The 57671-nt window shown below is 37.0% G+C and carries 48 protein-coding genes and 1 tRNA gene (1 of these 49 running past the window's edge); 10 read left to right on the plus strand and 39 right to left on the minus strand.

The genetic code is table 11. The features are described 5' to 3' along the window. The first annotated feature begins 1641 nt into the window (after nucleotides 1-1641). Nucleotides 1642-1908 carry a hypothetical protein gene (locus MTF64_RS12435; RefSeq protein WP_248451560.1) on the plus strand — a complete coding sequence of 89 codons (267 nt, stop codon included), beginning with the start codon at nucleotides 1642-1644 and terminating at the stop codon, nucleotides 1906-1908. A 29-nt stretch (nucleotides 1909-1937) separates the two neighbouring features. Continuing rightward, on the plus strand, nucleotides 1938-2528 hold the full coding sequence (locus MTF64_RS19990; protein WP_248451658.1) for an OmpA family protein: 591 nt from the start codon (nucleotides 1938-1940) through the stop codon (nucleotides 2526-2528). 271 nt (nucleotides 2529-2799) lie between these two features. Here MTF64_RS19990 and MTF64_RS12445 read toward each other — a convergent pair whose 3' ends face one another. The 19 genes from MTF64_RS12445 to MTF64_RS12535 all read right to left on the minus strand — a co-directional run bounded on the left by MTF64_RS12445 (nucleotide 2800) and on the right by MTF64_RS12535 (nucleotide 26149). Next, nucleotides 2800-3483 (minus strand): acylneuraminate cytidylyltransferase family protein, encoded by a 684-nt coding sequence (locus tag MTF64_RS12445; RefSeq protein WP_248451561.1) that lies wholly within the window; start codon nucleotides 3481-3483, stop codon nucleotides 2800-2802. Beyond that, nucleotides 3480-4136, minus strand: a complete 657-nt coding sequence (locus MTF64_RS12450) for an HAD hydrolase-like protein (protein ID WP_248451562.1) — start codon at nucleotides 4134-4136, stop codon at nucleotides 3480-3482. Before MTF64_RS12450 ends, MTF64_RS12445 begins: the two co-directional genes overlap by 4 nt. After that, nucleotides 4120-5733, minus strand: a complete 1614-nt coding sequence (locus MTF64_RS12455) for an aldolase catalytic domain-containing protein (protein ID WP_248451563.1) — start codon at nucleotides 5731-5733, stop codon at nucleotides 4120-4122. Before MTF64_RS12455 ends, MTF64_RS12450 begins: the two co-directional genes overlap by 17 nt. 17 nt (nucleotides 5734-5750) lie before the next feature. Beyond that, a complete protein-coding gene (locus MTF64_RS12460; RefSeq protein ID WP_248451564.1) occupies nucleotides 5751-6809 on the minus strand; it encodes a hypothetical protein in 1059 nt (352 codons plus the stop codon). Continuing rightward, entirely contained in the window at nucleotides 6810-7823 is a 1014-nt protein-coding gene (locus tag MTF64_RS12465) for a hypothetical protein (protein WP_248451565.1), read from the minus strand. A 9-nt stretch (nucleotides 7824-7832) separates the two neighbouring features. Then, the gene (locus MTF64_RS12470; RefSeq protein ID WP_248451566.1) at nucleotides 7833-11105 is read right to left on the minus strand and encodes a glycosyltransferase; all 3273 of its coding nucleotides are present in this window, start codon (nucleotides 11103-11105) and stop codon (nucleotides 7833-7835) included. A 68-nt stretch (nucleotides 11106-11173) separates the two neighbouring features. Continuing rightward, entirely contained in the window at nucleotides 11174-12262 is a 1089-nt protein-coding gene (rfbB, locus tag MTF64_RS12475; protein WP_248451568.1) for a dTDP-glucose 4,6-dehydratase, read from the minus strand. 1702 nt (nucleotides 12263-13964) lie between these two features. After that, a complete protein-coding gene (rfbD, locus tag MTF64_RS12480; protein ID WP_248451569.1) occupies nucleotides 13965-14873 on the minus strand; it encodes a dTDP-4-dehydrorhamnose reductase in 909 nt (302 codons plus the stop codon). A 13-nt stretch (nucleotides 14874-14886) separates the two neighbouring features. After that, on the minus strand, nucleotides 14887-15438 hold the full coding sequence (rfbC, locus tag MTF64_RS12485) for a dTDP-4-dehydrorhamnose 3,5-epimerase (protein WP_248451570.1): 552 nt from the start codon (nucleotides 15436-15438) through the stop codon (nucleotides 14887-14889). 11 nt (nucleotides 15439-15449) lie between these two features. Then, nucleotides 15450-16361 (minus strand): glucose-1-phosphate thymidylyltransferase RfbA, encoded by a 912-nt coding sequence (gene rfbA / locus MTF64_RS12490; protein ID WP_248451571.1) that lies wholly within the window; start codon nucleotides 16359-16361, stop codon nucleotides 15450-15452. A 65-nt stretch (nucleotides 16362-16426) separates the two neighbouring features. Then, the gene (locus tag MTF64_RS12495; RefSeq protein ID WP_248451572.1) at nucleotides 16427-17902 is read right to left on the minus strand and encodes a lipopolysaccharide biosynthesis protein; all 1476 of its coding nucleotides are present in this window, start codon (nucleotides 17900-17902) and stop codon (nucleotides 16427-16429) included. Nucleotides 17903-17904: 2 nt separating this feature from the next. Continuing rightward, nucleotides 17905-18555 carry an ABC transporter ATP-binding protein gene (locus MTF64_RS12500; RefSeq protein WP_248451573.1) on the minus strand — a complete coding sequence of 217 codons (651 nt, stop codon included), beginning with the start codon at nucleotides 18553-18555 and terminating at the stop codon, nucleotides 17905-17907. 18 nt (nucleotides 18556-18573) lie between these two features. Next, nucleotides 18574-19359, minus strand: a complete 786-nt coding sequence (locus MTF64_RS12505) for an ABC transporter permease (RefSeq protein WP_248451574.1) — start codon at nucleotides 19357-19359, stop codon at nucleotides 18574-18576. Nucleotides 19360-19362: 3 nt separating this feature from the next. Continuing rightward, nucleotides 19363-21093 carry a polysaccharide biosynthesis/export family protein gene (locus MTF64_RS12510; RefSeq protein ID WP_248451575.1) on the minus strand — a complete coding sequence of 577 codons (1731 nt, stop codon included), beginning with the start codon at nucleotides 21091-21093 and terminating at the stop codon, nucleotides 19363-19365. 5 nt (nucleotides 21094-21098) lie between these two features. After that, nucleotides 21099-21491: a hypothetical protein gene (locus MTF64_RS12515; RefSeq protein ID WP_248451576.1), complete on the minus strand. Its 393-nt coding sequence runs from the start codon at nucleotides 21489-21491 to the stop codon at nucleotides 21099-21101. 309 nt (nucleotides 21492-21800) lie between these two features. Continuing rightward, complete coding sequence (locus tag MTF64_RS12520; RefSeq protein WP_248451578.1) at nucleotides 21801-22880, minus strand: glycosyltransferase family 4 protein; 1080 nt, start codon at nucleotides 22878-22880, stop codon at nucleotides 21801-21803. Nucleotide 22881: 1 nt separating this feature from the next. Next, entirely contained in the window at nucleotides 22882-23760 is an 879-nt protein-coding gene (locus MTF64_RS12525; protein ID WP_248451579.1) for a glycosyltransferase, read from the minus strand. After that, on the minus strand, nucleotides 23750-25030 hold the full coding sequence (locus MTF64_RS12530) for an O-antigen ligase family protein (RefSeq protein WP_248451580.1): 1281 nt from the start codon (nucleotides 25028-25030) through the stop codon (nucleotides 23750-23752). The genes MTF64_RS12525 and MTF64_RS12530 overlap by 11 nt, the downstream gene beginning before the upstream one ends. 198 nt (nucleotides 25031-25228) lie before the next feature. Next, entirely contained in the window at nucleotides 25229-26149 is a 921-nt protein-coding gene (locus MTF64_RS12535; RefSeq protein WP_248451581.1) for a Wzz/FepE/Etk N-terminal domain-containing protein, read from the minus strand. Between the two features lie 580 nt (nucleotides 26150-26729). Between MTF64_RS12535 and pssD the strand changes: the two genes are divergently transcribed. Next, entirely contained in the window at nucleotides 26730-27206 is a 477-nt protein-coding gene (pssD, locus tag MTF64_RS12540; protein WP_248451582.1) for a PssD/Cps14F family polysaccharide biosynthesis glycosyltransferase, read from the plus strand. After that, nucleotides 27203-27652, plus strand: a complete 450-nt coding sequence (gene pssE / locus MTF64_RS12545; protein ID WP_248451583.1) for a PssE/Cps14G family polysaccharide biosynthesis glycosyltransferase — start codon at nucleotides 27203-27205, stop codon at nucleotides 27650-27652. The genes pssD and pssE overlap by 4 nt, the downstream gene beginning before the upstream one ends. 86 nt (nucleotides 27653-27738) lie before the next feature. Here the strand turns inward: pssE and wecA are convergent, their stop codons facing one another. Together wecA and MTF64_RS12555 are read right to left on the minus strand one after the other, a co-directional pair. Then, nucleotides 27739-28791 (minus strand): UDP-N-acetylglucosamine--undecaprenyl-phosphate N-acetylglucosaminephosphotransferase, encoded by a 1053-nt coding sequence (wecA, locus tag MTF64_RS12550; protein WP_308200587.1) that lies wholly within the window; start codon nucleotides 28789-28791, stop codon nucleotides 27739-27741. Between the two features lie 163 nt (nucleotides 28792-28954). Further along, on the minus strand, nucleotides 28955-30109 hold the full coding sequence (locus MTF64_RS12555) for a polysaccharide pyruvyl transferase family protein (protein WP_248451584.1): 1155 nt from the start codon (nucleotides 30107-30109) through the stop codon (nucleotides 28955-28957). 133 nt (nucleotides 30110-30242) lie between these two features. Here MTF64_RS12555 and MTF64_RS12560 point away from each other — a divergent pair, with 133 nt between their 5' ends. The 4 genes from MTF64_RS12560 (at nucleotide 30243) to MTF64_RS12575 (ending at nucleotide 36046) form a co-directional block, all read left to right on the plus strand. Continuing rightward, nucleotides 30243-31550 (plus strand): flippase, encoded by a 1308-nt coding sequence (locus MTF64_RS12560; protein ID WP_248451585.1) that lies wholly within the window; start codon nucleotides 30243-30245, stop codon nucleotides 31548-31550. Next, on the plus strand, nucleotides 31547-32443 hold the full coding sequence (locus MTF64_RS12565; RefSeq protein ID WP_248451586.1) for a sulfotransferase family 2 domain-containing protein: 897 nt from the start codon (nucleotides 31547-31549) through the stop codon (nucleotides 32441-32443). The genes MTF64_RS12560 and MTF64_RS12565 overlap by 4 nt, the downstream gene beginning before the upstream one ends. 214 nt (nucleotides 32444-32657) lie before the next feature. After that, a complete protein-coding gene (locus MTF64_RS12570; RefSeq protein ID WP_248451587.1) occupies nucleotides 32658-34514 on the plus strand; it encodes an acyltransferase family protein in 1857 nt (618 codons plus the stop codon). A 384-nt stretch (nucleotides 34515-34898) separates the two neighbouring features. Further along, a protein-coding gene (locus tag MTF64_RS12575; protein WP_248451588.1) for an IS3 family transposase occupies nucleotides 34899-36046 on the plus strand; the annotation gives its coding sequence in 2 pieces (ribosomal slippage) (nucleotides 34899-35136 and nucleotides 35136-36046; 1149 coding nt in all). Between the two features lie 503 nt (nucleotides 36047-36549). Here the strand turns inward: MTF64_RS12575 and MTF64_RS12580 are convergent. The 17 genes from MTF64_RS12580 to MTF64_RS12660 all read right to left on the minus strand — a co-directional run bounded on the left by MTF64_RS12580 (nucleotide 36550) and on the right by MTF64_RS12660 (nucleotide 54476). Next, nucleotides 36550-37137 carry a hypothetical protein gene (locus MTF64_RS12580; RefSeq protein WP_248451589.1) on the minus strand — a complete coding sequence of 196 codons (588 nt, stop codon included), beginning with the start codon at nucleotides 37135-37137 and terminating at the stop codon, nucleotides 36550-36552. A gap of 79 nt (nucleotides 37138-37216) precedes the next feature. Next, nucleotides 37217-38701, minus strand: a complete 1485-nt coding sequence (locus tag MTF64_RS12585) for a hypothetical protein (RefSeq protein ID WP_248451590.1) — start codon at nucleotides 38699-38701, stop codon at nucleotides 37217-37219. A gap of 425 nt (nucleotides 38702-39126) precedes the next feature. After that, nucleotides 39127-41187 carry a secretin N-terminal domain-containing protein gene (locus tag MTF64_RS12590; protein ID WP_248451591.1) on the minus strand — a complete coding sequence of 687 codons (2061 nt, stop codon included), beginning with the start codon at nucleotides 41185-41187 and terminating at the stop codon, nucleotides 39127-39129. After that, a complete protein-coding gene (locus MTF64_RS12595) occupies nucleotides 41177-41653 on the minus strand; it encodes a hypothetical protein (protein ID WP_248451592.1) in 477 nt (158 codons plus the stop codon). The genes MTF64_RS12590 and MTF64_RS12595 overlap by 11 nt, the downstream gene beginning before the upstream one ends. After that, nucleotides 41650-42213: a hypothetical protein gene (locus MTF64_RS12600; protein ID WP_248451593.1), complete on the minus strand. Its 564-nt coding sequence runs from the start codon at nucleotides 42211-42213 to the stop codon at nucleotides 41650-41652. The genes MTF64_RS12595 and MTF64_RS12600 overlap by 4 nt, the downstream gene beginning before the upstream one ends. Next, the gene (locus MTF64_RS12605) at nucleotides 42203-43312 is read right to left on the minus strand and encodes a hypothetical protein (protein ID WP_248451594.1); all 1110 of its coding nucleotides are present in this window, start codon (nucleotides 43310-43312) and stop codon (nucleotides 42203-42205) included. Before MTF64_RS12605 ends, MTF64_RS12600 begins: the two co-directional genes overlap by 11 nt. A gap of 1 nt (nucleotide 43313) precedes the next feature. Continuing rightward, on the minus strand, nucleotides 43314-44198 hold the full coding sequence (locus MTF64_RS12610; protein WP_248451595.1) for a type II secretion system protein GspK: 885 nt from the start codon (nucleotides 44196-44198) through the stop codon (nucleotides 43314-43316). Further along, nucleotides 44198-44899 (minus strand): prepilin-type N-terminal cleavage/methylation domain-containing protein, encoded by a 702-nt coding sequence (locus MTF64_RS12615; protein WP_248451597.1) that lies wholly within the window; start codon nucleotides 44897-44899, stop codon nucleotides 44198-44200. Before MTF64_RS12615 ends, MTF64_RS12610 begins: the two co-directional genes overlap by 1 nt. Continuing rightward, a complete protein-coding gene (locus MTF64_RS12620) occupies nucleotides 44893-45300 on the minus strand; it encodes a prepilin-type N-terminal cleavage/methylation domain-containing protein (RefSeq protein WP_248451598.1) in 408 nt (135 codons plus the stop codon). The genes MTF64_RS12615 and MTF64_RS12620 overlap by 7 nt, the downstream gene beginning before the upstream one ends. Continuing rightward, nucleotides 45287-45697, minus strand: coding sequence for a prepilin-type N-terminal cleavage/methylation domain-containing protein (locus MTF64_RS12625; protein ID WP_308200589.1), 411 nt, complete (start codon nucleotides 45695-45697; stop codon nucleotides 45287-45289). Before MTF64_RS12625 ends, MTF64_RS12620 begins: the two co-directional genes overlap by 14 nt. After that, complete coding sequence (locus tag MTF64_RS12630; protein ID WP_248451600.1) at nucleotides 45681-46880, minus strand: type II secretion system F family protein; 1200 nt, start codon at nucleotides 46878-46880, stop codon at nucleotides 45681-45683. Before MTF64_RS12630 ends, MTF64_RS12625 begins: the two co-directional genes overlap by 17 nt. Continuing rightward, nucleotides 46880-48538: a GspE/PulE family protein gene (locus MTF64_RS12635; RefSeq protein ID WP_248451601.1), complete on the minus strand. Its 1659-nt coding sequence runs from the start codon at nucleotides 48536-48538 to the stop codon at nucleotides 46880-46882. Before MTF64_RS12635 ends, MTF64_RS12630 begins: the two co-directional genes overlap by 1 nt. Next, a complete protein-coding gene (gspG, locus tag MTF64_RS12640; protein WP_248451602.1) occupies nucleotides 48535-48930 on the minus strand; it encodes a type II secretion system major pseudopilin GspG in 396 nt (131 codons plus the stop codon). Before gspG ends, MTF64_RS12635 begins: the two co-directional genes overlap by 4 nt. A gap of 58 nt (nucleotides 48931-48988) precedes the next feature. Next, nucleotides 48989-50032 (minus strand): nitroreductase family protein, encoded by a 1044-nt coding sequence (locus MTF64_RS12645; protein ID WP_248451603.1) that lies wholly within the window; start codon nucleotides 50030-50032, stop codon nucleotides 48989-48991. Further along, a complete protein-coding gene (locus MTF64_RS12650) occupies nucleotides 50032-52743 on the minus strand; it encodes an SLBB domain-containing protein (RefSeq protein ID WP_248451604.1) in 2712 nt (903 codons plus the stop codon). The genes MTF64_RS12645 and MTF64_RS12650 overlap by 1 nt, the downstream gene beginning before the upstream one ends. Before the next feature lie 104 nt (nucleotides 52744-52847). Further along, on the minus strand, nucleotides 52848-53630 hold the full coding sequence (locus tag MTF64_RS12655) for a DUF481 domain-containing protein (protein ID WP_029773724.1): 783 nt from the start codon (nucleotides 53628-53630) through the stop codon (nucleotides 52848-52850). 27 nt (nucleotides 53631-53657) lie between these two features. Continuing rightward, nucleotides 53658-54476: a mechanosensitive ion channel domain-containing protein gene (locus tag MTF64_RS12660; protein ID WP_248451605.1), complete on the minus strand. Its 819-nt coding sequence runs from the start codon at nucleotides 54474-54476 to the stop codon at nucleotides 53658-53660. A gap of 264 nt (nucleotides 54477-54740) precedes the next feature. Between MTF64_RS12660 and MTF64_RS12665 the strand changes: the two genes are divergently transcribed. Continuing rightward, nucleotides 54741-54816: transfer RNA gene (locus MTF64_RS12665), tRNA-His, on the plus strand. Between the two features lie 459 nt (nucleotides 54817-55275). On the opposite strand, the gene MTF64_RS12670 is transcribed toward MTF64_RS12665, so the two are convergent. After that, nucleotides 55276-56184 (minus strand): hypothetical protein, encoded by a 909-nt coding sequence (locus tag MTF64_RS12670; RefSeq protein ID WP_248451606.1) that lies wholly within the window; start codon nucleotides 56182-56184, stop codon nucleotides 55276-55278. A gap of 445 nt (nucleotides 56185-56629) precedes the next feature. Here MTF64_RS12670 and MTF64_RS12675 point away from each other — a divergent pair, with 445 nt between their 5' ends. Next, a protein-coding gene (locus MTF64_RS12675; protein WP_248451607.1) for a site-specific integrase crosses the window boundary here: on the plus strand, nucleotides 56630-57671 show its 5' portion. The gene runs 134 nt beyond the window's last position; the window shows 1042 of its 1176 coding nt (coding positions 1-1042); the start codon lies at nucleotides 56630-56632; its stop codon lies off the right edge, out of view.

Below are 57671 nucleotides of genomic sequence, written 5' to 3' on the forward strand. Positions count from 1 at the left end.
TTCTCCGTGTCCTCTGTGGTGATAACAATCACTTCATCACTTTATGTGTTTAACCAGACCATTTTATTAAAGTGCATCGAGGCGCTACGCGCTACACCGAGAAGTTATTAGCTCTTCTCCTTTTCTTCTCCGTGGCCTCTGTGGTGAAAACAATCTCTTCATCACTTCCCCAAAAAAAACCTACCACCGAGAGCACAGAGGCGCTGCGCACTACACCGAGAAGTTATTAGCGCTTCTCCTTCACTTCTCCGTGTCCTCTGTGGTGATAACAATCACTTCATCACTTTATGTGTTTAACCAGACCATTTTATTAAAGTGCATCGAGGCGCTACGCGCTACACCGAGAAGTTATTAGCTCTTCTCCTTTTCTTCTCCGTGGCCTCTGTGGTGAAAACAATCTCTTCATCACTTCCCCAAAAAAAACCTACCACCGAGAGCACAGAGGCGCTGCGCACTACACCGAGAAGTTATTAGCGCTTCTCCTTCACTTCTCCGTGTCCTCTGTGGTGATAACAATCACTTCATCACTTTATGTGTTTAACCAGACCATTTTATTAAAGTGCATCGAGGCGCTACGCGCTACACCGAGAAGTTATTAGCTCTTCTCCTTTTCTTCTCCGTGGCCTCTGTGGTGAAAACAATCTCTTCATCACTTCCCCAAAAAAAACCTACCACCGAGAGCACAGAGGCGCTGCGCACTACACCGAGAAGTTATTAGCTCTTCTCCTTTCCTTCTCCGTGCCCTCTGTGGTGATAACAGTTACTTTAGGTCTTTGCTCTAAAACAAATCTACCACCGAGGGCACAGAGGCGCTGCGCGCTTCACCGAGTAGTTATTAGCTCTTCTCCTTTCCTTCTCCGTGCCCTCTGTGGTGATAACAGTTACTTTAGGTCTTTGCTCTAAAACAAATCTACCACCGAGAGCACAGAGGCGCTGCGCGCTTCACCGAGCAGTTAATAGCTCTTCTCCTTCACTTCTCCGTGTCCTCTGTGGTGATAATAATCTCTTAATCACTTTGTGCACTTAACCCAAAACAAGTCTACCACCGAGAGCAAAGAGGCGCTGCGCGCTACACCGAGAAGTTATTAGCGCTTCTCCTTCACTTCTCCGTGTCCTCTGTGGTGATAACAATCACTTCATCACTTTATGTGTTTAACCAGACCATTTTATTAAAGTGCATAGAGGCGCTTCGCGCTTCTCAGAGAAATTATAACTAAATGCGCCAGCAAGTTAGCCGCATACAAAATATGCTCCCCTTTACTTGTACCCGTAAATAATATAATTTTTATTTATTAATATTTTCAAGGAAGAAAATAATGAAAAAGCAACAACACTCTGCATTCATGCTGTTATCGGGCTTATTCCCCCCCACAATAGCGAGGTAATAGATAAACTCCCTAACGCCAAACGCCTCTCACGTGCTTCATACGATACCCCCCTAGACATACTTATTAATACAAATAAGAAGCAATTTAAAACACTTGAAGAGCAGTACCATGTATACGCTCAAAAAGTAGATGCCTCAGAGCAAATTAGTCAGACCTATTACTTAACCGACGTTAAACAAAAATTACAAAATGAGGGCTATACTGTGCCTTATCTTGTTTAAAAGATTGCAATATAAAACCGCTCAGAAACGCCATGATTAAGAGTTTTAGATATAATAATTTGTATGGAATAGACCTACACAATGTAGAAAATAGATTTGGTTTTTTAACGGCAATAAAACCAATCGACGGACGTGAGCAAGCTATTATCATTATTGCCCAAAATAACCGCTCAAATGATTTACTGGCTAGTTACGAACAACTAACCGAAATACCACTACCTAGCAGTGGTGTAAAAATAGCGCAAAACTTTGTAATTAAACCACTCCATCATACAAGCTTAAAAGCCCCTAAAAAGTAGAGGGCAAAGTTATCACGGTTAACTACCGTATAGACAAACAAGTAGGCCCCTACGCCGTATATAAAAACTATATGAACGCACTACAACAAGCAGGGTTTACCATATTGCATAACTGCAAGGCATCAACGTGTGGCAACATGGTTTTACGCGATAACTTAAAAAATACCATATTTGTAAAAAACCACAAAAGTGACATATACAATATTGATAAAAAAAGTCACTACTACCTTTTTACAGCAGAAAAAAAAGCACCTGAAGGGAGTATTTATACCTCCCTTTATAGCTTTCAGCGTAGGGGCAGTGAAGAAGTTGAGCTCGTTGTTGATATAATTGAAGAGCGCGAAATGAGTAAAGTGGCACTAAATGTAGATGCCGACACCATAGGCAAACAAATTAAAAGCACGGGGAGCATATCGCTATACGGTATTGAGTTTGACTTTGACAGCCACTCTCTTAAGCCAAGTTCAAGCGAGCGACTCGCGCAAATTTCTGCATTTTTAGAGCAAGCTAGCAATGTGTCATTATACTTTGTAGGACATACCGACAATAAAGGGGCTTACAGCTATAACCAAGACTTATCAGCACGCCGTGCTGCAGAGGTAGTAAACCAGCTTGGTTAACAAGTACCAAATAGACTCAAGCCGATTACACCCTGTTGGTGTAGGTCCGGTAGCGCCAGAAGCAATGAACAACACAGACCAAAACAGGCAAAAACAGGCAAAAAAACCATCGCGTAGAGCTCGTATTAAAATCGCCTGATCATCTTTAATATTTTAGCCATTAATATAAAAATAAGGAAAAATAACTATACTTTCTTGTTTCCTAAATTATCGAGCTAATAGTATGTTAGCTCGATAATTTAGGAACCAGACTTCTAGTCATTAATACTACTTACAGATTCTTTACTTGTTTATTCCATAGCTCTTCCGCAAAAACAAAATCATCAGGCCAGTCTATATCAACAGATTTAATTTTAGGCTGCTCTAATAAAAATGGTTGTGTACCAATTCTGTCATCTAGTTGATTATAATTATCCACAGAAGATAAAAACACACCGCTATCAACCTCAAACAGAGGTTTAATATTTTGTGTCATTGGCCATTTTAAGGCGTTTCGATCATAACTTATTGGGTTTTTATCATCCCAAATAAAGCCCTGTAACTTAAGCACAGTCATTAGTGAATCATAACCGTTGTCTAACTGCTTAAAGTAAGTCGCTATAATATTGGCGTAATCAATTTCAGTAATAAATGGAGAGGTAACATGAGTCCATAAAACATGCCCCTCTTTAATTATAGAGGGCACATATTTAATTAGCTCATCAGTAGTAGTTGAGCTACTACCTAAATGGTCAGGTCTGTTATCTATTATTACTCGAGAGTCATTTACTTTATCTGCAAAGTCTAAAACACGCTCATCATTTGATGATACTAATATTGAGTCAATAGCAGAACATGCAAGTAGTTGATCTAGCTTAATTCTTAGTAGACCACCTTCAATGCCTGCAAATGGTTTAACGTTTTTATCAGGAATTCGTTGGCTACCTTTTCTACAAGGTAAAAAAGCTGTGATCATTGTAATTCACTCCAAGCATTTATTGTTGGTGCATTAATTTTTGATGCTAATTCAGCTAAACTAGCTTTTACATTTGAGTAAGGTAAGTAAGCAATAAAATTAATACTATTGGCCTGAGCAGCCTCTAAATCAGAGATCGCATCACCAAACATGATAGCGTTATTGCTATTGGTAATTTGTAGAATGTTACCAACTAAATCAGATTTTTTAGTTGGCGAACCAAAAATATCATCAAAGTAAACGTCTAAATTACGCACCTTAAAAACCTCTTTGAGCTCTTGCTGTTCAGAGCCACTGGCTATGTATTTTTTGCCGTTTAGTTGGTTAATAAATTCAATAAAGCCGGGTGTTAATTTAGCTTGTAAATAAAGCGATTTACATTGAGATGAATAAGCTTGGAGTATATCGCCTTTAATTTTATCTTTAGCTGTATCATCAAGCAGCAAAAACTGCTCGACAAACACATCAACATGATGAAAGCGCGATCGGCCAAAATTATTGCGAAAGTAATCTACGCAAACATTTACTCTTTTAGAGTCATTTATTATTGACGCTAAGGCGCTCTCCATTGCATCTATTTTTAATTGATTAGAGTCTAAAATTACCCCATCACAGTCAAATATGTATACGTCGTAATTAGCAATCGGGTGCATAAACTGAACCTTTCACTAATGGATATGTTGTTGGCGTTAAAGATACAACCTCTACTGCTGATTCATTTTTGGTATATAAATCTAAAATATTGATCATTTCTTGCTGGCGAGGGTCGTTTTTATCATAACCATCAAAACCTACTGATTTTACCGACTTAGGCTGTGACTCCATTAACATTGCGAGTACATATGCAGTGGTAATATCTGAAGGCACTACAGCGTAAGTTTTGTTTGATGCAAGCTTACCTGTTTTAACCTCTAAACCGTAGTCAATAAGCTCAAGGTTATCCATAAGCGCAAGTTCATCCTTAGTAAAACGATGTACTGGTAAAATAACTGGCTTGTTAAGTGCTTGGTAGCGCTGAGCATCAGCTAAAAACTTAGAGTTATGCGAAATCACATAATAGTCAATCATGTCAGTTGGTAATGACTCATTAATATTAATAGATATAACTACCGGCTTAAATTGCTCTATGTAAAGCTTAATAGCAGTTAAATACTTTTGTGTGCTTGGCCCGTTAGCAACTAAGAGTACATTTTTATTATTAAATACACCTATAGTAGCTTCTGAACCTGAAACCTCAGCAGTGCTTTCGTTAAATGATAAGGCAGTATTTAAAATAGCCCCATTATATGACGTGGTACTTTCAAGTTTACTTAAGTAATCAATAGCACCCACTATCTCGTCGGTGCCGTAATGCGTGTTAGATAATAAGTTTTGAATATAAGTAGGATGCACATCATATTGCGCCCCTAAAAAGTAAAGTAAGTTACTACCCCAACCATACTTTTTCTGCATAGGTTCAAAATGGCGTATTACCAACTCGTAAATAGGCTTAGCATTATATACAGAGCCTTCTTTATCAAGTACCGCTAGTAAACTTTCGGTTTGTGTATTACCAGCCCCACGGCCCATACCTGTAATTGTAGTATCAAGCCATGTAACACCTAAACTTTTTGCAGTTAACGTATTATCAAGCCCTTTGCCCATGTTATCGTGGGTATGTATGCCAAGTGGGCCATTCCACTCTGTGCGTAGCGCATTAACAATACGGGTAACTTCTGCACCATCCATATTACCTAGTGAGTCAGCAAAATAAAGTGCATCTAGCCCGCCCCACTCTGTTGCTTGGCGTGCTTTGTCAGCAATAACATCATCAGGTTTACCACCGGCTTGCATTAGGTTGTAACCCACTATGTAGCCAAGCGCTTTTAGTTGTTTAACTATCGGCCCCGAGTTTTCAACCTCATGAAAATGCGCAGCAATACGTACTAAATCTATTTTACTCTCACTCGCTGGTACAAATAGTTTTTTTACCGCAACTTCAACACTAAAACCTGACTCTAAAATAGTTTTAGCGTCAACCATAACACCGTAAGTTGGCCCTTTTGGTAAATCTAATGAATTTATATGTGCTTCTGTTGTATATGCATAGGCGCCTAAAAAACCAGATTTAGGGAAATTTCGTAAACCTAATTCAACAAATTCAATTTTTGCCTCGGCTACTGCATCTAAATATGCGCTAACAACTTCTGGTTCGAAGTCCCAATTGTTGTAGTAACCGCCATCACGCAATGTACAATCTAAAATATTCATAAATATTCTCTATCCGTTTAATTAATTAATTTTGTGTATGTTTCTAGATATTCTTCTCTAATAAACACCTTATTATTCATCAGAAGATTATTAAGGATTGATATAATAAAAAAAGCGTTAGGTAAGCCTCCAGCTATTTCATATAACAGATGATCATCTGCATATAACGGATAACCTGAGTTAAAAATGTCAACTGTTCTCCATTTAGCTTTTGTTTTATATATTTCATGCTCTTCTAACTTATTCTGTTCAACTTGATCTGTTAAAAATATTAACCTTCGTTTCTCTTGTCTTTTGCAAAAGAGAGCATCATCAGCTCGTGAAAATTGAATATTATCAGGTAAGTGTATTATTCCTTTTTGAACATACATCAAAAGAGCTCTATATAACTTGGACACTCCACAAATTACTATCTCCTCATTAGTAAACAAATAGTTACTAATTTTCTTTTTTAGCCTTAAACAACTTAATAAAGATGACGTAGTATCTTTTTCTAGAATTAAAGTTCGAAGAAAGTCGAACCCCAGTACAGAAGGGTGCAAACTAGAGTCAATAAATAAAAAATCTAAATCATATTGTAGAATTTGGCTTATTGATAACACGCGCTCTTTAAATTTATTTTCAAGATCGTATAAATTCCATATAGGATGTTGGTATTCATTATTTACTAAATACTTCTTTTTTTTCTTGTTTTCATACTCTCTAATAGCTAAGTCCCAAAATATAAAGCTAACACTCGGTATTTCCGAAAGCTCAACCAGAGCTTTTAAACATTTTTTATATAGATATTTATCATTATCAAATGTTATATATTTTTTTTCTATTCCGGTATGCCGTACACTATCAATAAACTGAAAAGTGTTACCAAAACGAAAATCTCCGACTAAAATAGTGATTTCGTCGAATTCATCCTGATGCTCTTTTATATATTTAAATAACTCTTTGTCCCAAATTGGTAAGCCACCGCAAGCAAAATATGTAGTATCCTCAATATTTTTTAAAGTACTATTTTTTACACCATTTTCCCATCGAACTACGTGGCTAGGACCTACGATTAACCTTCTCGTATTGACCACTTATTTCACCTTAACAATTTCGGCTTTAACACGATTGAAAAAATTTGAATTCTCTAGCTTTAGTCCTCTAAAACGAATAAATAAAGGAGATAAATTCACTTCTTTATCATTAGCATTAAACGCGCAAACTCTTGATGAACTAGGGATTTTATTATCAAAGCACTTCGTTCCAGAAATTAAGCAAAGCTTTCCAAGCTCAAGTATTGCTGTACAGTCAGAAAGTTGACCTAGCAACCAATCATTTCTAGGGTTATAAATGTCAATTAATGAATTTCTTGAAAAAATAAAGGTAGTAATAAAGATAGTACCAGCCTCTTTTTTATCACCTCTATCGACATGGATTAACCCAAGTAGAGTCATTGCTTGGCAGTAATTCCAATAACTTAGCGGATTGAATTCTGCTAGATGTGAATGCTCTTGAAGCTTTTTCAGGATTATATACCCAACATCTACCTTACCTAGGGTTAGCGCTAACATAGTAAATGTCGATGCAGAAGAAATAAACCATCTAATACTATGGGGATTTGTAGCGTTTATTGAGCTATCAAATAATTTCTTTTGCTCATAAACAGTATCAAATAGATAAGCTCTTTCATTTATGTCGTCTAAGACTCGATAAGATAATAGTGTTATTAAAGCCCCTAAATATGGGCTATCTGACGGTATTTTGCGTATATAAGCCAGTCCTACAAAAAAAATTTCATCTGGTGATAAGTTTCTAGCTGAAGCATTTATTAATGTTTCAGTCATATAAAAATCATCGTAAAATTTGCTTTCATCTAAATAATACTTATCTAGGTGAACTTGATAATCATTTATAAATAGCTCCACCTCCAGATAATTATATGTTCTTATATCTACATTTAATTGATATGAGCATTCTGATTCTATTTTTCGTGTTATATCCCATTTACAATTAGAGCCTGCTGTAAATAAGATCTCAGGCTCAACCTCACTTTCAAAATTCAACACTAAACTGTTTGATATAACATTAGTTTCTAAGTTTTTAATCATGTTAGCCTTCTATAAATTAAAATCAGTTTGATAATAACGATATAACTCATCAACTTGCTCTTTAGCAAACCTGATGTTTTTTTGTTCTACTGAAGAAAGTCCTTTATATGTAGCTCTATTTTTATTTATTTTATGAGTGACATCCATGATCTCGTTGATATTAGGTTTAATTACGAAACCGGTTTGAAGCGTAACATCCTCACCAATCCCTCCTAACTCGCTTGCAACAACCCAACAACCACTTGCAGTTGCTTCTCGTGTTACTAAACCATAGCTTTCAGGCCATAAAGAAGGCGCAAATAGCACATCTATTTTTTGGTACAGCTCAACCACACCTTGCTGACTTACTCGCCCTATAAAGGTCACTGGTACTTTTCCCCATGTAGTTTTGTACTCGTAACCTTGCTCTTTTGAGTGATCAACTATTAGCATTTCGAGGTTTTTAGGCTGCTGTTTCTCTATAGCTTGTTTTAATAAAAAATACCCTTTGTGGTTAGCCATGCCGCCAATGTGGGCGCACACTACATTATCGGTATAGTCTGTATTTTTAGGTGCCCATTGCATCGTAGAGCTAATACCATTTTTATTTACTACTATATTGGGGTATCCGTTTTGTGCATAAATATCTGCAAAACATTCCGATACGGTAAGTAATTTAGTCGCACCATTCAGCAGCTCTTTATAATAGTTTATACGTTCTATTGAATCACTTAACGATACGTTATTTGGTAAAACGCGTGGGGCAAACATATCTGGGTGGCCATTAGGGTATACGTTGTCTTTTTGATCAATTAAAAATTGATGGTCCGATATCCACCACGCATCGTGCGCTGTAACAATATAAGGTATGTTGTTATTTTTAGTTGCTTCTACCACCGAGGCCGTTAAGCGCTGCACGCAATGGAAATGCACTAAATCAGGTTGCTCAAGCTGTAAAAACTCCTCAAACAAATCGTACATGTTTTCATCTTTTGGGTGCCAATCCATATTTTCTCTAAACAATATGGTAGAGCGATATACAGTTACACCTTGATGTTGGTAGGTTTCTAGCTTGTATGGCGTGGTGCAGCGCTCGTCTGATGTAAATACAACCAGCTCAAAGTCATCGCCATATTGTTTTTGTAAAATATCAAAGTTGTCTGATAGCACACGTGTTGCCCCGCCAATAGATTGCGGTGGAAAAAACACGTTAACAAGCGCTATTTTCTTTTTAGGTTTCTCGGTAACGGCTACTGTGTTTGTAATATCGTTTACTAGCTTTTCACCTAATGCCTCAACTGTATATTCAGCTTTTACACGCTCAAGTGCTTTGGTAGCAATATTTGCTCGTAGCTCGTTGCTATTAATCAGCGAGGTTAACGCATCTGTCCACTCGCTTACAGTGGCAACCATAAGTGCATCTTCACCATGATTTATCACATCACGGTAATTTGCTGTACTACTTACAATTGATGGCACGCCTAAACACGCTGCTTCAAACCATTTAAGTTCGCTTTTACAACCATTTACAATATCATCATTTAATATTGCTAGGTTTATGTCTGCTTGCTCTAACAGGTTCCAATACGCTTTAATACTTTTAACTGGTGGTACTGTTAATAGCTGTGTTTTAAAGCGCTGCTTAAAGCTTTGTGGTAACTCTAAATAACCAGCAATAATTAACCTTACACTGTTATTTGTACTCAATACTTGCTCAAGTGCAGGTAAGGCAAGTTCAATAAAGTCGGTATTATGAGCTTGTGTACCACTGCCATAAAATATATCGATAGTCTTTTTGTCAGGCTTTTTAAAGTTAGTAAAATAGTTATGCTCGTCTAGGCCATTACGATGCAATAAGCATATATTTGAACTAACTAGTTTAGCTAGTTTTTCACGAAGTAACTCAGTAGAGGCAATACCAAATCGGCAACGCTTGGCAAGTGCAGCAAAACTAGCAGGCGCTTTGCGCAGCTCTATATGGGTACTTATATCAACATAGCCACCAAAGGTTTCTATTGGAGCTGGGTAGCTAGGCTCAAACAACAGGTCGTCAATTTCAAAAAATGACGCTTTACCATTTGCATTAACTTGCGCTAACGCTTTTAAAACACTTGGCACTGCTGGAGTTCGGTAAAAAATAACAACATCATGGAGTGCCACTTGGTTATAGCTTTGCTCAAGCTCGGTCCAGTTAATTGTTGTAACGGTTTTACCTTGTGATTCTAACTGCTCTACTTTTTGGTCAATCCGATAGCGTATACATTGCGGTATATGGTAGTCGCCAATAATTAGTACACGCTCAGTATTTAAATTATTTTTAAGCGGAACATCTTGCTCGGTAGAATAGTACTGATAGTAGGCATTATAAATATGGTCGGAATATTTTTCGGCGCAATCTATTAAGGTTTCACGCTTGTCTAAATTCCCTAATACCTGCATTTCGCCTAGGTTATCGTCGTATAATTTTTTACAAAAACTATCTATCCACTCAAGTGCAACTGTTTGCTCTGGGTTGTCTTGATTATATTTTATTAAAAAACGTAGCCCGCTAGTTATATTTGTTAGCTTTTCAAAACACGCGAGTAACGATCCTAATGCACCTATACTCATTTTATTATTTATTGCATAGCCGTGCTCATAAGCTTTTTGAGCAGTCCTAAAATCATTTTGCTCAAAATAAGTGCCCGCTATTATTTCCATAACTTCGTTAGATTGCTTAAAATAACAAGCAATTCGCCATGCACTACGCGCATTATGAAGCTTTGATTGATCACCCGTTGCTTTATATTGGTTGTAGATATTTAAACCTAAATGTTTATAAAACGTTGCGTTTTTTTCTGCTGACTCATAAAGCCTAATAGGTTTACCAACAACCCCTAACGCCATATCTAAAAAGTTAACAAGGGTTACTGCTAAATCCGTGTTGAGCGCTATTACATTTTCAAAATCGTACTCAACAATATTAAAAGCAAGGCCTACATGTTTATTTTTTTCAAACCAGTTATTTAAATTCGTTAAGCGCCCTTCATTTTTACCATAATTGAGCCAGTGTACTTTAGCGTCTTCTAAAGTAGTAATATTCGCTTGTGCCAAATCAGGATAAAAATGTGTGTAGAATGCTAAGTCTAGGTCAAACTGCATATCGGGGGATTGTGCAACATAATCTTTTAAATTTGCAAAACGCCCTTCTTTTTTCCCAAAGTTATTCCAGTGCGCAATTAGTTCTTGCTCACTTAATGCTACTAAATCGCTGTAAAGACTCTTATAAAAATCTATATCAAGCTTTGTGTTTGACTTGCTCATATTATTTGCTTTAGTAACAGCACTAGAGCTATTTACCTGCGTTTTTGATTTTTTTCTTTTAAACATGATTATTTACTTTCTAGTAAAGGAAGCCACCAAGCTTCGTTGTCTAAATACCAATTTAGTGTTTTTGTAAAACCTGTTTCAAAGCTCTCTGCTGGTACATAACCTAGCTCGTTATTTGTTTTTGTAGCATCAATCGCATAGCGACGGTCGTGCCCTGCACGGTCTTCAACATAAGTAATTAGTTGCTCAACGTTATTTTCTATAGCTGATTTTGCATTAGGGAAACGCTTTGCAAGTTCGGGGTTGTTTGCAAATTTTTCGCCCATTACTTTACATACCAATTTAACTATATCTATGTTGGCCCATTCGTTATTGCCACCAATGTTGTAGTTTTCACCAATGCGGCCTTTTTTAAGTACTAGCTCTATACCACGGGCGTGATCTTCTACGTATAACCAGTCACGAATTTGCTGGCCATCGCCATACACAGGCAGTGGTTTGTCGTTAAGTATGTTGGTTACAATTAAAGGGATTAACTTTTCTGGGAAGTGGTATGGCCCATAGTTGTTTGAACAGTTTGATGTTGTAACTTCAAGCCCATAAGTATGGTGATACGCACGTACTAAATGGTCACTCGCTGCTTTTGACGCTGAATAAGGTGAGTTAGGTGCGTAGGCTGTTTCTTCGGTAAAGGCAGGATCAGTAGCACTTAATGTGCCATATACCTCGTCGGTACTTACATGATGAAAACGATGCGCTAAAGGCTCGTTACCCGCCGCTTTTGGCTCGTCTATCCACTTTTTTTTAGCTGCTTTTAACAAGCTATACGTACCTAGTATATTTGTTTCTATAAAGGCATCTGGCCCGGTTATTGAGCGGTCAACATGTGACTCGGCAGCAAAGTGCACTATGGTGTTTAACTGGTGAGTGTCTATTAGGCTTTCTATTAATGCAGTATCGCAAATATCGCCGTGCACAAAGGTCATATTTGGGTTGTTTTCTACTAGGTCTAGGTTTGCTTTATTGCCTGCGTAGGTTAGTGCATCTAGTACAATTACTTTATCTTGCGGGTGGTTTGCTAACCAATAGTGTACAAAATTGGCACCTATAAACCCTGCGCCACCGGTTACTAATAGATTTTTTACTGTCATTTTTTATTCCATTTTATCTGGTTCTACAGTCCTACTTAATCATTACAAGTAGTAAGTTGCAAAACTACAAATTATTCAAAAACATTTACTTTACTCGCCTAAAAAGTAAGGTTTATAACTCATTCAAAAAACATTCCAGTACAGAGGCGCTTCGCGCTGCACTGAGAAAGATCTTCTCCTTCTCTTCTCTGTGTTCTCTGTGGTAATAAAATTACTTTCGTTGTTTATTTAAAAACAAATCTACCACCGAGGGCACAGAGGCGCTGCGCGCTACACTGAGAAGTTATTAATAACGCCAGCAAGCTGTGTGTCTACAAGTAATAATTACTTCTCCTTCTCTTCTTTGTGTCCTCTGTGGTAATAAAATCACTTTCATCGTTTATTTAAAAACAAATCTACCACCGAGAGCACAGAGGCGCTTCGCGCTGCACTAAGAAAGATCTTCTCCTTCTCTTCTCCGTGTTCTCTGTGGTGATAAAGTCACTTTCATCGTTTATTTAAAAACAAATCTACCACCGAGGGCACAAAGGCGCTGCGCGCTACACTGAGAAGTTATTTATAACGCCAGCAATGTGCGTCTACAAGTAACTATTACTTCTCTTTCTCTTCTTTGTGTTCTCTGTGTTCTCTGTGGTGATAATAATTTCTTAATCTCTTGAATGGGCTTAAACCAAAACAATTTTACCACCGAGAGCACAGAGGCGCTTCGCGCTGCACTGAGAAAGATCTTCTCCTTCTCTTCTCCGTGTTCTCTGTGGTGATAATAATTTCTTAATCACTTTATGCGTTTAACCCAAAACAATTTGACCACCGAGAGCACAGAGGCGCTGCGCGCTGCACTGAGAAAGATCTTCTCCTTCTCTTCTCCGTGTTCTCTGTGGTGATAAAGTCACTTTCATCGTTTATTTAAAAACAAATCTACCACCGAGGGCACAAAGGCGCTGCGCGCTACACTGAGAAGTTATTTATAACGCCAGCAATGTGCGTCTACAAGTAACTATTACTTCTCTTTCTCTTCTTTGTGTTCTCTGTGGTGATAATAATCTCTTAATCACTTTATGCGTTTAACCCAAAACAATTTGACCACCGAGAGCACAGAGGCGCTTCGCGCTGCACTGAGAAAGATCTTCTCCTTCTCTTCTCTGTGTTCTCTGTGGTGATAATAATCTCTTAATCACTTGAATGGGCTTAACCCTAAACAATTTGACCACCGAGAGCACAGAGGCGCTTCGCGCTGCACTGAGAAAGATCTTCTCCTTCTCTTCTCCGTGTTCTCTGTGGTGATAATAATTTCTTAATCTCTTGAATGGGCTTAAACCAAAACAATTTGACCACCGAGAGCACAGAGGCGCTGCGCGCTACACTGAGAAGTTATTAACGCCAGCAAGCTGTGCGTCTACAAGTAACTATTGCTTCTCTTTCTCTTCTTTGTGTTCTCTGTGGTAATAAAATCACTTTCGTTGTTTATTTAAAAACAAATCTACCACCGAGGGCACAGAGTCGCTTCGCGCTAAACTGAGAAGTTATTTATAACGCCAGCAAGCTGCGCGTCTACAAGTAACTATTACTTCTCCTTCTCTTCTCTGTGTTCTCTGTGGTGATAACAATCTCTTAATCACTTTGTGCATTTAGCCCAAACCATTTTTGCCACCGAGAGCACAGAGACGCTGAACCGAGAAGCTTTTAATAACGCGTCTACGGGTTAAATTTTTAGCGCTAGTTCATCTAACATATCACTTAACTGTGAACGCCAATGTATTGTTTGCACGCCACTCAACTGTTCTGCTTGCGCTTTATTTAACACGCTAAACGCGGGGCGCTTTGCCGGTGTAGGGTAGCTAGTTGCCGGTATAGGGCGTATTGGTATTGCTTTACTTAACAGCCCCTTTTCTATAGCAAGTTCTTGTATTGCTACAGCAAAGTCGTACCACGAGGCAACACCTGCATCAGTCCAATTTAAAATTGTTGTTTTATTGCTATTTAGTGTTGAATTTATACCGTTTTTTTGATTTTGTTGAGTAGCTAATGCCCATAACATATTAGCAAGCCCTGCAGCCCACGTTGGTGTACCCACTTGGTCTGCTACTATACCTAATTGCTGTTTTTGTTGCATTAAATTCAACATACTTTTGACAAAGTTCCCACCAAAAACAGAGTACACCCACGCAGTGCGCACAATTATAGCTTGGCTGCCTAATAGATTGCTCACAGCTTGCTCGCCCGCTAATTTAGATGCACCATACACACTTAAAGGATTGGTTATGTCGTTTGCTTCGTAGGGGGTGGTTTTTGTTCCATCAAACACAAAATCGGTTGATATATGAATTAATTTAGCACCAATTGTTTTACACACAGTCGCTAAATTAGCAGCGCCCTGCTCGTTTACAGCATAGGCCTGTTTTATATCGGTTTCGGCTTTGTCTACCGCCGTATAGGCTGCTGCGTTAATCACCACATCTGGTGAGTGTGTAATTAACACCTCGTTTAACGCAGCCATATTGGTTATATCTAATTCTTTACTGCTAAATAACTCAAGTTCTACATTGCTAGGGCATAGTTTGGCAAGCTCATTACCTAACTGGCCATTTTTACCTGTTACTAATACTTTCATGCTTTGCTAACTTTTATTCATTAAACGTAGGTGCATTATTAAATGCAAGGCCAGCTTCATCTTTTGCTGAAAGCAGAGGCGCTTTACCATTTACTAATGGCCAATCTATCTTAAGCGTTGGGTCGTCCCACTTAATTGATACCTCAGCATTTGGGTTATATACATCGGTACACTTATATACAAATTCAGCGCTTTCAGTGGTTACATAAAAGCCGTGAGCAAACCCCTCTGGCACCCAAAGCTGACGTTTATTTTCGGCAGACAGCATTACCCCTACCCATTGCCCAAAGGTAGGCGAGCTTTTGCGCATATCTACCGCTACGTCAAACACTTCGCCTTGGGTAACACGTACTAGCTTACCTTGGGTATTTTGTGTTTGGTAGTGTAAGCCACGCAGTATGCCATGCGCCGATTTACTGTGGTTTTCTTGCACAAAGGTGCGCTCGCCGCAGTGCTGGTTAAAAAGCGATGTGCGAAAGGTTTCCATAAAAAAGCCGCGCTCGTCACCAAATACTTGCGGCTCTATTATTTTTACCTCGGGGATTTTTGTTTCAATAAATTTCATTATTAACCCTATTAAAATACAGTTTGATCTAAAAGCCCAAGTAGGTACTTACCATAGCCCGACTTTTTAAGCGGTTTAGCTAACTTTTTAAGTTGCTCTGCATTTATGTAACCCATGCGGTAAGCTATTTCTTCTGGGCAATTAATTTTTAAGCCTTGGCGTTTTTCTATTGCACGAATAAAATTAGCTGCATCAAGTAGGTCATCTAATGTACCAGTATCAAGCCACGCGGTACCTCGGCCCATTATTTCTACGTTTAGCTCTTTTTTGGCTAGGTACTGCTCTATTACATCGGTAATTTCTAGCTCACCGCGTACCGACGGCTTTACATTTTTTGCAAATTCAACCACGCGGTTATCAAAAAAGTATAGCCCTGGCACTGCATAATTTGATTTAGGTTTAGCTGGCTTTTCTTCAATTGATATTGCTTTACCGTTTGTATCAAACTCCACTACACCATATGACTCTGGGTTAGCGACATGGTAACCAAACACCGTGGCGCCATTTTCACAGCTAGTCGCATTTTGTAACGATACCGATAAGTCGTGGCCATAAAATAAATTGTCGCCTAATACTAAGGCAGCACTGTGGCCTTGTAAAAAGTCTTCGGCTAATAAAAATGCTTGCGCTAGGCCATCGGGGCTAGGTTGCTCTACGTATTCAAAGCTAATACCCCACGCACTGCCATCGCCCAGTAGCTCTTTAAAGCGTGGCAGCTCGGTAGGGGTCGCAATAATTAAAATTTCGGTTATGCCGGCAACCATTAAGGTGGATACGGGGTAAAAAATCATTGGCTTATCGTATACAGGCATTAATTGCTTACTTACTACCTTTGTAAGTGGGTATAAGCGCGTGCCAGAGCCCCCCGCTAAAATAATACCTTTGCGAGACGACTTTTGTTTTGGAGCAGTTACTATGTTCATGATGTATCCGGTTTATTTACTTAGTAATTAAGTTTTTGCTAAGCCTACTCCCTTATAGCTTAACGTTATCTGAGTTCTTTTACTGTTGCTAAAATTATTTTACCAATACCAAAAAGCATAAGCTGTAATACTGCAAACAGTAAAATATTGTATAGCGTTTTAGGGTATTGATTATCTTGCGGTAGTGTAGGTGCCTCTACCACTATTAGGTATTTTAATTGGCGGTACGCCTCTATACGCGCTTTATCAAGCGATACCTCTGATGCTGTATAGCCTTTTATAGCCAGCTCAAGCTCTATTTTTAAATCCGAAAACTGCGCTAACACTTCGCTTACTGCAGTATCGTTTGTATTTAAAGGTTTAGCTGTTGCTGAATTACTACCTGTACCTTGCTGTTGCGAAAGTCTTTCTCGCTCAAGCTCTAATTGTATTTTTAATGCGCTAAGCTCGGCCTCTAGCATAACCACTTGAGGTGCTTTTTCGGTCATGGTTGAGCGCAGCCCTTTTAGTTGTGCACTTTTAGTGGCTATTTCGCTTTCTAACCCATACGTAATTTGCTGTAATGCTGCGCCTTCTGCCTCAGGGTCTAGTAAGTTGTTTTTTTGCTGAAAGGCTAAAATTTTACTTTGTGCGTTACGTAGGCGCTGCTCTACTTTAGTATGTTCTGTTTTTATAAATTTAAGCTGCGCATCTGCCAATTGGTGACCTATAGAGTTTATGTACCACTCTGCGCGGTTTACTATGGTTTGCGTTAATTGCTTTGCATACTCTGGTGTAAAACCCTGCACCAGTATTTTAATTACACCCGAATCTTCGTCAATTTCAATTGTGGTGTGCTCTTGGTAATATTTAAGTAAATCTTCAATACTTGCACTAGCACTTAATCGTGAAAAAATATCACCGCCTTCGTAATAGTGCTGCTTTATATTACTGTGGGCTTGTAAGTAGTTAAGCATGTCTTCTGAATGAATGTATGCTTTGGCTATTTCGGTATCGGCAGTCGAGCTAGAAGCAACCCCTAAACCACTTAGTATCGCCATTGAAGGGTCCATGGTTGCCATGCCATCAGGTTGCTGAATAATAAGCTGCGCTCTGCTTTCATACCGTGGTGCAGCCCACACAAGCTGATAAAACGCAAATAATATAAATGGCACTAACAATAGTACAAACCATGGTTGAGTGTATGTTTTAAAGTGTGGTTTTTTGCTTAACTCTGCATAAAAACTTTGTGCTTTTATAATATGTTTATTCTTATATAAATTATCAGCACTATTTTTTTCTGTAGATGAGCTTGTTTGTGTTTGCTTTGCCTTATTTGCTATTTTTGCTGAAAGGCGCTCAAGTTCTTTATTTATTTTCTCGCTTTGGGGTTTTAAGTTGCGGGCTCGTTGCATAATTCGGCGAGCTAAATATATGTCGTTTGGCTCTACTTGTTTAGCAAGGCCAATTAATTTTTCGCCATCATCCCAAATAGCTTTATCGGTTTTTAAACCAATATCTTGAAAACGTTGTTCTATTTTATCTACCGCTTGTTGACTCATAATTATAATGCCTGGTAATGAGCAATTCCTTGCTCTAAATCGTTGTAAAAAGTGAGTTCGCCTTTATGGAGCACAATCGCACTGTCGCAAAAATGCCTTAATTCGTCCATTTCGTGGCTTACCATAATAACATTAGCGCTTTTACTTTTTTGGGTAAGCGCTTGGCGTGTTTTGTTTCTAAAATTAGCATCACCTACCGATGTAACCTCATCAATTAGGTATACGTCAAAGTCGATACCTATTGAACATGCAAATGCTAAGCGGGGTTTCATACCACTTGAGTACGTATTTACAGGTAGGTCAAATTTAGGGCCTAGCTCGGCAAATTGGCGCACCCTGCGAACATATAGGTCTAAATCGGCCACACCGTTGATCATGCCAATAAACCGAGCGTTCTCAGCGCCACTCATTTGCGGGTGAATACCTGTTGTAAGTGCTACCGGCCACGAAAGGTGTAAGTCGGTAATAATTTCGCCTTTATTGGGGTATTCGCTACCGGCTAACATTTTAAATAGTGTTGATTTACCCGCACCGTTTGAGCCTAAAATAGCAATATTGTGGCCACTGGGTATTTCAAAGGTTACGTTTTTAAAAATGTACTGGTTACCCAAAGATGAGGGGTAATACTTAGTTACATTACTTAGCTTAATCATTATTTAGCCTTATGTCCGTCATCGGCTAATTGCCTGCTTCCACGACACATGGTAGGTCGCTAATGCAAAAAATAGTAAAACTAACGCTGATGAAAACAAGTAAAACTCGCTAACGCCATCGGTAGGGTATGTTTTATACGCGGCATGGCGCGAAAGCTCTATTGCGTGCAACATAGGGTTCCAGTCTAAATAGGGCCAATATTCTTTTGGCACGTCTTGCAGTGAAAAAAACACTCCCGATATAAAAAATAAAGGGCGCATTAAAACAGACTGGATTTTACTTATTTCAGGTATATAACATTGACCTATAGCAAACAACATACCCAGCGACAACCCTATAACCCACACACCAATAATATTTAAAAGAAGGTAAAGAGGATCATCAAGTCTAAAGTCAATATTTAAAAAATACATTATTAATATTAATAAAAAAAACACAGCAATTTTTACAAACAAGTAAAACCCGGCAACAGCTATAACACTACTAATAGGTTGTACTTGCCTAAAGGCAAATAAGGCTTTGTTTTTTTTAAAGGAGTTAGACACATTCATGAGAGTATCTAAAAATAGCTGAATAAGCAGCATCCCATACATCATAAATTCAAATGTAGGCACTGTATGTGATTCACTACCGGCTATCATGCCCCGCAAGTAAGACAGCAAAAAAATAAAACTGAGCGGTTGAAAAACCGCCCAGGCTAATCCCAGCCTGTCGTTAAAACCTGTGCGTATTTCGCGTACAAACAGGGCAAATATAACATCACGCCATATTGCCCAGTTATTGCGTTTAATTACTGCAGTCATTGATTAGGTAGCTACATTTGCTGCAATAGCAATTTGATAAATAATTTGGGTAATATCTTTAACCGATTGCATTAGCTTAGTATCTACTTTAGGGAGCACTAAAATTTGGTCGCCCGCTTTTAGTGGTCCTGTGGCATCAAGGTCTATCATGCCATTAGGGTGAATTACCATTATTTGTTCATAGTTGGCTCGCTCGCTGTAGCCACCGGCCCACGCAACATAATCTTTAATTGTAGCTTGCTCGTTATAAACTAATGACTGTGGCATTAGTACCTCACCACTTACATGTACTAAATCGGTTTTTGCAGGTATATGAATAATATCCCCTTGCTCTAAGCGAACATTAGCCACTTTGCCACCATCAGAAATAACAACTTTACCTAATGGCACAGCTTTACGCGCTCGCTCGGTAAATTCCAATATCATTCGGCCTTCTTCAGCTCTTATTTTTGCTTCACCGTCTGATGATGCTGGCGCCGTAAATATACTACGTTCTAGCCTATCGAGAGATTGCTCAATCATTTCTTTTTGTTTAGCAGCCACACTTTTACGCTGAATATAAATCGACTGATAATCTGCAAGCTCGTTGTTAATTTCTATATTTGCAAGCAAATCGTGTAAGCGAGTGTCTTTTTTAACGGCATAGTACGAAGGCCCTAAATAACTACCTGTGAGTTGTATATCAAGTACTTGAGCACGTATATCGTCATTAAAGATTAAACGATCACCATCTTTTAAAGTAAACGTTTTAAATTCACCATAGGGTAAGTACACCGAAAAGGGGCCATCAACCCTATCACCTACAATACCTACATGGCTTACTTTGCTCAAAGGAAGCGCAAAGTTAGCGAGTTGGGCACCGGTTGCTTGGGAATTTTTAAATTCGAACCTAAATGGGGCGCGTACACTTCCCGATACTACAACTGTTGCTTTTTGACGCTCGACCAATATTACATCGTTATCTTTAAAGTTAAATTTAGGCAGATAACCTTTTAAGATAAAATCGTATAAATCTATGTCTTGGATTACTTTATTGTCTCGTAGTACTTTTATGCTGCGGTAACTACCACGCTCTGAATCTATACCGCCTGCTCGCTTAAGGTAATATAATATGCTGTCTGATGCGATACCGGCATATTGCCCTGGGCGTGCAACACTGCCGCTTATGTATACACTTACCGGCGTTGCGGTAAGTAAATTTACGTATATTTCGACACTTTTTTTGTAAACCTGCTTAATTTTGTTGGTAACGTAACTATTAAGCTGACTCGCTTTTACATCGGCAACATGCACCGGGCCAATATTAGTTATGAATAAATTACCTTGGTTATCGACCGTGATAACTTCAGACTGGTTAATTGCACCCCATAACCATATTGATACTTTATCGCCCGGGGCTATTGTATAGTCATCATTTAATCCGTCTTGACGCTCACTTTCGTAACCGCCTGCAAATAAATTTGCGCCATAGGGGGGGGGCAAACCAGCCTCAGCTGAAGGTAACAGCTGCGAAGCAGACATTTCGCCTGGTAATAATGTGCCTGAGCGGTTTGCTTTGTTATAAGTGCCATTTTCAAGTGATGCATTTGAAGCATTTGCTTGTGCAGCCCCTGCTTGCTCTAACTGGTTAAGCGATACCGCTTGTGCTGCACTTGCCTGACTACTAAGCATTGCAATAGTTGCAAAAATTATTACCGTGCTTATGAGTCGATGACTGTAGTTTAATATGTTCATATTATTTAAACTCCAAAGCTTATGTGGCTATTTTTGTTATCGCTTACTTGAGGAGTAACTGACCATTGGTTTGAAGCTTGGTCTTTACATACTGTTCTGCGCTCTTTTTTAACTTTATTATTTTCGTTGCTTAAATAAAGTGCACGGCACTCCAATCCTAGAGCCGATGTGTATTTTTTTCCTAACGAAAATAGCACGCCTTTATAAATACTGGCATAGCCTTGAGGACGGGTTTGTAATGCCTCATTAAGTGCCGGCGGAAGTGTTAGGTTAGTTGGTTGTGATTGTATCGGCTTGTCAATTAAAGCAACAGATGCCTTAATAACTGGAGGTGACGAAGCACAGCCAAGCATAAAAACGATTGGTGAAAACAATATGATTAAACTATTTTTTTTCATATTAAAATTTTAATCCTTTGGGGGGGGAACTAGAACCTAGTAACTTTAATTTTGACTTAAAATAACTTTATAACGTAGTACTAATAAGTAATACGACAGAGTTATTTATAGAATCCGTTCTTGAACTAAGCATATCTTAGCTACGATACCAACAAAGCCAATTATACTTATATTAGCCGTCTATATCCAGCACCTAACAATTCTAATCTAGTGACGAACAGGTACTCATTTTGAAAAATCAGCCTGAACATAATATTAACAATAACAATTTAAATTATGCTTTTTACTTTTACATTCAAAATCACAATACTATAAGACTAACCTTAAGTTTTCACTCAATAAATTTGCTACACGTTCGGCATTATAACGCTGCACTGATTCACGTGTATTATTAGCTAAACTAAAATAATCTGACTCACTCATTTGTAATATCGCAATGATTTGTTCTGCTATTTGGTGTGCATTTTCTTTCTCAAACAGCAGACCATTAACACCATTTACAACAACCTCATTAACAGGAGTGATATTGGATGCAAGTACAGGTGTACCACATGCTAACGATTCTACAGCCACTAAGCCAAAACTTTCACGGTGGGTAGGAAATATAAACGCATTCATTTCATTGTATTTTTCGATAAGCTGAAGAGGCTCTAATGCACCATAGTAAGTAACGACTGAGGTAAGATTTAGTTGTTCGATTTTACTTTTAAGTAATTCGACTTCAGCACCAGTGCCATACATTTTTAACTGAAATTGCTTTAGTAACTCAGGCTGATTAGATTTAATTAAAGCAACTGCTTCTAATAGCTCTGGCCACCCTTTTCCCTCATCAATACGTGAAACGTAGCCTAAAATAAAGCGATCTTTACTTCGCTCTTTTAATGGTTTAAAAGCATTAAAGTCAACACCTCCTGAAGGAGACACTATAACTTTATGCTCACTGTACCAAGGATACAAATTAAGGAGTGTACTTTTAAAAAATGCAGAAGGAACCACAACAGCTGCACTATGCCTTAAAATTAATGATGTGCCTACTCCCATTACTTTATGTATTAGAGAAGTGCCAACTAAGTCATCTCCGTGTATATTTACTACATATTTTGGCTTTCGAATCATTAAATAAGGCAGTAAGCAAATAGTTGAATAAGTTAGATAATGAAAATATATAAAGTCGTAGTCTCTCTTGCCTATAGCGTACAAACCTTTAAGTAAAAAACGTACATAACTTAAGAGTTTTTTGATTCCGTGTGTACGACGGTCTATTACTACTTTACTTGTTATTTGATAACCCTGATCTTTGAGTTGCTGATAATTTTTAGCTACAAAGCTGCCAAATGATGGATCGCGCTCTGAAGGAAATAGGTTAGAAATAAAACAAATTTTATTCACATTAGTCCTCTTTAAGACGCTTTAAACGCTTTTGAGCTAAATAAGGGAATGTTGAAGCTAGCCATGCTTTTAATATTTTTGTTGATATGGCGGGTGTGAAGTACTTTAACACTGTCGTGAAAGTTGTTTTTTTTCCATCGCTGTAATGAACCATAAAACCGTAACACCTTTTGTTACTTTTTGACATAAGGTGTCCGTAACGTTCAAAGTACTGTTTAAAGCCCACAGAGCGCTTATTCAGACTATCTGTTATTCGAGGTTTATCATGGGCTGTATGAATAACATAAGATGCTTTTGCTATTCGTTTGGCTGGACCATACTGTATGATCATCCTAGTCCATAGCTCCCAATCCTGTGAAGATACAATGGATTCATCAAACATACCAACATCAATGAGGCGCTCCCTATACGTAAGCACTTGATTTGATGCGTGGTTAAAGTTTAGCTGAGTATTTAAATCGATAATAAGATCGGTATTTTGTAGCTGTTTTCTAACATTACCGTAGTCCCAGTTATAACCGCTACATACAAAAGCATATTGCTCATCAAACCCTGCAACAAGTTCCTCTATTCTCGTAGGCAAAAATTCATCGTCATCATCAAGCCCTGTTGCAAACAGCCCATTTGAATTTTTAATAGCGTAGTTTCTTGCTTTACAAGCCCCTTCATTTTTATCGAAAAGATGATGCTTTATATTTGTATATGTTTGACTAAGCTCTTTTAAGTATTCTTGAGTACCGTCTGTAGAACCATTATCTACAATAAAGATTTCTATGTTTGGGTAAGTTTGATTTTGGAGCGATTTAACGGCTCTTTTTAATAACTCTAGTCGGTTGTAAGTTGGTACCCAAACAGACACCAAGGGCATATTATTTTTCAAATTTACTTTCCTTCTTATTATCAACCCACAGTAGTGATAGGAAGCACCCTAAAACAATACCTAATGTTCCAGACATCCAGATATGACCACTTAATTGCGCTAAAAAAAACAAAATGAAGAGCCCTACAAACACACTAGGGCTATACTTAGAATTTGGGTTTACAAATTGACTTGCGGCTTTTAACAAGGTTAATACATAAAATCCCAAACACGTGGCGACCCCAGGAAGGCCAAACCACACTAAAGCGTCTATAAGATCTACCTCAGAAGTGTACTTTCTGGGAATGTATTGGGCAACACCAGAAGTACCAACCCCAACAAGTTGCTGCCAAAAATCAAGGCGGTCAATATATACCGTCAGCAGGTCACGTACGTATTCATCACGTCCTGACCATATTACTCCTATAATGCCTTGCTCACTTAGTATATGTGCTAAACGGTCGTATAGCCCTATTGCTTGTAACAAGTCTGTTATCAAGAAAAAAATGGCTACAACTACTGCAATCATAGGTATAAAAATAATACATTTTAATTTCGTGATACTAAATATTTTCTCTCTTTCATTTGCTATTGGTATAAGAAAAATAAGCATTAGCGCTGCTAACATAGCCGTTTTGGTTGCAACTAATAACCCGCATAAGACAGTAAGTAAAGAAAATATGAAATACCATTTAGGCTTTTCGTTCCAACACCAATGTAGTGCAAACGAAAATAAAACAACCATTGCGCCACCAAGTTCATTAGCAGCATAGATAAAACCATTTGACCCTGCTGTTTCACCATCTTGCAATGAATAGCTCGCTCGTCCAAACCCTAGAGCACCAATAAATAAGTTAAAGCATAAAATGATAAAGTTGCTTAGTAATATTTTTTCGAGCCAAAATATTGTAAACCTTCTCCATCTTGCTGCTAGCAAGCCAAAGTAAATAAAGATAGAGATAGGCATTAGCATTTTATAAACGTATGAGAAGTCAGCAACAAAAAAAGTAAAATTCGCTTTACTTAAAAGTTGCAATACCGGGCCTAAGACCAACGTAGTTAATATACAACACAATGCTAAAAAGTACTTTGGTGCTAACGATAAAATAAGGATAAATACAAGCGCAGTTAAAGGTAGTTTATATAAAAGCGATATTTTTAAGTCTATACCCAGTTGAATTACAAAAAAGCCTGACGCTATGTCTGCAAGCAAATATAGACTCATCATGATTAAACACAATTTATGTAAAAAAGAAGGCTGGTTAATATCGCCAGCTGAATATTTTCCCATCAGATTAAATCCAACTGTTCACTGAGTAATATGCAATAAGTAGTTTGGCTTAACTTATTACTATTGTTGGATATTTTAAAATAGCCTCTACATAAAAATGCAACCAAGGAGGGTTGTATTCGACTCGGCGCAGATAAACGTATTTTACTGAGGCGCAGAAACCCCCTCCAATACGACTGAATCATCGCGTTCGCCACGTTACTTTTCTCTTGAGCGAAGTGTAAATATAAAAGCAATAATCAAGGAGAATAGTCCACCTAAAAATGTAATCCCTATGCATATTAAAGCTCGTGAAGGGCCTGATTTTTCTTCAGGATATATGACCTCAGATAAAGGCTTTAATAGATGATAATCTCCAACAGATGACAATAACTTTGTTCTTGTCTGATCAGCAATTAACTCATAGAAAATTGAACGAAGCTCACTCACATTAGTTTTAGCTGCCTGCTCCTTTAAATATTCGATAACCTCCTCTGCTTCGGTTGTATCTTTCACTCGCCAAAATTCATTAATATCTTCTATCAACCAATTAGTAAGTTTTACAGATAATTCGGGGGAGACAGTTGTTATTTTAAGCTCTATTAACCCTTTCTTTGTCAAGTCGGTAGCATTTATTTGACTTAATAACTTTTCATATCCTTCCCATGCAGTAGGAATCACGGATTTACCTGGCGGGGCTTTACGTGTCCAAACTTTATTTTTAGGGTCGTAAGTATCTAAATCAAATATTGGGGTTTTAGTGTCTTTATCCCATGACTCTAGAGCTAGGAGGTCGGGCATCAGGTTTCTTTTATTTATAAATGTTTGTAAAAAGCCACGGCTACCCATAAATTCTAAGGCGGCATCTACATCCGAACCTTGGGAGCCGCCAAGAGAGACTCCAGCCAAACTAGCTAAACCGCCAAATTGACCAGCAAGATTTGCTAAGCCACCGCTGTCTGACTTGCTAACAGGCGATAAAAAAACTTGTGTTGTATAAGTGTTCGGTTGATTTATAGCAACAACCACAGATAAAATTGCCGATAGCACCGTTCCTATTATAATTAACCACTTATACTTAAGTAAGTGAGATAATGTGGTATCTATATCTTGCTCAATAGCTTCAACATTACGATCCATGATACTGCCTAATCAATCTAACCTATAAAAGGCCGCTAGTATACCAAACAGCATCTTCTATAGAAATGCTTTATAGATACTAGAACTATACAAATAAGAGTTTTCGAATAAGAATTGTTGCCTACTAAATTAATCCTTCATGTCAAAGTTAAATAAATAACACGTTAATACAAAAATAGCGGGCTGTAGATATCTCATCTAAATGTAAACCCAAATTTTGAAGGTTATAACTCTAAAGATAAACAAGTACTAAAAGCTTAGAAACTATGTGACTAGGTAAAGAGTATCAGCTAATATGGCGCTCTTTAATACACATTTGAGCCTAACTATTATTAAGGGAGCATTCTTTTTAACTAGCTTATGATTATTTTAAGCATACTTTTGTACGTTTTGTTAAGCGGGTTTTATCTGGACTGCGTATATTAGCCATTGTGATACATCTTTAAATTAGCCCCACTAAATATCTCTGTTTCGGGTTTTGTACGAAATATTGGCAGCCTTTTATAATGGCATACATACGGCGTATAACATTAAAGTTAGACGTTATTTTGAACTACTGACAACCAATAGAAAGATTAATATGTTAAAACAAAAAGTTACATTACTTATTTATGGTGAAGGCGGCCATAAGCAAGAAATGAAGTTACTGTATGAGAAAATTTCTAAATCGTCTTTGGTGTTCACGTCGATGGGACCTTCCGCTCTTGCCCCAGAAGTAATGCATTATAAATTAGGAGATGTGCGCCATAAACAAAATCGTTTTAAATCTATATTTATGGCGGTAATAGGTGCTTTACATTCTTGTATTTCCACTTTAAAGCTTTGTTACAAGTATGAAGTAGTTGGCCTTATATCAACCGGCCCAGGGATAGCAATTATACCTTCATTAATTTTAAGGCTATTTGGTAAAAAGGTTATATTTATAGAAACGTTTTGTCGTTTTTATTCTCGCTCGATAACTGGGCGCATTATGTCAAAACTAAGTAGTGAGTTTTGGGTTCAAAACAAAGAACAAGAAAAGCTTTATAAAAACTCTAAATTTTGTGGACGCCTATGAAAATTTTAGTAACAGTGGGTTCTTCGCCTTTTAAATCACTAGTTCGTGCGGTTGATCTGGTTGCAAAAAATCATACAAACCATGAATTTACATTTCAAATTAGCTCAAGTGCTTATAAACCAGAAAGTGGGTCGTATTTTACTTTTTCAAAGCAATTTTCTGATTACATTGATGATGCGGATGTTGTTATTACTCATGCTGGAGCTGGAACTGTGTTTGAATTACTAGAAAAAGAAAAAAAATGTATTGTGGTACCCAATTACGAACGTGTAGATAAACATCAAGCAGATTTAACGGCTTATCTTGAACATAACTCATTTGCTATTGTTTGTCACAAATTGAAACAAATAGACACCTGTATAAAACAGATAGACAGTTTTCAAGCAAAGCCATATATAAAAGAGCCTTTCTTTTTAACTGAAGATCTTATAAATATATTTAAATAGTTTTTACAGAACAGTTAAACACTAAATTTGATTTTAAATGGATACTGTAACTTTTCAATTATAAATACGTAAAAAGCTTTTTTAACCTAACTTTTTATCCAACGTCTAATAGCAACGGTAAATTTCCAAATATTCATCATTACTTGATTATATACAACCAAGCAAAGAAGAAATCCATAAAACATAATGTAGTCAGGGATGTTATAAATTTGAGCTGTGATACCTACCCCAGCAAAAATGCTCGCAATAAAACAGATTACAGTCAGGGTTCTTTTCGGACCTAAACCAAGTCTTTGTAATATATGGTGAAGATGCTCTCGGTCTGGCTTGAAAGGCGACTGTCTTTTCTTTAGACGCCTAATTATAGTTGATACCGCATCCATTATGGGGATTCCTGCCAACCATAGAGCTGTTACAGGGCTAAATGCACTAAACTCACCAGACTGCGAACCTTCCAGTAATAACCAAACCACTGTAAAGCCAATTACAGTACTTCCTGCATCACCCATAAACACTTTAAAACGCTGACCTAAAGGAATGCCTAAATTCATTAAAATATAAGGAACAATAGTAAATACAATAGCTGTACAGAAAGCGGTCAACTCCTGTTGGTTATTTAAATAAAACAAAATACCTAAAGAACTAAAAGTTATAGTCGCAAGCGCTCCTAACAAACCGTCTATTCCATCCACCATATTAAAAGCATTAATTGCCCCAACTACGGCAATAATTGTCATCACATACCCGAAATGCGACAAATCAATGCTGTTACCACCAAAAATTGCACCTACATGATTTAATACTAACCCGCCAAAAGTCATCATAATAACAGAGATGATTATTTGTAAAAATAAACGTAACCTAAAGCTAATATCGTACATATCATCAAGCAGACCAACAAATAATAAAATGCCAGCGCAACCAAGGTACAACATTGATGATGAGATTGTATTTGGGAAAACAAGAAGGTATGAGAAAACGACGATAAATACAGCCAATCCGCCAATTAGCGGAACAGATCCGGCATGATGTTTTCGAGCATTTGGCTCATCAACTAAATTTATATAGATAGCAACTTTACGAAAAAAGAAGAGACTCAGAAAAGAGCATAAAAACAATCCTAGGTTATTAGCTATCACAGTTTTTTACCTTTTTAAATGTAAATCCCTTATCCATTTGTTCATCCTTGATGTGGAGCAGGCGTATTATAGTCGATCGCCACATAAATAAAAACAGCTTAAAGTTATATCAAATATAAGCCAAGCTGTTACTTTTAAACATCTAAATTACAAAAGGTAACACTTATCTACCTTTAACAACATTTACTACACGCTGCCACATTTCAGCGCTTTGTAGTTTATAATGTTCTGCATTATCTTTTAAGCCTTTTAACCACTGTTTTTCTGGGTTAAGTACTTGCTCTAAAGAGTTATGTAGGGAATCCTTACTACTTTTTGAATTAAGTAGTAAGTGCTCGCTGTTATATTCTTTAAACAATTCTAAATATTTATGACTCCAACTTGTAGCTAAACATGGAACCCCTTGAGATAGAGCACTTACACATCCATGAAAACGAGAGCTTACTACTGCTTTTGCGCCGCCAATCACGGCCTTAACTTCTAATGCAGTTTTAGGCTCAATAATATCGCACACTTTGCTTAACCCGTTCTGAATTAAAGAACATAATTCGCTATCATCGTTGCCACTGTGATTCAAAATAACAACATGCTCTCCGTCAGCTAAAGCTTTTTCTATAAGCGTTTTAATAACGTCAACATAATTAGCTTTCCAACTAGTATCTTTATTTTTTGAACTTAGCATTTTTGAGTTAGGTATAACCACAAAGTAATCTTTATATTTAGCAAAAAATTGACTATTTTCTGGGCATAATAAATTTGTAAAATCAGGTGCTCTGAATAGGTTCGTACTTGCACCATTAAGCTCTTCAATATGATTAAACGAAGGCTCTTCTCGAGCAAAAACTAAACTCGCGTTAGAAAATGCTTTTTGTGCATACTTTTTGTTTTCTTCGCGCGTGAAAGGGCCTAAAGATTGTGGCAAGAAAATATACTTTTTATTTTGTGCTTTTAGCCTAGTAACTTCATTTGCTACTTGATGCAAAACAAGATCAGACCATTGGTCGCCATAGCTAAAACCTGAAGCATCAAGTATCACATCAATATCGGCTTCAGTAACTATGCCAAATCTATTCTTAAAATACTGGCGTATTTTTTTTGGTACAAAATAAAAAACACGGTTTAAATCTACAATATTTTTCAATAAACCAACTTTTTGAAATGCACCTATTTCAGCCCTTTTAGTATAAGGAGAGTTTGCATTGTGGGCTAAGCATATTTCTGCATCAGGCAATTGTTCTTTTAACTGTTGTAAAATAGCATATAGCATAAGCTCTGCGCCTTTATTTACAAACTGAACACCTTTAATTTCAATCAACATTACCCTTCCTCTAGCACACATATTTAAATCCGACAGCGGATCTTATACAGCTGGAATGATCCTTACAACCTTTTACAGTGTTTTTTTTATAGGTTATAGTTAGCCGCTTTGAAATTTTACGTCATGAGAAACCATGCCTACCTCTTCTGGTATAAAAAACAGTCTATTGTTAATCATAGAAAAGTGTATTTTACTTTTTTTAAGCTTTTTTAACAGTGTGCTATTAGCGCGCTACGCTGGCCCTGAAACTTTTGGGCAATTTTCTTATATTCTTTCAGTTGCGGGACTATTTTTACCCCTGAGTATTATGGGGTTAAATAATGTTGTCACTAAATACATATCTAAAAACCCAACAAACGCTCATTACTACCTAAAAAGTGCTTTAATTGTTCGTTTTTTTGGAGCTGGGTTATCAATAATTCTAGCCATTTTTTTAGTACTTTTTCTCGATGGAGATAATTCAACTAACATTTTGATGCTCATAGTATTACAAAGTTTTACAGTGTTTTATGTTGTTGAGTTTTATTTTTTAGGGAGGGAGCAGGTTGGTATATTACTAAAAGTGAGACTATTCCTACTTTTAATATTAAACGCTTTTAAATGTGCTGCAATTTTAAATAGTGCGCCTCTAAGCTTATTAATCCTATTACAAGGGTTAGAGTATGCACTTATTGGTCTTAGTTATGTATTAATATATTTACTTGGTAAACATCACCATTTCATTAAGCGACCTACTAGTAAACTTAGTTATATTGCATTAGCACAAAAAGGAAAGTGGTTATTATTTTCAGGTATAGCTGCAACAATATATTTAAAAATCGATCAAATAATGTTAGCTAATCTTGTTGATACTCAATCTGTAGCTTATTATGCAGCCGCAGCTAAACTGTCTGAAGTTTGGTATGTGTTTCCAGTATTAATTGCTAATGCTTTTACAGCACAACTAAGTAAATATAGATTTAATAGTTACCCTAAGTACCTAAAACTATTGAAAAACCTAATAACCATCTTAGTTTTATGTGCATTAATATTGAGCATATCAACGTATTTTATTGCGCCAACATTAATTAAGCTAATATATGGGAGTGATTATCAATCAAGTGCACAAATACTAAGTATTCATATATTTGCTAGTGTATTTATATTCCAAAGGGCTATATTATCTAAATGGCTCATTATTGAAAAACTTTACAAATATAGCTTAGTGTCGAGCTTATCAGGGGCTATTGTAAACATAGCCTTAAATGCTCTGTTAATACCTCATTATGCAGGTGTTGGAGCTGCATGGGCTACCGTCATATCTTATATGGTGGCGAGTTATGGTTTTTTATTTTTTCAGCCGAAAACGAGGGACTACACCCTAATTTTGCATCAGTCTATGTTAAACTCGCCTTTAATTATTAAATCATTAATAAACCAACTACTCGCGAATAAAAAATGACCTCAAATTTAAAGAAAAATATTAAACTCCTTATTAATCAATTGGGCTATGACGTTAAATTACACCGCATAGGAAAATCAACACAAGATCAATCTGGCTTTGTATTTATACACATACCTAAGTCGGGAGGAATATCAATTGATTTAGCAATGCGCGAGCAGTTTGCAAAAGCGGGACAGCCAAGATTCAGCCGCGAAGGTGCAATTGAAATGAGCTTAGCTACTTTCAATCAAAAGGTTAATGATTTAGATAGTATTGCTAAATTTAGCGATCATCACGCGAAACAGTTAAGTGGGCTGCTAGCCTATTACCTATCCCAAGATTGGCAATATATAAGCGGCCACGTATGCAGTAATAAATATTTACTTGAGCAATACGGGCAACAAAAGAATTTTGTTACGGTTCTAAGAGAGCCTATATCAAGATTCATATCTAACTATATATATAATAAGTTAACCAACCCACTTCCTTTAATGGCCCCTAATAATATTAACTCTGACAATCTAATTGGCGAAGTAGATAGAATTTTAGAGCATCGTAGAGGTTGGCAAATGGCTAATGTAATGAGTATGTGTATTACAGGGCGCTTTGCTGAAGATGAAACTGATGCGACTTACATGCAAACAGAGTTTTTAAATAATCTAGAGAAATTTAAAGTTGTAGGCTTTTTAGATGATTTAAATGGGTTTAGTGAACAAGTTAAAACAATCTCTAAAAAAGAGATTCTGATTGGCAATCACAATACAACAGATAGCTTTTTAGATGAGAAAAAACAGGAAGTAAAAAGCACCCTGCAAACGTATTTTAATGAGCCAAAAATAAAACAAAAAATCGAGCATTTGTGTCGTTTTGATACGCAAAATTATTTACGCGCAGAAGATAAGTACAAATAACCCTTAAGTAAGATCATCGCATGTTCTACTATTTTATTTCTGTATTAGTTGTGTAGTAATGCTATTGATTTAAGGTCGTTAGTTGTGCAAAGAAAACCCTATAAATACCTGTTACATACTTCGTATATTATTGTTTTAAAATATTTATAAGGCAATTTAATGTTATTGCCAAATCGTTAGCTTGTATAATCTGGCTTCTTCAAATTAGATAAAGGTGGTTGTTTTGCAGTTTAGGAAAGATATAAATGGACTTAGGGCTTTAGCTGTTATCGCCGTTGTTTTGTACCATTTTAATGAATCTTGGATGTCTGGCGGGTTTGCCGGTGTTGATGTCTTTTTTGTTATTTCTGGTTTTTTAATGACCGCTATAATATTTAAAGGAATAGAGCAGCAAACTTTTTCTATTATTAAGTTTTATAAAGCCCGTGCAAATAGAATAATTCCACCGTTGGCCGTGCTATGTATAGCGCTATTAATTTTTGCTTGGTTTTTTGAGCTTAACTATTCTTTTTCCACTATTTCTAAACATATAATTTCTTCGTTAGGCTTTTTTTCAAATATAACCTATTGGAAAGAGTCTGGTTACTTTGACGCTGTATCCCATGAAAAGTGGCTATTACATTCGTGGTCACTCTCTGTCGAATGGCAATTTTATATACTTTACCCCTTAGTATTAGTTGCAATGAAAAAATTCATGCCTGTAAAAGTAATGAAAGCAAGTATTTTAGTTGCTACGGTTTTAAGCTTTATTTTATGCATTATTGCATCTAACAAATGGCCTACTGCTGCTTATTATTTATTGCCAGCAAGAGCGTGGGAAATGATGCTCGGTGGGTTAGCTTTTCTATACCCTTTGCAAATAAAGGTTGAGCGCAAGAAACTACTAGAATATTTTGGTTTATTGTTGGTGATCAGCAGTTACGTTTTGGTTTCAAAAGAAAGTATTTGGCCCGGCTACTTGGCATTGTTCCCTGCCCTTGGGACGTTTTTTATTATTATTGCTCATCGTGATGATAGCCGATTAATGAATAACGCTGTATTTCAAAAACTAGGTACATGGTCTTACTCTATTTATTTATGGCATTGGCCTTTAGTGGTCTTTATGAATGGCTATTTAATTGATAACACCAAAAATATTCTTTTATTGATACTGTTATCAATTTTGTTAGGTATGATCTCTTATAAATTAATAGAAAAGAAAATATCTGGCTACACCACTGCTGTATTACTATTAACTGCCTTAGCCTCAGCTTTAACCGTGAATGTTTATGACGGTAACTTTGACATGCGAGCAAAATCTCAAGGTACAGACAATCAGTTTATCGAAACCTACAAAAATTATGAAATGGATCCCTCCGGTTTATTTTTAAAATGTAATGCTTCATACCGGATTCTTAAGACTAAAAAGCCCAAAGTTGGAAATGATTGTATCAGCTCAGAGCAAGGGGGTATTTTTCTGTGGGGAGATTCACATATAGGATCAATTTCAACCGGTTTAAGGAAATCTCTTGGGGATAGTATGCCCTTCAACCTATTAACCTCCTCAGGTTGCGCTCCTTCTTTTGTGCATCGTAAGAATGGCTTTGACCGCCATGATGTTGGTTGTGATTACTCTAACGATTTAGCATATCAGGTTGTTTTAGATAATAAACCTGAGATTGTAGTATTGGGTCAACGAGGTTGGCACGAAAAAAACGATTGGGAAAATACAATTAAACAGCTACATTCAATGGGTGTATTAAAAGTTGTAATAATAGGCCCTTTACCGCAATGGAAGCCTTCATTACCTGCCATTTATTTACAAAGGCATAAGGGTGAAGTCTTTATTTCAGACCCTAACTTTGATAAGAGAATTTTAAAGAGTAACGCTTATTTAAATGAGCTCCATGCGCAAAACAAGAATTTTATCTACATAGATATGCTAAAGAACTTATGCTCTTACCGAGAGAGCAAACTTAACTGTAGAGCTAAAATCGATGATACATTGATGGCATTTGACTATGGGCATTTAACAGTTGAAGGTTCTAACTTTGTAGCTAAAACCTATATCCATCCTAAAATAATCAATTAAAATCAGCAGGTTAAACTTTCCACCTTTATATACTATAAACTAAGGCGTTACTTAATGATTTGAGCAACGCCAATTTCCTAATTTATACCAATCCGCTTAATTGAGTGATCTATTTTGAGGTTGGAAAAGCGTGTTGATAATTAGGGCACGCTGGCCTTTGTAGATTAAAATTCATTCAATCTAGGGCAATTAAATCGCGCCGCGAGGTTTGTAACCTAGTGGGCTCGATAACTGCTCCTGCGTTATTCTAATGACTTACATCCTTGTAAGAATAAGTAAAAACCGAGCAAAGCTTCCGCGTCCTGCTCACGCCCCTTACTGGACTTCCCATAGTTTGCTAGACACCCAATGAGTTACATTGTAACTTCTAATTAGAGGTGTTTTATGAGCAAAGGCAAACGGTATACCCAAGAATTTAAAATAGAAGCAGTTAAACAAATAACTGAACGTGGTTATTCAGTTGCTGAAGTATCAGAACGATTAGATATTTGTACCAAAACGTTATATCACTGGCGAAGCCAGTTATCAGAGAAACCCAAACAAACCAAATCATCAGATGAACAACTAAGGATCGCCAAACTTGAGGCCGAGCTAAAACGTGTCACGGAGGAACGCGACATTCTAAAAAAGGCCGCAAGGTACTTTGCCAGCAACCCCGAGTAAAGTACGCTTCTATTCGTGAGCATCAAAATGAGTTTTCTATTGTTGCGATGTGTAAACTATTTAAGCTACACCGCAGTGGCTTTTATGCGTGGTTAAAGAAGCCATTGAGTGACAGAGCAATCGAAGATAATCGTTTGCTTAAGCTTATTAGAGAGTTTTACGTTGCCAGTGGTGGCACTTACGGTAGTCCTTGGATACACGCAGATTTACGTGAAGCTGGTGAGCAATGTAGTGTTAATCGCGTAGCTAAGATCATGCGCCAACATAAACTCAAAGCGCAAATAGGTTATAAACGTCGCCATATTAAAGGCGGTAAAACATCGCGCATTGCAGATAACTTGCTAGCTCGTCAGTTTAATCCTCCTGCGCCGAATCAAACTTGGGTAAGTGATATTACTTATGTGAGAATCTATGAAGGCTTCTTGTATGTAGCAACTGTCATGGATTTATTCTCTAGGCGCATCGTAGGCTGGTCGATGGATAAAAACATGGACAAGCACTTAGTAATTAAAGCATTGCTCATGGCAGTTTATCAGCGCCAACCCAAAGCTGACGTAATGGTACATAGTGATCAAGGAAGCCAGTATGGTAGCGCTGATTACTTAGCCTTTATGAAAGAACATAACCTTGTACCCTCAATGAGTCGAGCTGGGAATTGTCACGATAATGCAGTTGCTGAAAGCTTTTTTGCGACGATTAAAAAGCGAATAGTTAAGCGTAAGATATATTCGACAAGGGAAGATGCGAAAGCTGAGATATTCAATTTTATAGAAATGTTCTACAATCCAAAAAAACGCCATTCACACACAGGCGGTGTTTCACCAGCTAAGTTTGAGGAAGCGTATTTTTCTGAGTTAGAAACTGTCTAGTGAAAGCTGGGAAGTCCATACTTACGTCCATGTAGGCAGCAAAGAACTAATCGTTCCTAGAAAGAACCTAGAGGGCTGCGCATGTTTGGCATTTATGCTGCGTTATCGCCCATTTATGGGGAATAACCATACTACATAGACTCCACGCTGTTCATAAACCAAACACAACACTGTAAATGCAACCATCATAGTTCAACACGCCCTAGCCAAAAAAGTTGCTATTTAGTTGTTCTCGGCAATTGCTACTGCATTGCTCTACCTTCTGTATCCATGCAGTCGTAAATGAGAATTTAATAACGCAGGTAGCGACGCGTTTAGCTCATAAAAGTGATTAAATAACCTGAACTCTGGATAATAAATCTATCTCTAGCAGCTATTTTAAGTGCTAACTGCGTTGAATTTACTTGCTATAGGCTAAATAAAATATGCTAAAAACCTCGTAGCCAGAGTTTAGGTTAAGTATTATTACGATTGGTATTACTTGCTATATAAGGCAGTAAAAACTAAAGGCTAAATGAATTAATAAGTTGCTGGTAATCAGATTTAATCTCACTTTCTACTTTTTTATTTCCGCTCACTGAAAAAGTGATTACTTGATTATTTTTTTTATCAAGTACTGCTAGGTTATGAATAATTTGCTTATTTCCACCTATATCACCTGTAAAGGTATACTCAAAATTGGGGTATTGGCCCTTATAGGCAGCATCATCAGTGCCTACTTTAGTAAACTTTAAGTCTTTAAAGCCATGCTGCATCATGCCTTGTACTGCAGTATTAATAAAACCTTTCCATTCTTCTTGTGAGCCTGTGTACTGTTGACCTACCAAATGTTGGCATATCACATTACTCGCAATGTTGGCGCCTCTGTGTGTACGTACAGCAATATATTGCTTAAGCTTTAGCTCAACGCCTTGAGAAACATTCATGGTTTGTTCTTTTACTTGCGGGTCTGTATTAAAACTCACATCAAATTTGCAGCTATTGTCGCTGCTACTTGCTGATAATACTTTTGCATTTGACGCTTGTGCATAAGCAGCATTCAAGTTTGCAAATGCTAGCGCACATAATAATAAACTTGTTTTTAATTTCATGGTTTCACCTTTTAAACACAAATACGAAAGACAAAAAACCCGGCCTAAGCCGGGTTTTTAACATATTGACTAAGCAATATTATTTTTGTTGTGAGCTAGATACTTCAGTACGACCTTGGTCGTTTTGGCTAACTGCGTATACGCCAACATCATTTTTGAATGCATCAAGGTTGAATGTAAGGCTTAACTTAGTAGATTGACCACCAAGACCAAATAACTCATCCATGTACTTCATAGATAGTTTTTCAACAGTGTCTGGGCGAAGGTTGAAGCCTAAGTCCATTGGACCGTACTCAACACCGTTGTTATCGATAGCAGTTACGATAACATCAACTTCACGATCAATTTCGTTTGCGAAGTGGATGAATGAGTTAGTGCTAGGTGCATTAATTGGCATGTATGGTACGTTTACGATAGTCGCATCAATAGTCCATTTACCTGCATCAACATCATTGTATAGTGGGTAACCACCAGTTGGGATAGCTTTTAAGTTGTTATCAGCGTTGTAAAGTGTAACAGTTGCTTTAACATCACCAGTTACTGGGATTTCTGCAGCTTCATCAGTGTCAGGAGTAGTTGCATCATCTTCATTAGTAAATACTAATTGCTCATCAGCAGCAAGCTTAGTACCTTCAGCACCTGCAGCTGTAGCATAACGCATATCTACAGCAATTGTTTTACCTGCATCGTTAGTTACAAGCGGCGATAAAGCACCTACAGTTCTGCCTGGTGCTGCATCGCTTACGTAATCGATAGCACTACGAGATACACCAGAAAAATCTTCGACGCCGTCAAAGTTACCACTAAATACTACTTTTAGATCTGCACCTAAAAGTGCTAGACCCATAGTCTCGTCATTAGTAAGAGTGTACTCTAGCTCATCAGATTCAATTGAAGTAAAGTTAGTTTCTGACCAGTCAGTTTGATCAGTACGGCTAATAACACCGTCTAATTTTTCATCAATTTTAAAGCTAAACTGAGAAACTTCTTTAGCAAGCTCGCCAACACCAGTTTCGATTACTGAGTCGTCTGGCTTATGCGAGATGTAGTTGATGTTAGATACACCAGCGATAAGTACTTTATCTGCACCATCATCTGAATTATCTGGCTCAACACCAAGATCGTGCTGACCTAGAGTTACACGGAAAGCCGAGTTAGCAGTTAAAGGGTTACCAAGGTTAACTTTAAAGCTAATTGCATCAGTTTCGCCTTTAGTTTGGTCACGATCAAAAACTTTTACGTCATCGAATGTGAAGCTACCAGTACCGTAGTTAAACGCTACGTCACCAGCATAAGCTGTACCGCCACCAACTGTTTGAGTTACATCACCACCTATTAAACCGTTAACATCAACGTTTTTGTCGAAGTTAATAGTGATTACAGATGCTGATGGATGATCTTTATCTACAACAACATCAAACACTACAGTTTGTTCTGTAGGTGCAACGCCTAGTGCAGCACCTTCTTTTGAAAGGTTTAATGCTTCGCTAGAAATAGTTGCAGCTTGTGCACCCATTGTACCCATGATAGCTGTTGCCAAAAGTGCTTTTTTGAATAATTTCATTTTGTTTCCGTTCTCCATAGTTCCATGAAACAGATGTATAACAAAGTTTGCAATACATCGAGATTTTATTGTTCTGACAGCAGGTTGCCAGATCAATGCAAATTTAAGGGCTTATTCAGGTTATGTCAAGTAAATTACCTAATATAGTGAATATTTTATGATTAAAATTAATACATAACATTAACCGCTTACTTACAAAAATAAAGCAGCAAATATATGTATTAAACCCTTATTTAAACTGTACAAATAGCCTAGCAGCTGCTCGTTTATATTAAACCAACGCCTTGTGACTATTTCATTACAGAATTCTTTTCACTTACACCATAAATAAGTGCATATTCGCCTATCGAATATACACCTAAATGTGTAGTTTTTAATTTAAAAGCTAAAAGCCCAATACTCACTAAAATTGAGGTAGTAAAAAGTTAAAAAGAAATATTTTCTAAACCTTTAAGAAAACTCCCTTTAACACGCTCCCAATCTTCGCTATTTTGGACAATTTTAGGCGTTACTAAAATTACTAATTCAGTTTTGTCTGAGCTACTTGTATCTGATCTAAACAAATGCCCAAACAATGGTAAATCACCAAAAAATGGTACTGACGACGCACCGTTAGATTTATTTTCGCTGATAAGTCCACCCAACATAACAGTTTGCCCATTCCCGGCTACAACCTCTGTACTTAATGTTCGTTCAAAAATTGATGGATTGCCAGCAACGCCTGAGCCATCTGTTGAAACATTAGAAATATTTTGTGAAATAGACATAATAACCGTGCCTTGCGCATTTATAGTTGGTGTTACAGTTAGATCAACACCTGTTTTTCTATAAGTTACTTCCGTGGTTTGACGATCACCGCTTATTGGATCGGTTGTAGTACTTCCTACCGTAGGTATATCGTCACCTACACTTATATTTGCAGCCACACCATCACGCACAAGTAATGTAGGGCGAGATAACACATTAACAAGACCATCAGTTTGTGAAAGATTTACGCTAATATTCCCCGGCAAACCTACAATTGAGTAGTTAAAGCCTTCTTCACCGTCAAAGCTAAAGCTTTCTGTACGACTAGACGCTTTTCCGCTCTCAATAGCAAATTGAACTCCTTTAGAGAAAGCACCAGTCAGTTTTACCTCAGCAATAACGACCTCCATCATTACTTGTTTAGGCATAATATCGAGCTGACGAATGATTGGCTGTAACTCTTGAAAGTGCTGCCCCGTGGAGTAAAAAATAAGGGCGTTAGCTCTGCTATCAACCACTAGGCGAACATTATCACCTTCTATTGTTTGAACGCTATTGGCTTCGCCTCTATTACTATTAACAGTACTCGCGCTAGATGTTTCTGAGTTAGTAGATGAGACTCTAGGTGAGCTTGAGGTACTCCCCCCTAGCAAAGGTGCTAAGCTCTCACCTAAATCTGATGCTCTGGCATAGCGCGGATTGTAAATATAAAAACTTTGCTCTGCCCCTGCAACAGGTTTATCTAGTTGCTTTAACCAAAATGTAACTCGGTCAATAACTTCATCGCTACTAGCAAACACAACCACTTTACCTAAATGTTCTAGTGGTACAAATTTAACATTGGTTGAGCGTAACCCACCTTTAGAAACACTAATACCTTCTTGGGCAAGTATTTCTGATACTTTTTCGGTAAACGTTTCTGAATTTATGTATTCAAAGCTAAGAAGCGCGCTTGATTTGTTATACATAAATGGGCTGTCGAGTAAACCAATCAATGATAAAGATCGAATAACTTGTTCGCGCAAACCAACTATAGTTAGTAAGCCTTGGGATGCATCATAGTTTGTTTTTGCGTCAACTAGTTGATTTATGATACTTCGTAAGCCTGCCTTCATATCATAAAGGATAGGAACAAGTTGGACAATTTCACCTGACACATTAGGTACAGAGTCTTCTGTTCTACCAAAACCAAATGCTTTATCCGTTTTAGTATTTGCGTTGTTAGTATGCAAAAAGAAAATACGATCATTTTTTACAATATTGATATTATTCTGAGAAAGTATTTGCTGTGCGAGTAAAAATAACTCTTTGGCAGGTATTTCTTGCTTTAAGTCTAAAGTCACAGGTGTAGCATTAGCTTTAACACTCGCTTCAAGTAGATATGAAACGTCTAGCAGCTCACCAAAGATATAATGAATAAAATCATTAAGTGGTAAAGCATTAACGGATACTTGAAAAGTTTTATTACTCTTTATGCTGTCAGATAAATCTAATTCTAAAGTTAAGCCTTGCTTAGTGCCCGACAAACGCGTCAGATACTCAACATTATTACCTTCGTGTTTATTTTCCGCCTTATTAACTTCCTCAGCTTGAACCTTAGCTTGTGGTTCATCAAGATAAGATGCGTTTACGGTGACACGCTCGGCCTGAACATGCGATTTAGGCTCCAACAATGCACAGCTAGTTAGCCCTAGCATTAACGGAAGTATAATTGTTGTTTTAAATAATCTATTCGACATGGTCACTACGTTCAAAAAGTTTAAATTTTATTAGTTCATCACCTTGAGATAAGGTAATAGCGGAAGCAGTTATTGCTTGAAGAACGACCCCTTCAGAAAGAGCCGCTCCTTCTTGTAACTCGATTAATTCTGAATTAACCGCTTTTAATAATACAAAGGGGTGTTTATCTTTTTTAAAAATCCCTAGTAACTGATAGTTTTTTTCACCAATAGTAATTGTTGGATATGGTGGTTTATGAACTTTGTTATTTTGTGTTTCTGGGGCCGGTTTTTTCTCTTCTTGCTCTTGCAAATAAGCCAACCATTCTTTTTCAACAGGTAAAATTTCCTGCTCTTTTACAGGGTTAATACTTTGTGGGGAAGTATACTTATGCTTTTTATCAGAAGAAGAATGCGCTGATAGCGAAAGACCGTCGAATAAAAGATATACCGTTAACAAGCATAAAAAGCCAATAAACCACTTCATAATGCAACCTCTTTTGCGTTTTGCCACATTACTAAATTTATTTGAATAACCATATTGTTTCTTTTATTACCAGATACTTCTCTGCCGCCAAGAGAGTACTCAGAAATATTAATCACGGGTTTTTGGTGTTCAAATGTTCGTATAGCTTTTAATGCACACTCTGCATTGCCTTTATACCTTGCCTCTAATGTCCAACGAATTAGGCTTTGTTCTACTTTTGAACGACTTTTCCACCCTATGCTATCAATGTTGCAATTTGCATCAGATAATACTGATTCAACTTTTCCTTGTGCTAAAAGCTTAAACTCAGATTCCGAACTTGCAGGAAATAAATATGGTTGAAGCTGCAATAACTTAGAAGAGATTAATTTATCTTGTTCATCTATCTGCTCTTTGACTGAAAGCAAACCTGCAATTTTGTCTGCTTTTTTTTCCATTAACTGAATTTTACTCTGGGTATCAAGCCCATGCTGCCACAGTGGCTCTAAAATAAATTGGGTTATTATAAGAGCCAGAATAAGCAACAAGTAATGCTGGTATTTTATTATTTCATTTTTCATTGGTTGTCGCTAACTTTAACGTCATTACAAAGTAGTCTCTTTTTCCTGATTTTCTTACAGGGCCATTAAATTGCGCACTCGATAACTCTGGTAACTCACTTATTGCAGATAATACCGTTGACGCAGAATTAGCAAAGCCTCGTATCATTATTTCATTAGCGCCGCCTTTAAATTGCTGTATTTCCATACCGGCATTGATTGCCTCATATGCAATTTGAAAGTGACTTAGTACTCTTGGCACGCTTGTGAGTTCATTAGATACATCTGATACGTATCTGTTGGTTTCATCAATATGCTTTTGTTTGGCTAACAAAGTGGAGATTTGTTGATTTTTAGCACTAAGCTTTTCTTCTAAAGTATTATGCTGCAACATAAAGTAGCCATTCATAATCAAAATGAAGAGTGTTGCAGTAATCATTGGAGCCCAATAAATCGCGTGCAACATATTTAGGTTTACGCTTTTTGTGAAGTCGCTAGAGATCAACTTATTAAGCTTTGATAGAGGGTAGTTTTTTAACGTGCTCAGTAACGCTTTACTATACTGGCTACTTTCTAATTGAACCCTTTTGGCATTATCAGATAAACCTACACTGAGAGAGAAAATATCTAGTGAGGAAACTAAACCTCTTTTATACGTGCTATGTGCTTTACCTTCAGCTTGCGCATAAAATAATACTCCCGCTGGCGTATTTAGTTCCATAGCGATACTTTCGCGCTCGTAACTATGTGCTATTAAATCAGTTTCGGGGATCAAAAAACTTTGCGAGAACCTCGTTGATATGAACTCATTGAACTCAATAGTTTTGACATCAAAGCCTTCTTGCTGCTCATTTTTCGAGTAGTTTGTTTTAGTTATTTTATTCTGTTTGTTGCTATTTTGAAGTTTTAATAACTCTTTCAATTCTTTTAACGAGATAGAAGGGTATGTTTGCCATGTCTCTGTATAATACTGCCTGGCAACTATAATAACTTTTGGTGTGTTCTGTATCTCAGAAAAGCCTTTATCTGTTAGTGAAAAAAGTGTTTCGTGGAAGTATGCAACATGGTGATTAAGCCAATCCTTAGATTTCAATTGTTGAATTAAATTATAACTTTTCATATTAATTCCATACTACATTCGTAATTACGACTGGACGAGTTAATGAACGGGCTCTCAGCTTAACAGTAAAGGTTTTTGTGGTTTTTTGTTGCTGATTTTTGGCTGTGAGGGTGATTCTGAGGTTATCACCAGTTAGAAAGCTTAGAAACTCATCTGAATCAATCCCTGTTTCATTGTAAAATACATGTCCATTAAGTTGCTTATTATTACGCAGTTCAATAAGTTTAGCTACCTTTGTATCGTTTTTAATGAAAGACTTTAGTATTTGCTCAGGAGAATGCGCAGGGTTAAAGCCGTTAACATTAGCAACTGTGAAATACTTATACCAATCTTCCTCGGGCAGTATGTCATGGTTTTTTATATAAAAAACTTCTTCAACAGATTGTAACAATCCATTTCTTGGGCCTGTTAGTCCCATTTTTTCGTAATAGGCGCGCTCTGCACCGTTATATTTTATATTATCGTCCTTATCAATCCAATCGGTTAATGAGGCTATAAATTGTTCGCTTAGATTTTTGTCCACTCCATATTGCACAAAAAAATCGTCTAAGGTTGACTTATTCACTTCGTTTAAACTAATTAAGCCATTTAAGTCTTGGATTTGCACACTAACATTGTCTAACGTAAAAGGCTTATTGTGAAAATTCCATTGTCTAACAATCTCATTTTCACTTTGTAAGTTTTTAATTCTAAACTCACTAAGTAAAGTATGAAGAATTTTTGATTCTGCATTTTCAATTTCAATTCTTTGATCTAAAGCTATTTTGATAGCGTCGGTAATAGCTACCTGGTCTTTGCTCGACTGTAATATGTAGATTCCTAAAATACTTAATATCATCGCAATAATAAGTACCTGTATTAATGCAATCCCGCGCTGTAGAAACATTAGACTTCTTCTTGTAGATAGTCGGCTAAAACACTGGAAGCTTGCGTAGGAAGTGAAATTAAAAATCTACTTTGCTCTCCTTCTTTAGCTTTTATATTAATGTATACGCTCACTGGCAGTACTCTTCGCTCTTCCATAATATGTTGTTGATAAAAGCTTGGAGCCCCTTTTCTTTCGTCTTCATCGCCAATTATGTTGGTAAATACTTCTTGCAGGTTTTTCCAGCCATAATACTCAAATGATATATTTTGTAAGTTTTCGAGAAGTATTATTTGATGCTGCCACCTAATTGTATCTGATTGATTTAATAATAAATTACCTCTCATTGAAGCTTCATTATAGGCAAGTGAATATGTATTCTCGTTTTGTAATATTTTAAACTCTACAACAGACGTTTCTTTAGTAAATAAAGGTGAAGTAGTAACAAATATCACTCGATTTTGGTCCCCCGAAAAATACTGTGCTGGTTCATTATTATCAGAGTTAACAATATATGGGAAAGTGGATTCAAAAACCCGAGAAATAGCGTCAAATGCTAAAGTTTGCTGAGTTTGCTGCCAATAAAATTGAGTTCGCTTTTGCCACTTATCAGTAAATAGGCCATACCCATAATAACCAGCAAACAGCACTAACATAAGCAAGGTCATTGCAAGCATTAACTCTATCAGTGTAAATCCTTTTTGTCCCTTTTTATTTACCATGTTGAAACCTCAAATGAAAAGCTTCTTTGTTTATCTCTTTGCTTGGCTGTGACTTGAACAACATATATAGAAAAACGAGGCTCGGGCGTATAGTCATCAAGCTCGCTGAAGGCAATTCGCTTAAAGGAGGTGCGATTCGCTTTCCATTCGTAACTAATATTAAAGAGTGTCATTGCGCCCTCTGCAACTTGAATATTTTTGCCGTTAACCTTTTCGCGTAGACTCGCTTTAATGGCACTAATTGCTGAGGTCGAAGTTTGGTAGTATTGCGAGTTTGAAACAGCTTTAGATGATGAAAGCATTGCGCTTTTAAAAATATCACTTATTAATGCTAAAGCCGAAAATAAAATAATTGCAGCAATAAGCACTTCTATTAATGTAAATCCTTTATCTTTGCTCATAGGGCTTAAACATTCCAATTATTTCATGCTCTTGTTCATTGCCATTTACGACTATTTTAAAATATTTAGGAAACACTGTTGAGCGTGTAGAAACCAGAAAACTAATATTTTGAAAGTGTAACTCTTTAAAATTAATGACTTTTGTTACACCATTAATTTCAATCGTTAAGGCGTTATCGTGTGTATTTACGTGTATTGGATACCCTTGATAATAGGCTTTATAAGCCAGCATTTTAAAAATATGCTGAGTTTTTTCTATTTCGACCAATCGTTGTTGTTGGTTTACATTTTTGTTTAGTAAGGCTCCAGTCAGTCCCATTAACGTTGCTACAATGGCCATTACAACCATCAACTCGATTAGTGAGAAGCCTTTTTGTTTACTAAAAAGGGACATCATTTATAGAAACCATACTCATTAACATGGTTATCACTATGCCACCGACAAAGCCCCCCATAAAAATCAACATAATAGGTTCTAGCATAGTTGTTAATTTTTTTATAACGCTTTCAAGGTCAGCTTTACTGCGCTGGGCTATTTCAGAAAACACACGCGGTAAACGTCCAGTTTCCTCTCCAACTTTAATTATGGATAAAAAAAAGTCAGGAAAAATTCTTGTTTTAGCAAGTACTGCACTTAATAACTTACCAGACTTCAATTGCTTTAAAGCAAGCCTGGCATCACGTTTTAATTCTGGATGTTTGAGAGTATTCGCTGTCAATTCTAGTGTCGTATCTAGTTGTAGCCCAGCCTCCAGCATCATAGCCATCGACTGAGCAAACCGTATTCTTTCTGCCGTGAGTATAACTTTACCGATGCCAGGTAAGTGAGAAACCTTAACATAGAACCAATTTTTTACGTTCGGGCGCTTTAAAGCATACGCTAATCCAGTTATTACAGAAATGACACCTGAAATAATAATCACTTGATAATCAACAAAAAAGTTACTTACGTTAATGATCATTTGCGTGTACCAAGGTGCTTGGCTTAAGTCAGTAAAAATACCTGACATTTTTGGTACAATGAATGTAAGCACAAAATACACAGCCATGATACAAACAAAAAATATTACGCTTGGGTATGTAAGCGCTGTACTTATCTGACTGCGTAAGTCTTTTTGAAACTTTAAATCATTAGATAACCTATTCAATACCTCAGGTAAATTCCCTGAACTTTCACCTATTTTAAGTAAGTTGATGTATAAAGGCCCAAATAGATCTTCGTGCTCTGAAAATGCATCACTCAATGAAGCACCTTTTTTAAGTGCTGACGAGATTTGACTGAGTAAACGACTCAAAGCAGGGTGAGCATTGGCCTGTTTAATAATATCTATACCACGGTCTACTCTTATTCCACTTTCTAATAATAGTGATAGCTCGCTGGTAAAAAACTCTAGCTGATCCAGTGTGACCTTTTGCCCAAATAAACTAGCTAAACTGCTTTCTTTTGCTATCGCATTTATAGATAAAGCATTTAACCCCTGTTCTAGAAGCTTTGAATAAGCATCAGATTTACTATTAGCAGAAATAGCCCCTTGGTGCCTTGCCCCTTGACTATCTATAGCTTTGTATTCAAATTCCATTAGCCTGCTACTCTGAGAACTTCATCTATCGTTGTAACGCCGGTTATGACTTTATACAAACCATCTTGCATCAAATTACGACGCTTTAATTTCTGGTTATGTTCTTTGGCTTTACTTATAAATTGATCGTTTTTAGGTATTTGCTTTATTGTATCATCACAACTTAGATATTCATTTATCGCTATTCGGCCCTTAAAGCCAGTGTGATTGCACTGTTCACAACCTACTGGTTGTTTAATATTTATCTCAATACCTGCATTAAGTGCAACTTCCTCTATAGGGTACTTATCAAATAGCATTTGAGCTCCCTCAAGAGGAGTAGCACAGTGCTGACATAACCTTCGGGCTAGACGCTGAGCAACTACCGACACTAACGCTGCATTTAACAAAAACTCTTCTACACCTAAATCTAATAATCGAGTATATGCACTAGCCGCATCATTCGTATGTACTGTACTAAATACAAGGTGACCTGTAAGAGCTGACTGAAGAGCTATACGTGCTGTTTCAGCGTCACGAATTTCACCCACCATTATTATGTCTGGGTCTTGGCGTACTATTGAACGCAAACCTGCCGCGAAGTTAAATCCAATCTCATTATTTACTTGAACTTGGTTTACTCCCTCTAGTTGGTATTCTACAGGGTCTTCTAAGGTAATGATCTTTACATTTGGGCGATTTAGTTCATTTAAAAAAGTATATAACGTTGTTGTTTTACCTGAACCAGTTGGTCCTGTAAGTAAAATCACCCCTGTGGTTTTTTTTAAATCTTCTTGTATTAAATGCTGTGTGTCATTAGATAGTCCTAAAACCGACATATCATAGCGTATTGATTCTTTGAGTAGGAAACGCAGAACAATACTTTCTCCATCATTTAAGGGAAGTGCCGAAACACGTATATCAAGCTCTTGGTTTGCTATCCGCATTTCTATTTTACCGTCTTGTGGACGCCGCTTTTCAGCTATATCCATCCCTGATAGTATTTTTAATCGCGTGGTTATTGGCAATTGCATTTTGGGAGCTAACTTATCTACCTCATGCAAAACTCCATCTATTCGATAACGTACCCTAAAGTGCCCCTTATGTGGCTCTAGGTGCATATCAGACGCACCACGAGCTAATGCTTTAGTAATTAAAGAATTAAGTAAATTTACAGTCGGCGCTTCTGAGGCTAGCTCTCTTAATCTAGCTTCCTCGTCTCCGGTAAGCTCATCATCATCTATATTTGATTCTGTATGACTCTGAATTTCATAGAAGTAGGTCTGTAATTGTGACTCTGTAGCGACAAATATTTCAAAGTTAGTATCATATCGTTGAAGGTATTGCGCTAAATTTAAAGATAAAGGGTCTTTACATGCTAGCAACCAAACACCGTCAACTTCACCTATAAGTAAACAATCCAATGCTTTGAACTCTTGCAATGTAGAAAGCTCAGTGAAGTCTGGTAGTTGCCAGCCAGGGTATTTATCAGGTACGAACAGGGGATACCCTAAAAGCTGGCTATATAGTGGTGCTAAATCCTCTTCAGTTAAGCAACCCATATTTACCAAAATTTGCTCTAACCTACCGTCATATCGATTCTGGTAGGATTTCGCCTTATCCAAGTCAGCTTGTGTTATCTTAAACTGAGATGTTAATAGTTGCGCCAAATCTATCATTTGTGGACGATATCCGCACTTTCATCTGTACCACCTGGCTCACCACCCAGACCATAGCTCATAATGGTATAAAGTGAATCATTATCTCCTGGCGCTTTGTAAACGTAACTATTGCCCCAAGGATCTAGAGGAATATCTTTAGGTAAATAAGGGCCGTCCCAATTTGGTTCATCGCTTTTTCTAAGCGCATCGAGTGTAGGTGGCACTGTCCCCATATCTAAACGATAAGTATCTATTGCAGTTTCAAACATTTGCATTTGGGCAATTGCTGTTTTAATTTTAGACGAACTAACCTTGGAAAATAGTTTAGGTGCTATCAACGAACCTAATAAACCTAAGATAATTAGTACAATCATTAGCTCCATCAAGCTAAATCCCTTATTTTTTTTCATTACATACTCCATTGATTTAAACTATTCTATCTAGCAATAATTTTATATTTAAATAACGCTATAACCCTATAACTATATTCTCAGAAGGTTTTTTTTCTGAGTAGGCTATATAACCAGTTTCATCAGGGTAGCCAACTGACATAAACATTACTACACGTTTATATTGTGGTAGTCCTAATAACTGACTCACCTTACGATCGAGTGTGTGCAATTCAGGCCAATTAATCGGACAGCTTGCTAAACCTAGTGTTTCGATTGCAAGCATAAACTGCATACTAGCGAGTGCTCCATCGATATAAATTACATGTCGATCACGAGCCTCGGGATAATATGATAAGTCTCCAACAACTGCTATTAAACATGGTATGTTACTTGAAAAACCTGCGGTTCCACCCGGTAAATCTACTAATTTAGATAACAGCGGCTGACTTTGAATGGTGTAAAACTCATACGGTTGCCTATTACAAGCGCTGGGTGCCTGAAGAGCAATTGCTGCTGCTTGATGAATTTTTTCATTCTCAACGCTTTTATTTTTATACCAACGAGTTGATCTTCTAGATGAGCATAACTTCATTAACTGTTGGTAATTGATATCGTGAGTGGCCTTATTAGCTTGCACATATGGAAGCTTAACCTCTTGATCTGCACTCATAGAATTTTCTATTTGAGAGTAGATATTATATGCATATGATATTTTAGGATGAGTACAATCAACAACAGAAAAATATTCATTCAGCACTGAGTTAGCCCAGTCTAATTCTACTTTACTGAAACCACCAACTTGATTAGTGCTTTTATAAACTTGGATCGTTTCCAATAAATAGTCTAAGGCAAAAACATCTCTTCTAGGGCGCATTATTAATCCTTTCTCAAGACGATGTATATTACGCCTTAGTAATGCGCTACTTTTACCATGTATACCATTATTATTTTTGTAAGCTAATTTAGCTTGTAAGATTGCTTTATGCTCATAGTAAAAATCCCTTGAGAAAAAAGTAAAATATAAACTAGACGTAAATGCACTTTTTGCACATAAAGGTAATACTAGCTTCTGGAAACTTTGTATTAAAAGTTTCACTTTATTTATTAAAATAGATTTCATTATAGTGAACCAACCGCAGCAACAGCTATACCCATTTGATATAATATTTGCGTTGCAGTACTCCATAGGGTTAAGTTATCAACATGCTCTGTATTTAAAGGAACAACAATTGTATCTCCAGGCTCTAATAAGTCGGCATGTTCGGCAGCGAACCAAGAGCTGTTATTAGGAATTTTGACTAGACCGCTAGCTTTTATAATATAGATACGATCTTCATCAGCTCGTTGCTTTATACCTCCACTTCGCTCGATATAGTCTTCATAAGATAATGACTCATCATAGATATGAGAACTTGAAAAGTTCACTTCACCCACTACATTGACACTATTTTGTTTACTAGGAATATACAACATATCGTTATTTTCAAGTGGGATATCTATATTACCATTGACAATAGCAGGTAAATCAATAACTAAACGACCAACAGCTTTAACTTTTGCTAGGTCATTAATCAGGCTATTCATATCTTCATAGCTTAATGAAGAATCTGTGATTGAATTATTAAAGCTTTTTGATGCAATATCTCGACGTAGGTCTTCAGATAATTTATCTAACTGTTGTTGCTGCTGGACACGAAGATTTTCTCGTGTAAAGACAGCTGCTTTTGAATCCGAGTATTGAGTAAACCCGCCGGCACGTTCTATTACCTCACGTAAACTTTCTCCTTTACGAATGTCGTATTCACCTGGGAATTTTACCTCTCCATACAGGCTAACTTTTAATTCTTTTTGCCAGTTTGGTATTGGATATATATTAATAGAATCTTTACTTTCGATTTGAAAACTTTTGCTAATTGAGTCGCTATTAGCTTTACTAAGGTCCAAACTAATATGATCTAACATGCCGGTATTTTCCGGAGTAAACCTAGTAATCTCTGCACTCTCTATATAAGCAGATTCTTTCAACCCACCAGCCGAAGTAATAGCTTTATTAATATTTGCGTTTACTGGGAGAGGATAAAGCCCGGGATGATATACTTCCCCACGAATTGCATATACTTTTAGAGTACTTTTATTACCAGCTTGTTGATTAAGCTTTGCAAGAATAGGTTTCAATAGTCGCTGTCTGCCAAAATAGGAGAGTTCATCTTCTTTTAGTTCAGTATTTTGTTTTAGTATTTCGGCAATTGGTGATAACTTTTTATTTTTTTCTTCTAACTCTTTTTCAACCTGCTCAGCTAATTCTTTATCTAGCTTTCCATCGAGATCAATGAACTCATAGAACTTTTGCTTTTCATACTCAGTCCACATTTTCATTCTTTCACGAAGCTGTATTTGCTCTTCTGTTAAAGCGAGTGTATTAAGAGCGATTTCCTCTTCTTCTTTTGATTGAAAACGGCTAAATATAATAACTTTATCGCGAGCTTGAAGCTCAATGTCTTCACCCTTTAGGTGGGTTGAAGCTTTTACTGGAGAAAATTGATGTACTTCAATATCACCTTTTAAATTTGTCTCTCTGACTAAGATTGCGTATTCATAATCAGCTACAGGTAACAAATCACTTTTAATCGAAGAAAATAAATTGCTAACCGTATCGCCTTGCTTCCATGCATAATTGCCTGGATAAGTCACAGCACCAATTAATGTGACCGCATCATTTAACTCTTCGCTAGATGAAGGAACTTTAAGTTTATCTCCATTTTTAGCAATATAATTTACGTTAGGTTTCGTTAAATCAATCTGCAAAATGGTTTTAAAGCTGTTACCGGTATAACGTTCAACAATCGTTTTCTGTGGATATGCAGAACCTTTGAAACCTCCAGCCATCTCAATTAAGTCTTTCGCGCTCTCTCTTTCTTTAAGCTCAAAAACTGCGGCTCTACGGACTTCCCCTTGTACGGTTACTTGCTTGCCTACTGGAGGTATAAAAACAACATCCCCTGGTTTTAAAATCAGATCAGCAGAGCTATCCCCTCTAATAAGTAAATCATATAAATCTAAGGATTGAATTGTTTTGCCGGCCCGTTTAAGCTGAATATTACGTAACGAGCCTATTTCCGAAATACCACCACTAACAAATAAGGCATGTGTTATTGATGACAACGCAGGAACAGTGTAAGCACCAGGTAAATGAGCTTCACCTAAAACCATGATTCGGATACTTCTAGCTTTCCCCATGGAAACGAAAGATTGAACACCAATCATTTCCTTTTCTACCTTCGCTTTTATTAGCTCAACGACTTCACTGTATTGCATGCCAGCAACTGTAACAGGTTCGAGCTTACCGATTATTAAACGACCCTCTCGGTCTATCTCCACTTCTTCACTAGAAGTGTCTGTTCCGTAGAGATTCACTGTAAAAGTATCACCTGTTCCTACAATGTAATCATTAGGAACTAAAGCGTTTTCTGACGGCGTAAAAGTGGTTGGTTCACCAGAAAAAAGCTCATAACCAAATGGCTTGGGTTCATCTATTTCAGGTTTATATTTCTCTTCATCTGTTTTAAATTCCTCATCGTCACTGCTAGCATTCCTAGGTAAAACAGACTGTGTTGGTAGTTCATTTTCAAAGTTTGAGTTTGTATTCTCTTTTAGAGCATCTAAGTCAATACCATATTTTTTAGCCAGGGCTTTTTGCTGCGACTCAGGTAGCTTTTTAAACTGCTCTAATTGCTGTTCAGTAGGTTTAACACTTTGCTCTGCGCTTAAAGCCAAAAAAGGTAGCAATACGCTGATTAATAATAACACTGAAAATAATCTAGTTAACTTCACAAAGTTCCCTTCCTAAAAATAAAGATAGCCGCGGCATACTACACCATTTTTTAGGTAAAAAAAATGGGTAAGCAAAGCTCACCCATTATTAAAGTTTGGTGTTTTTAAAAACTATATACTAACGTTAATGACGTCTCTGTATCTGTGCTTTCTTCGTCATCAGCAACATCTGAGTTGTTGGTAACATTAAAAGCGACTTTCATTTGCAGCGAGCCATTTATTTTTGCTAGCAATGCAGTTTCTGAACGCGTTTTGGTGTTTGAGTCACCGTACTCAACTGATACAAGTTGAGTAAAACGTGCGCTATCTGAAATCTGCCAGTTGTAATCAAGTTTACCTAAAGCAATTACTTCACTGTCGCTTTCGCCTGCAAGTAGGTTACCGTCATCATCAACTTGCGTGCTGTCGTCTGAGTATTCAAAAAATTTGTAACCCGGACCAAACTCTGCATTTAACCACATATCTGGTTGGTCAATTAAACGTAAGCCGTAACCCGCAGAAATTACAGATTCAGTTCTATACGCGCCAAAGTAGTCTGAAACGTGTGAACCATAAATGAATAAATGAGAATTCTTTTCATTTAATTTGTAATTACCTTGCGCAGATGCAGAGTACTTTTCGTTCGTACGCTGTTTGTCTTTATCGCCGTTGTCATCTTCTACTTCATCTTCTTTATAGATGCCGTCGATTTTGTACTCGTTATTCCAGTTTTCTAGGTGATGTAATACCTTTAAACCGCCTTTTAACGTTGTAGTTTCAGTGTTACCACTAGTGACAATAGCACCTAGCTCGCTTGTTACTTCCCACGTTTTTTTCTCAGCGTCTTCTGCGAATGCGTTAGTTGCAGCAGAGGCTGCAACTAAAAGTGTTAAAAGCTTTAATTTCATTAAAAATAACCTATTTAGTACTTTGAATTAGTCTTGCTTGTGTAAATGTACATCCATTTGCGGATATGGAATTGCAATATCTGCATCATCTAATGCAATTTTTATGTTCTCTAATAATGACCAGTAAGTCGGCCAGTAATCACCTGAGTTTACCCAAGGACGGACAATAAAGTTGACGCTTGAGTCTGCAAGTTCAGAAACTGCAACAGTATATGCTGGATCTTTAAGTAAACGAGTCTCTGCGTCAAGTACTGACTGTAATACTTCTTTTGTTTTACGTAAGTCAGCATCGTAGCCTACACCAATTACTAAGTCGATACGGCGAGTAGACTCACGCGAGAAGTTAGTAATTGCACCAGACATAATTTGTGAATTTGGTACGATAATTACTTTGTTATCTGGAGTGCGAAGCTCTGTGGAGAATATTTCGATTTTTTTAACTGTGCCCATTTTACCGCCAGCTTCAACAAACTCACCAGATTTAAATGGACGAAGCAATATAATAAGTACGCCAGATGCAAAGTTAGACAGCGAACCTTGCAGCGCTAAACCAACAGCTAGGCCAGCCGCACCTAAAATAGCAATAAACGAGGTTGTTTCTATACCGATTTGCGAAAGTGCCATTAAAATAGTGGCAGCAAATACGATGGCATAAACTATACTCGATACAAATGAGCCTACAGCTTTATCAACTTTCTTTTTATCGAATGTTTTTTCTGTTAAACCTGCACAAAACTTGGCAATACGGCTACCAAGTAAAAAGATAACAAGCGCAATAACTGCTTGAATACCGTAGTGTAAAATTAGGCCTGAATTTTCGTTTAGCCAAGTAAGTATTGAATCCATAGTAACTCCAAATAGTTTTTATTAAGCAATTTCCCGCAAGTGAGTATACATTAATTTACATTTTATTCTCATTAAATAGTAAATTATCACTACAAATAGTTTTTTATTGTCAGCGCTAATACGCTACACACTCTTTATGAACCTTTACTGATAGTAGGCAATTTTATGAAATATTTATTTTTTTTTGATTTTTTTTAATTTTAGGCTTCACAACATTTATAATATTATGTATTATGCGCGCCACACCAAACGAGGTGTGTAGTGGCGGTTGTAGCTCAGTTGGTAGAGCCCCGGATTGTGATTCCGGTTGTCGCGGGTTCGAGCCCCGTCAATCGCCCCATTTTTTCTCCCTTCCTAATCTTTAAAACCCTTTACGTTTCAGTAAATTAAATCCAATAACATTTATATTTATCAATATCTAAAATTTTAAGTTTTTTCTCCGACTATTCGCTCTGGTACATATCCTGTGAGTCACTAGGTACACTTGCTTGCTTTACATTACTATTGCGTCTAATAACTGACATTAACCCTAAACATTAACATACCCTGATTAACTTCTACCATACAGCTTTTTTAGGTCTGCTTCCGGTCCTAAAAATCTTACACGTGTTAAATTTTGTTATACCGATACTGATTCAATACTGCTATGCACCTCTGGGATATAGCCACTAGCTAGAACATTTACAAATGAGCGAGTTATATTTAACCCGCCACGAGCAGAAACGCTTTAGAGGGAAAGGATTGTTCTTGCCAGTTCCAGGCTTTTGTGAATATTAATCCCTCTTACTAATACGACTCCTTATTCAAATAGTTTATCATAAGTAAACTCAATAAAATCACCTGAATTTTCTGGTGATTCGTAAATGAACCCAAGCTCTAAATCTATAACTTTATCCATATTCTTAAAAAATTCAAAGTCTGTATCAGTTGGTTCAAAACCGCCAGATACTACAATCAACTTTTCACCTTGTTTTTGTATATCAGGATGGAGTGTGTATCTTAAAAGCTGACCAACGGCCATCTCTATATTTTGAATTACGGAGTTAGTGTACTTAAGCTCTGCAACTACATACTTATTATCTTCTGTATAAACAACATCTCTTCGAAATAAACCATCTGTATCTTGAGAGCGAGCGTGTATACCTTTTGAAGCTTTCAGCCAATTAACAAATCTCCTCTCCATTTCTTGTTCACGAAGAACAACGGAGGTAAATTCTGATAATTTTCGCCTAATTATTTTAGCGTCTGCATTATCGCTCCAAATATCTGTCGAGCATTTAGCAGAAGGAGCTCTAAAACCATCAAACTCAAACCTATCAAGGATTTTATCAATATTAGCTAAACATGGTTGAATGTCGGTAGCATTTATAGGGATGTAATAGTCAAAAACATTATCAACCTCTTTAACTCTTATTACGCAATCACTAGGTAGCTCACCTAGAGCAATATTGATAAATTCTTCATTTACAACTTTAGAGCTATTTAATGGTGCAAACCTTATGCGAACATTATTCTTATTTGGTGTAACAGAAACCCTTCCTTTAGATTGATTCATACCAAACACTAACTTCACAGTGGCATCTTTTCGCCATTTAGTTGAGCCTGTATAAAATTGAGATAGATGAATATCCAATACCATACATACTTTTTTGTACTTTGGATTAGCATCAAACCAAGCTTTTGCTTTCTCAGTTGCTGTATTTGACATTATTTTCCTTAAATTTTTCACAAAAAAAAGTTCTATTAATTATATCGAGTGTTTTTGCTCTCAAAATATCAATAATGCAAGCGCTCTATTACCAAATATTCTGCTCAGATAAACCAGCCTTACAACCCACCTCCCACCTAGAAAAAATTGGGTGAACCAAAGATTTAAAATGTTTGCAAAAAACAACAAGCCTCAATTGGCTTTATTAAATCCTTGTGGGAAGCATTCATTCTGGCTCTATAAAACTATCCCAAAACTTTCCTAGCTACACAAGCTAAGTCGACCAAAAAACACTACGAACCTTCGTCTGCTTTGTTGGGCTAGCTCTGCAGTATAAAATCAATACAGCTACCCCTTTATCGCTCTTTTGATTTACAGATAAAACCGAATTAGCTATTACTTTCAAACATATATTAATTCTTTGAATATATTCCGGAGAATTATTATGAACAAACGATTCAAATTCACAGATAAGCTCATTCAATCACTACCTGCACATATTCGTGACTCCCGTGCAACTGAAGCTGAGTATAGCGACACTGATATTACAGGTCTAAAGTGCCTTATTGGGAAAACAGGGAATCGTCGATTTCTGTTTAGGTACACCTTTCATAGTCGAAAATACAGTATCTCGCTTGGTAAGTTTGGCGATATAAAGGTATCTGATGCCAAGCGTATTGCTCAAAAACACCGAGTCACATTGTTAGAAGGTCGTAATCCCAAAGTTGAACGGGATGAGCATGCCCACATGACTTTGAATGACTTTTTCGTCAACCATTACCTACCCCTTGTACGTAAACGAAAGCGAACATGGAAAGATGATTTATACCGCTGGCAACGTATTATTGAACCACAACTCGGCTCGACACTTCTTTGTGAATTAAGAACGCTTGATGTGCAAAGGCTACATATTGAACTTGCCGATACTAAGCATAAATATGGAAAAACCTATGCTCCTGCAACCTGTAATCAAGTGCTATTAATATTAAAGGCCATTACACGGTATGCATTAGAAGCTGGAGTTATTGACGAAGATGTCTGTAAGCCAATTAAACTCTATAAGTTAAACAATGCTAGGACGCGCTTTTTAACTAAGTTTGAAGTAAAGCGCTTATTAAAAGAGTGTAAAGCCTATTCAAATAAGGTCATTGCAGGCTACATTGCTACATTAGCGCTAACAGGCCTTCGGTGCTCTGAGGTATCAAATATTAAAGTAAAGGATATGGATATTAAAAATCGTGTCATTCATATTCCCCATACTAAAAATGGTAAACCCAGGACGGTCTATATAACGGATACCTTGCTTGGCTTTATTGGTGCGATACCCCTTCAACGTAATAACCCTTATTTATTTGCCAGTAAGGTTGAAGGCAAACCTTTAAAAAGTGTACGTAAAACTTTTAAGAAACTATTAGTAAATGCCAAGATTGATCCAAGCGATGTATGTCTTCATACACTGCGTCACTCGGTAGCATCAAATCTTGTCA

The organism is Pseudoalteromonas sp. 2CM41L, from assembly GCF_023161905.1.
GTDB classification, from domain to species: domain Bacteria; phylum Pseudomonadota; class Gammaproteobacteria; order Enterobacterales; family Alteromonadaceae; genus Pseudoalteromonas; species Pseudoalteromonas atlantica.

Coding starts and splice junctions, on each gene's coding strand:
- MTF64_RS12590 (WP_248451591.1), bottom strand. CDS start 41,187: ATGTCGAATAGATTATTTAAAACAACAATTATACTTCCGTTAATGCTA.
- MTF64_RS12600 (WP_248451593.1), bottom strand. CDS start 42,213: ATGAAAAATGAAATAATAAAATACCAGCATTACTTGTTGCTTATTCTG.
- gspG (WP_248451602.1), bottom strand. CDS start 48,930: ATGAAAAAAAATAAGGGATTTAGCTTGATGGAGCTAATGATTGTACTA.
- MTF64_RS12660 (WP_248451605.1), bottom strand. CDS start 54,476: ATGGATTCAATACTTACTTGGCTAAACGAAAATTCAGGCCTAATTTTA.
- MTF64_RS12555 (WP_248451584.1), bottom strand. CDS start 30,109: ATGTTGATTGAAATTAAAGGTGTTCAGTTTGTAAATAAAGGCGCAGAG.
- MTF64_RS12560 (WP_248451585.1), top strand. CDS start 30,243: ATGCCTACCTCTTCTGGTATAAAAAACAGTCTATTGTTAATCATAGAA.
- MTF64_RS12580 (WP_248451589.1), bottom strand. CDS start 37,137: ATGAAATTAAAAACAAGTTTATTATTATGTGCGCTAGCATTTGCAAAC.
- MTF64_RS12445 (WP_248451561.1), bottom strand. CDS start 3,483: ATGATCACAGCTTTTTTACCTTGTAGAAAAGGTAGCCAACGAATTCCT.
- pssE (WP_248451583.1), top strand. CDS start 27,203: ATGAAAATTTTAGTAACAGTGGGTTCTTCGCCTTTTAAATCACTAGTT.
- MTF64_RS12465 (WP_248451565.1), bottom strand. CDS start 7,823: ATGATTAAAAACTTAGAAACTAATGTTATATCAAACAGTTTAGTGTTG.
- rfbA (WP_248451571.1), bottom strand. CDS start 16,361: ATGAACATAGTAACTGCTCCAAAACAAAAGTCGTCTCGCAAAGGTATT.
- MTF64_RS12495 (WP_248451572.1), bottom strand. CDS start 17,902: ATGAGTCAACAAGCGGTAGATAAAATAGAACAACGTTTTCAAGATATT.
- MTF64_RS12595 (WP_248451592.1), bottom strand. CDS start 41,653: ATGAAGTGGTTTATTGGCTTTTTATGCTTGTTAACGGTATATCTTTTA.
- MTF64_RS12565 (WP_248451586.1), top strand. CDS start 31,547: ATGACCTCAAATTTAAAGAAAAATATTAAACTCCTTATTAATCAATTG.
- MTF64_RS12530 (WP_248451580.1), bottom strand. CDS start 25,030: ATGGGAAAATATTCAGCTGGCGATATTAACCAGCCTTCTTTTTTACAT.
- MTF64_RS12645 (WP_248451603.1), bottom strand. CDS start 50,032: ATGAAATCTATTTTAATAAATAAAGTGAAACTTTTAATACAAAGTTTC.
- MTF64_RS12505 (WP_248451574.1), bottom strand. CDS start 19,359: ATGACTGCAGTAATTAAACGCAATAACTGGGCAATATGGCGTGATGTT.
- MTF64_RS12605 (WP_248451594.1), bottom strand. CDS start 43,312: ATGAAAAGTTATAATTTAATTCAACAATTGAAATCTAAGGATTGGCTT.
- MTF64_RS12620 (WP_248451598.1), bottom strand. CDS start 45,300: ATGAGCAAAGATAAAGGATTTACATTAATAGAAGTGCTTATTGCTGCA.
- MTF64_RS12635 (WP_248451601.1), bottom strand. CDS start 48,538: ATGATAGATTTGGCGCAACTATTAACATCTCAGTTTAAGATAACACAA.
- MTF64_RS12470 (WP_248451566.1), bottom strand. CDS start 11,105: ATGAGCAAGTCAAACACAAAGCTTGATATAGATTTTTATAAGAGTCTT.
- rfbD (WP_248451569.1), bottom strand. CDS start 14,873: ATGAAAGTATTAGTAACAGGTAAAAATGGCCAGTTAGGTAATGAGCTT.
- rfbC (WP_248451570.1), bottom strand. CDS start 15,438: ATGAAATTTATTGAAACAAAAATCCCCGAGGTAAAAATAATAGAGCCG.
- MTF64_RS12535 (WP_248451581.1), bottom strand. CDS start 26,149: ATGGATCGTAATGTTGAAGCTATTGAGCAAGATATAGATACCACATTA.
- MTF64_RS12510 (WP_248451575.1), bottom strand. CDS start 21,093: ATGAACATATTAAACTACAGTCATCGACTCATAAGCACGGTAATAATT.
- MTF64_RS12435 (WP_248451560.1), top strand. CDS start 1,642: ATGATTAAGAGTTTTAGATATAATAATTTGTATGGAATAGACCTACAC.
- MTF64_RS12500 (WP_248451573.1), bottom strand. CDS start 18,555: ATGATTAAGCTAAGTAATGTAACTAAGTATTACCCCTCATCTTTGGGT.
- MTF64_RS12630 (WP_248451600.1), bottom strand. CDS start 46,880: ATGGAATTTGAATACAAAGCTATAGATAGTCAAGGGGCAAGGCACCAA.
- MTF64_RS12615 (WP_248451597.1), bottom strand. CDS start 44,899: ATGGTAAATAAAAAGGGACAAAAAGGATTTACACTGATAGAGTTAATG.
- MTF64_RS12670 (WP_248451606.1), bottom strand. CDS start 56,184: ATGTCAAATACAGCAACTGAGAAAGCAAAAGCTTGGTTTGATGCTAAT.
- MTF64_RS12450 (WP_248451562.1), bottom strand. CDS start 4,136: ATGCACCCGATTGCTAATTACGACGTATACATATTTGACTGTGATGGG.
- MTF64_RS12585 (WP_248451590.1), bottom strand. CDS start 38,701: ATGAAATTATTCAAAAAAGCACTTTTGGCAACAGCTATCATGGGTACA.
- pssD (WP_248451582.1), top strand. CDS start 26,730: ATGTTAAAACAAAAAGTTACATTACTTATTTATGGTGAAGGCGGCCAT.
- MTF64_RS12655 (WP_029773724.1), bottom strand. CDS start 53,630: ATGAAATTAAAGCTTTTAACACTTTTAGTTGCAGCCTCTGCTGCAACT.
- rfbB (WP_248451568.1), bottom strand. CDS start 12,262: ATGACAGTAAAAAATCTATTAGTAACCGGTGGCGCAGGGTTTATAGGT.
- MTF64_RS12455 (WP_248451563.1), bottom strand. CDS start 5,733: ATGAATATTTTAGATTGTACATTGCGTGATGGCGGTTACTACAACAAT.
- MTF64_RS12625 (WP_308200589.1), bottom strand. CDS start 45,697: ATGATGTCCCTTTTTAGTAAACAAAAAGGCTTCTCACTAATCGAGTTG.
- MTF64_RS12610 (WP_248451595.1), bottom strand. CDS start 44,198: ATGTTTCTACAGCGCGGGATTGCATTAATACAGGTACTTATTATTGCG.
- MTF64_RS12515 (WP_248451576.1), bottom strand. CDS start 21,491: ATGAAAAAAAATAGTTTAATCATATTGTTTTCACCAATCGTTTTTATG.